Here is a 56,050-nt window from a genome sequence, read left to right on the forward strand (position 1 = left end):
CAAAACCCCTTCGGGCCAAAAGTGTTACCCATGTCTCCGATATAAACCGTAACCTATGTGTCCGGAATGGACCCTCGGTAAGCTGGCGCACCCGACAGGATTCGAACCTGTGACCTCTGCCTTCGGAGGGCAGCGCTCTATCCAGCTGAGCTACGGGTGCCTTCAGGGAACCTGAAAACGAACCAGCCGATAGGCCGGCCAGCCACGGCTTCTTAGCGGAAGCCGGCGCGGGCTTCAACGGGCAATTGGCGTGGCGATATTTTCGAAGCCACGTCGCGCGGCTCGGCAACTTCGCGTCCGCCTTGCAGCCTCAGCCCGGGACTCACCCCGCCACCTCCACCTTCGCCACCCGCCTGCGCACCCTGCGCGGCGCCCGCTTCGCCTTCTTCGCGCCGGTCAGTTCGTGCATCGCATCCAGCTGCATCTGCTGCATTTCGGCCAGCCGCGTCCATTGGCGCGAGATCAGATAGTCGAGCTTTTCGTGCAAATGGCGCACTTCCAGCTCGGCTTTCAGGTTCACCCGGTAGTCGTTGAACGAGCGCAGGCGGTCCTTGGCCTCCGTCCGTCTCTGGCTCATCATGATGATCGGCGCCTGGATGGCGGCGTACAGGAGAGCAGCAGGTTGAGCAGGATGAAGGGGTAGGGGTCGAAGGCTGCTCACGCCCGCGATCAAATTGATGCCGATCCACACCGCAAGCACGCTGCCGAACGAGATCAGGAACCACCAGCTGCCGCCGAAAGCCGCCATGTTGTCGGAGACGCGGTCGGCGAACGAGCGGTGCTCCTCGAACTCCTCTTCCGAGTTTTCCGAAATCGTGTCCTGCCTGGCGATCGATTCGACCACCTGGCGGTCGAGCTCGGAGAATTCGCCATGCTCCTGCTGCAGCAGCTCCTCCATGTAGCGCATGCGGTAGCGGCCGAGCTCCTCCCGGCTGATGCGGGCGCCGCGCGGCAGGTCGGGATGATCGGAGCGGATGCGGTCGGCCAGGCTCGGCCTGAGGTCGTCGATGCGCACCAGGTCACGCTTGCGAAACTTTCTACCTGATATCGCCGACGGTTTTCGCTTCGGCTTCAGGCGGCCATGGGGTTCGGAGTCCGGCACATCGGGCGCTTCCAGCGCCTCGTCGGCAACCAGTTCGGCGTCGTGGGCGGGCGGCGCCTCGAAATACTCGCCGCCGCTGTCGTTTTCATTGTCGGCCTGTTCGGATGGTTTTGGGCTCATGATGCCGGCTCCTGCTGTCGCGCCCACGATACGCCAAGGCGAGGCGGCATAGCCACTGTGGCGGTGAAGATTGGGGGCTTGTGCATGCTTGTGATGAATGCCTGCTGCAATTGCCTGTGGCAGCGCAGCCCCACGGGGCCTCGCTCGCCTGCTGCTCGGCAACCAGACCGCCGAAGTGCTGTTGCCGACGGAGGTCGCGCCTGCTGCAGAGTTAAGATGAGGCAGCGATCCTTCACGACTCCCCTCTGTCCTGCCGGACATCTCCCCCTCAAGGGGGGAGATCAGATGTCGCCATGGCTTCGCCAAACACGAAAAAGAGGCGAGACGCCGAAGCTGCTAATCTCCCCACTTGAGGGGGAGATGGCCGGCAGGCCAGAGGGGGGTGCTGTCCCGCCGGCGTTTCAGAGTTCCTCCACCCAACGACGGGTTCTATTGCGGCGGTAAACCAGGCAACTGCGACCCCTGCGCCGGCAAACCAGGCGGCGGCAGGCCGGGCGACGCGGCCGGCTGATCTCCCGCAAACATCAGCCGCGTCTTCGTATCGGCCATGGCGGGCGACAGACTGCGCTGGATCAGCGCTTCGACATGGTCGTTGCGCTGCCTAGCGCTGTCGGCGCCCATCACCACCACGATCAGATGCCGGCCGTCGGCATTGTAGGACGTGACGATATTGTAACCGGATGCCCTGATATAGCCGGTCTTGATGCCGTCGACGCCGCGCACCCGGCCGAGCATGTCGTTGTGGCCGCGCACCAGCCGACCGCGGAACATGAAGTCGCTTTCGGAGAAATAGTGGAACTGCTGCGGGAAGCGGGCGCGCAGCGCCATCCCCAGCGTCGCCATGTCGCGCGCCGATGTGTGCTGGCCATCGTCGGGCAGGCCGGAGGCATTGCGGAAGACGGTGCTGCTCATGCCGATCTGGCGCGCCTTCGAGGTCATCATGGCGGCGAACTGGTCCTCCGAGCCGCCGAGATATTCGCCCACCGCCACCGCCACGTCATTGGCCGACTTGACCACGATCGCTCGGATCGCCGAATCGACATCGATGCTCTCGCCGCGCTTGAAGCGCAATTTGGTCGGCGGCTGCCGGGCGGCATTGTCGGAGACCGGGATCTGCGTTTCCTTCGAGACGCGGCCGGACTCCAGCGCCTCGAACAGCAGGTACAGCGTCATCATCTTGGTCAGCGACGCCGGATAGCGTTGCGCCCTCGAACTGACTTCGAACAGCGTCTTGCCACTGCCGGCATCGATTACGATGGCGGCATATTTCTCCTGCGGCGCCGGCACCGCCAGCAGGCTGTCGGGCGGTGCGGTGGTGCTGCAGCCGGCCACGAAGACGAGCAGCAGGAGGGCTGCGAGAAATTTTTGGACGAGGGAGCGGAAATGGAAGTTTGGCAAGGCAAGTCCGGCGTTGCTGAGAGGGCCGGAACCTAGCCTAACCCATTGTGTTCGTCCATTTGGTTAACGGCGGAGCTGCCGATGACGCTGCCAATCTCCCCCGCAAGGGGGGAGATCAGATGTCGCTTCGGCTTCGCCAACCATCGGCGCTGAAACGGCAACCTCGACATCCGCCCACCCGCCCCGAAATCGCCTGCTTCCTGTCCTGTTTTGCCTGCGGGGTCGCGGTGCTGCTATAGAGGCGGCAATTGCTTGGGGATTTGACAATGACCGGTGACATCGGCGCGGCGGCGCCATCTCTTATCAGGGCTTCGCTTAGCCGCACCGGCAAATGGGCCGGCAGCGTCGCTTTCATCGGCGGCGCTGCTTCCGACATCCTCAATCCGCTGGCGCCATTCGCCGCCTATATCGCGCTGGTCGCTTCGGTTGCCGCCGCCATCATCGCCATTGCCATCGTTCTGCGGCTGGTGCTGGCCGCCAAGGCGCTGCCGGCGCTGATCTTTGCCACCAGCGCTGCCGCCGTCGCCGGCGGCGTCTATGGCCTGCAGCAGCAGACGAATTCGCAGAACGGTGTGATCGCCGGCCTGGTACCGGCCATCGCCCAGTTGCAGCAGCAGATGGGCATCGTCTCGGCCAGGGTGGCCAGGATCGAGCAAACGGTAACCGAGACGAAGCTGACGGTCGACCAGGTCAAGCAATCGACCGACGCGGTGGCGAAGAAGACCGAGGAAATTGCGTCGACCCAGCAGCAGCAGGCTGAGCAGGGCGCGCAGACGCAAAAGTCGGTAGAGGCGGTCAAGCAGACGACCGAAACGCTCGCTGCCGGCCAGCAGAAACAGGCCGAGCAGGCGGATAAGCTTCAGGCGACCACCGAGCAGATCGCCGCCTCGATCGACACCATCGCCAAGGGCTTTGCCGCATTGGCCGCGCAGGGCGGGACGATCGCCGAGCCGAAGCGGCCGGACGAATTCTATCACAATGCCCGCGTCTACGAGCTTTCCGGCGACATGCTGAATGCGCGGCGCTCCTATCTCGCTTTCGCCGGTTTCGACGTCGACGCCGTCGATCCCTACACACGCTTCGCCACCCTGCTGCGCGTGCAGGACGGCAAGGCCGGCGCCCGCGAAGTGTTCGGCGCCCTGGCCGACAAGGCCAAGGCGCTGTCGATCAAGCTGGTCCATATCCTGCAGTTCGACGATGCCCAACGTCTCGACAAGCTCAACGCCTTCATCGCGGCCAATCCGGATTTCGCACCGGCCTATTACCTGCTCGCGCAGGAGTTTTCCGAGGATCGCCTCGGCGTCCAGTCGCTGTCCGACAAGCGCAGCGAGGCCGAGGCGCTGACCAGGTTCGTCTCCTATGAAAAGGAAGGCAGGCTGCTCAAATATTTCATCGACCAGACGCAGCTCGCCGACTGGCTCGATCGCAGCCGCAGCCGGTTGACCGCGCTTGGCGACGTGCTCGACCCAGCGCGCTTTGCCCCGACGCTGACGCCGATGCGCTCCAATGCCGGCTGGACGATCTCCATCTCGCTGCCCGAGGCCGCGACCGGCATTTCCTGGCGCATGGGTGTGTCAGGTCCGTTCACCGACACCGGGCTGGTGGCGATGAACGACCAGCGCACCGGCAAGCCGATGCCCAATCCGAGCTTCGAATTGCCCGACAGCACCACGGCCACCACCATCGGGGTCAAATATCTCGATCTCAGGGGCCGCGAGACCGGGCCGTTCGACATAAGTTTCGATCCGGACGCGGCGCTGCAACAGGGCAACAAACAGATCCTCGACCAGTTCTGGACGTCGTGGATCGCCTTCGACGCCAGCGGCAATCACGGCCTGGTCTATTTCTCCCAGATGCTGTCATTCCGCTGCGGCATCAAGGAGGTGCGCTACAGCCTGAACGGCACGGCGCTCGACAAGGAGATCAAGCTGCCGCCTTGCGACAAGAAGGACCCCTACGCCATTCCTTATGACTACCAGCCTTACTTCAAGGTCGCCGACAACGTGACATCGATGGCGGTGCAGGTCACCTACACCGACGGCACCAAGTCGCCGGTCCGGGAGTACAAACGGCAGTAGGCGTCCACCCTCCCCCTTGTGGGGAGGGTCGATCCGCNGGGGGGTCCTCGTAGGGCGCTACCCCCACCCCGTCGAACGATCTCCGCTTCGCGTCGAGCGCTCGCCGACCCTCCCCACAAGGGGGAGGGTAAAAATCGCCCTGATGCAAAATGCCGGTCGCTGTGCTTGCGCATCCCTCGCCGAGCGGGTTTGTTCGCTGCCATCAGAATCAGCAGGTGCGCGGATGGATACGGTCACGATCAAGGCAAAGGGCATTTCGGTCACGCTCGATCTCACTGTCGGCCATATCGCCGACATAACGGTCGACAGCGATGGCCGCCAACTGAAGCCGCTGCACCGCGCGCCCTGGATCGATGCCGGCGAGACGCTGCCGCCGGATCTGCCTCAAGGCACGGTGCGGCTGTCGGGCGATTTCCTCTGCGCACCGTTTTCGGCCAGCGACATCGAGGCCGCACCGCTGCATGGCTGGCCGGCCAACAGCGCCTGGGATGTCACGGCCAGCGAAGCGACATCCGACGGCTGGCGGGCCGTCTTCCGGTTGCGCCGCACGGTGATGGGCGCGACGGTCGACAAGATCTTCACGCTCCGCAACAGTCATCCCTTCCTCTATCAGGAGCATGTCTTTTCCGGCGGTTCCGGCGCTGTCTCCGCCGCCCACCATCCGATGGCGGCGATGCGCGATGGCGGCCGGCTGGCCTTTTCGCCGAAGCGCTTTGCCGGGACACTGGGCGCACCGCTGGAGCCCGATCCGGCCCGCGGTCGCTTCAAGCTTTCCTATCCCGCCCGCTCGACCGATCTGACGCGCTTTCCAGCCACTGGCGGCGGCACGCTCGATCTCACCGACTACCGCATGGAGGATGAGCGCGAGGATTTCATCACCCTGGTCGAAGCCGATCATGGCGGTCCGGGCTGGACGGCGCTGGCGCGCCGGGCCGAACAGGATCTGGTGCTGGTGCTGAAGAACCCGGCGGAGCTGCCGGTCACCATGCTGTGGTTCAGCAATGGCGGCCGCGACTACGCGCCGTGGAGCAGCCGCCATCGCGGCGTGCTCGGCATCGAGGACGGCCGCGCCGCCATCGGCCATGCCGCATCGATCGGCGACAATTGGCTGAAGCGCGAAGGGGTCGCGACCGCTTTTACCCTCGGCGGCGAAGTCTCCTTCCGCCATGTCATCGGCACGCTGCCGCTCACGAGCGGCGAGCCGCCGCGCGATATCGGGACAGCCTCAGGTCACATGCGTCTCACCGGAGCCGATGGTTCGACCCGCGATGTCAGGTTCGACAGCGATTTCCTGCGGATCGGCCAGCCCGGCTGATTTTCGAACGCTGGCCCTGCCCCTCACCTGCCTGCCGGCATCCTCGACACACGGCACATGGAGCTTGTCCGCCGCATCGCCGCGCCAACCAATCTGCTTGGCGCTGCGGCGGACGCATTGGGAGGAGAAGTGTTACCCATCTATCGGCTTGACACCGGCAGGGCGACGAGGGGCAGCGCTGACGTGGCGGATGTCGTGAGATTGCCCAAATCGCGGTTTGAAATTTCCTCAAACTGCCGACAAGATGCAAAGCATAGCTGGAAGCGCCCAATGTCCGAAATCGCCCATCTCGCCGCCACCATCTTCAAGCGCGCCGGCAAGGCGAAACGCTTCATCGTCGCCATTGCCGGCCCGCCCGGCGCCGGCAAGTCGACGCTCTCGGCCGGCCTGCATGATCTGTTGCCGGAGGGCGCGGCTGAAGTCGTGCCGATGGACGGCTTCCACTATGATGACATCGTGCTCGACCAGCGCGGCCTGCGGTCAAGAAAGGGCGCGCCGGAGACTTTCGACTTCGCCGGCTTCGAGACGCTGTTGAAGCGCATCCGTTCGGGCGAGCCAGACATCGCCATTCCGGTGTTCGACCGCAGCATGGAATTGTCGCGCGCCGCCGCCTCCATCGTTGCCGCCGAGACCAAGTTCATCCTGGTCGAAGGCAATTACCTCCTGCTGGACGAGGAGCCGTGGTCGCGGCTGGCGCCGCTGTTCGACTTCACCATCTTTGTCGATGTGCCGCGTGCCGAACTCGAGCGCCGCCTTCTGGTGCGCTGGCACGAGCATGGCCGCTCCGACGAAGACGCCCGCGCTTGGATCGCTTCCAACGACATGCCCAACATCGATCGCGTGCTCGGCCGTCGCAGGTCCGCCGACCTGGTTGTTGGCGATCCCGCATAGTTCGCTGGACTTCGGAACGGGAACCTTAAGACTTTCAGGTCGTTATCTCTCGTCGGCAATCGTGCCGCCGTGAGGGAACCGTCAGATGGCAACCAAGGCAAAAACACCCGCCAAGAGCAAGACCGCTCAACCCAAAGCCAGGCAGGCAAAGGCCACGCAGGCGAAGGCAGGCGCCGGCCCGGCGATCGCCGAGCGGTCCAAGGACGCAAAGCCGGCTTTCGGCAAAGCGGCGCCAAAGAAGGTAGAACCGGTGGCGACGGCAAAGGTGACGGCGAAAACCGCCAAACCCAAGAAGCCGGCAAGCAGCGGCTCGGTGGCCGGCGGCGCGATGCGCACCGTCAAGGCGACCGCCAATGTCGCCGCTGGTGCGGTGGCGGCGACAGCCAGGGGCGCTGCGTCGCTCGCTGCGTCCGTCATCGGCAAGGGCGGCTCGAAAAGCAAGGCCAAGGCGAAATAGACCCGGCTGCTTCGGCTGGCCGAGGTCAATTCCTGGCGGGAATGGTCAGGCCGCGCTGCACCGCGGGCCGCGCCAGCCCGCGCTCCAGCCATGCCGCGACGGTGGGGAAGTCGTCGAAGCCGACGAGTTCGCGCGCCTCGTAGAAGCCGATCAGATTGCGCACCCAGCCCAGCATCGAAATGTCGGCGATGGTATAGTCGTCGTCCATGATCCAGGTTCGACCCTTCAGCCGCGTCTCCAGCACCCCGATCAGCCGCCGCGATTCATTGCGGTAGCGATCCAGCGGCCGCTTGTCGGCGATCTCGCGTCCGGCGAATTTGTTGAAAAACCCGACCTGTCCGAAAATCGGCCCGATCGCCGCCATCTGGAAGAACACCCATTGGATGGTCTCGTAGCGCCGCGCCGGATCGGCAGGGATCAGCTTGCCGGTCTTGTCGGTGAGGTAGAGCAGGATGGCGCCGGATTCGAACAGGCCGAATGGCCTGCCGCCCGGCCCGTCGGGGTCGATGATCGCGGGTATCTTGCCGTTCGGGTTCAGCGACAGGAATTCCGGCGTCCAGCTCTGGTCCTTGCCGATATCCACCAGATGCGCCTCGTAGGGGAGGCCGAGTTCTTCCAGCGCGATCGAGACTTTCACCCCATTCGGCGTCGTCGCGGAATAGAGCTGCAGGCGGTCGGGGTGGCTGGCCGGCCAGCGCTTGGTGATCGGAAAGGCGGACAGGTCGGTCATCGAAAGCTCCGGTCGGGAATTTGGCGCGGTATCGCGCCGTCTGGCGAGTTGCGAAGGATTATCCTCGGCTTCTTTGCCGATCAACCGGTCGAAGGTGCACACACCGTCTTCGCAGTCATTCAGGGCCAGTCGCTCAGGCCAGTCGCTTGCCGTCAGACCGCCTTGAACGCCACCACGGCATTGGTGCCGCCGAAGGCAAAACCGTTGCTGATCGCCGCGCGCACCTTGCGCTCGCGCGCCACATTCGGCGTGATGTCGAGATCGCAGTCGGGGTCGGCCTGCCGGAAATTGGCCGTCGGCGGCACGATGCCTTCGCGGATCGCCATCACGCAGGCGATCATTTCCAGGCCGCCCGAGGCGCCGAGGCAATGGGCATGCATCGACTTGGTCGACGACACCGACAGCTTATAGGCATGGTCGCCGAAGACGCGCTTGATTGCCGCCGTCTCGATCTGGTCGTTGGCCTTGGTGCCGGTGCCGTGGGCGTTGAGATAGTCGACGTCCTCGGGATTGAGCCCGGCGTCCGCCAGGCAGGCGCGCATCGCCGCCGTCGGTCCCTCGACAGTCGGCGCGACGATATCGGAAGCGTCGGCGGAAAGGCCGGCTCCGGCAAATTCGGCCAGAATGGTCGCGCCGCGCGCCATGGCGTGTTCATACGTTTCCAGCACCGCCATTCCAGCACCTTCGCCGAGCGACAGGCCTTGGCGATCGGCCGAGAACGGCCGGCAGGTATCGGGCGCCAGCACCCGCAGGGCCTCCCAGCCCTTCAGGATGCCCCAAAGCAGCGGCGCGTCGGTGCCGCCGGCGACCATGACATCGGCGCGGCCGAGCCGGATCTGGTCGACCGCCGAGGCAAAGGCGTGATTGGACGAGGAGCAGGCCGAAGTGACGCCGAACACCGGCCCGCGCAGGCCGAGATTCATGCTGACATGGCCGGATGCCGCACTCGGCATCACTTTCGGCACGGTGAAGATGCCGGCCCGGTTCTTGCCGTCGACCAGGATGGCGCGATAGTTCTCCTCGATCGCCTCCCAGCCGCAGACGCCGACGCCGACAACCGCGCCCATCCGGTAGGTGGTTGCTTCAGTCGATGTCAGGCCGGCATGCTGCATGGCTTCGCGCGCGGCAATCGTCGCCAAAAGGCTGAAGCGGTCCATCGACACGGTCTGCTTGTGGCTGATGCCATGGTCGGGCAGCGTCTTGATTTCGCAGCCGACCTTGACCTTCAAATCATGCAAACCGGGATTGCTGATTTGACCGATGGCCGATCGGCCGGCCCGCATTTCGTTCCAGATTGCAGGCGCATTGGCGCCGAGCCCGCATATGCCGCCGATGCCGGTAATGACGACGCGCTTTTGCATTCAGCTCAGGCTTTTTTCGCAATCAGCGCGCGAACAGCCTCAACCATATCGCCGACATTCTTGAGATTGCTCCAGGCATCGACCGTGTTCATCTCGATCTCGATGCCGTACTGCTCCTCGAGATCGAAGATGATCTCGGTCAGTTCCAGGGAATGGATGCCAAGCGCGGTCAATTCCGTATTGGTGGTGATCTCTTCGCCACCGGGCTCCGCATGTGCCCTGATCTTGGCGATGATTTCCGTTGCCAGCTCGTCAGCCATTCGATTCCTTCCCCAATTTTATAACGTCGCGGTGCCGATTGGTTGGCGCCCCTGTTGCCTGGACTGAAATCGCCGTCGCCTTCAAAAACCCGCCAGGCGCAGCATGACCGTTCCAAAGAGGCTCCCTCTATAGAAACGGAAACGCTGTCAAGCAACAAGCTATATCAACAAGCACCATATCGACAAAGCGCCGGGAGTGCTTAACGTTAGCGCCGTGGATACGTTGCAGCATGTCTTGATCCCAGCTCTTCCGGCCCAGCGCGCGGCCGGGGCGGCCCGGCTTGCGTGCGGCGTCAGGGATGGACGCACCCGGCTTTTGCGCCTCTATCAGGACGGCTCGGCCAAAATCCGCATGCCGGCCGTTGCGGCCGATCCGCTCGAAGCCGTGCTCATCAACACCGCCGGCGGTCTGACCGGCGGCGATCGGCTCGGCTGGGAAATCGATGTCGGGCCAGGTGCCTCCGCCTCGATAACCACCCAGGCCTGCGAAAAGATCTATCGTGCCGCTAGCGACCGCGCCGAAGTTCGGGTGAAGCTCAGCGTCGGCGCGGGCGGGCGTATCGCCTGGCTGCCCCAGGAAACCATCGTCTTCGACCGCTCGGCCTTTGCCCGCACGCTCGAGGTCGAGCTTGCCGCAGGCGCCGAGGCATTGCTGCTTGAAGCCACCATATTCGGCCGCCTCGCCATGGGCGAAGAGGCCGCGCACGGCCATTTCCACGACCGTTGGCGTGTCCGCCAGGATGGTGCGCTCGTTCATGCCGAGGATTTCCGCATCGGGCCGGCTATCGCGGCGGCACTTGGCCGCCCGGCGGTCGCCGGCGGCGCCATTGCCGCTGCGACGCTGCTGATGGTCTCGCCGCAGGCCGAAGCCTTGCTCGATCCGGCCCGCGACATCGTCGGCGCCGACGGCGATGCCAGCGCCTGGAGCGTCAAAAAATCTGGCAAGCTTCTTGCGAGGCTGTTTGCCGAGGACGGCTATCAGCTGCGCAAGCGGCTGGTTCCGCTCGTCGAACTGCTCAACGGGCGGGCGGGTCTGCCCAAATTATGGTCACTCTGAGCCAAATACAGGCCAAATCCAGGAAAGCGCATGAACCTGACGCCGCGTGAAAAGGACAAGCTGCTCATCGCCATGGCGGCGATCGTGGCGCGCAAGCGGCTGGAACGCGGCGTCAAGCTCAATCACCCCGAAGCGATCGCGCTGATCACCGATTTCGTCGTCGAGGGCGCCCGCGACGGCCGCCCGGTCGCCGAACTGATGGAGGCCGGCGCCCATGTCATCACCCGCGCGCAGGTGATGGAAGGCATCGCCGAGATGATCCACGACGTGCAGGTCGAGGCGACCTTTCCCGACGGCACCAAGCTGGTGACCGTTCACGAACCGATCAGGTGAGGAGAAAACGATGCTGGAGCTGCGACCGAATTGCGAATGCTGCGACAAGGACCTGCCGCCGGAAGCGGCGGACGCGCTGATCTGCACCTTTGAATGCACCTTCTGCGCTGACTGCGCTGAACATGTGCTGGGCGGCGTCTGCCCGAACTGCGGCGGCAATTTTTCCGCACGCCCGATCCGCCCAGTGGAGAAACTGGTGAAATATCCGGCCTCGACCCAACGCGTGCTCAAGGCCGAGGGCTGCGGCCCGCGCAAGGCTGCGTGATTGTTTTCGTGACTTCGAAGGGAAGACCGATGATCTCTGCTTCAACCAAACGCACCACGCTTGCAGCGATCCTGCTGCTGGCGGCGGCGATGCCCGCCTATGCCCATGTCGGCATCGGCACGACCTCGTCCTTCGCGGCGGGCTTCGCGCATCCGCTGTCCGGCCTCGACCATATGACCGTCATGGTAGCCGTCGGCCTGTGGGCGGCGCTCAAGGGCGGCAAGGCAATCTGGGCCTGGCCGCTGGCCTTTGTCGGCGTCATGCTGGTCGGCGGCGCGCTCGGCATGCTCCACGTGCCGGTGCCTTTCGTCGAACCGGGCATCCTTGCCTCCGTCGTCGCGCTTGGCTTGCTGGTGGCGTTGGCGGTCGATCTGCCGGTCTCGGCCGGAGTCGCCATCATCGGCCTGTTCGCGCTGTTCCATGGCCATGCCCACGGCACCGAAGTGCCGGAAAATGCAGGTGGGCTTGACTATATGGCCGGCTTTGCCGTTGCCACCGCACTTCTCCATGCCATGGGCATCGCTGCCGGCCTTGGCCTCGGCATGCGCTTTCGCGGGCTTGCCCGTGCCGCTGGCGCCGCTTGTGCTGCAGTCGGCGGCGGCCTGGTCTTCGGCGTTTTGTGAGGCTAACGATGATTCCCGGCGAAATCATCACCGCAAGCGGCGACATCGAGCTCAACAAGGGGCTGCCGACGGTGACGCTGAAGGTCGCCAACAGCGGCGACCGGCCGATCCAGGTCGGCAGCCACTACCATTTCTTCGAGACCAATGAGGGGTTGAAATTCGACCGCGACAAAGCGCGCGGCATGCGTCTGGACATTGCCGCCGGCACCGCGATGCGCTTCGAACCGGGACAAGAGCGGGACGTCACGCTGGTGCCGTTCGGAGGAAAACGCGAGGTCTACGGTTTTCAGCAGAAGATCATGGGCAGGCTGTGAGATCGACGGGGTCGAGCGCCCTGAGGTCAGTTCGACGGCCTGGCCGCCGCGTAGATGACGATTCTTGCCGAGCCGTCGAATTCCACCGCAAGGACGTCTTCCGTAAGCACGCGCCGCGAATCGATGGCGTTGAACAGCAAGGCGTTGGCGTCGATCTCCTTGCGCAGTTCCGCAATGTCGTCCTGATGCTGTTCGACCTTGCTCTCGACGGCCGGCGGCGGGCCGCCTTCGCTGCGCGCCGCGTCGGTGAGGAAGACGATATCTACTGTATCGAGCTTGGACGTCTTGCGCACGGCGCCGATGTTCTCACGCGTCCGCTCGATCGCGGTGATGATCTTGTTGGTCTGTGGTTCCGTCCGCGCCTCCTCCTGCCGGACATCGGAGCCGACGATCCTGTTGACGGTGTCGGCCCGGTTGACGGCGTCAGCGCTTTCAAGACCTTGCGCGGCTTGCGGGCCGAAAGCTGCGAGAAATGCGCAGGCAGCAAGGCTCTGGAGCCATCTGGTGTCGGCAAAGACAGGCATTGCTCGCTCCTGGTGGACTTTTCTGTGCAACGCCGTTCGGCGCCAAAGGGACGAAACGCCTCCTGTCGGGCGAAGGTTCCCTGTGGGCTGGCGGGCCGGGTGCCGGCCCGCCAAGCGCTTCTTTCAGCTTGCCTTCTTGGTGACAAGGGTCAGCGCGCCATCGGTGGTCATGCTGGCGGCGACCACCTGTGCCGAGGTGAGCCCCTTGGCTTCGAGCGCCGACTTGATCTGCGGCGTCGCGTCGATCGAAGAGCGCAGTTTCTGCAGCCCGGCATCGCCACGCTGGGCGATCACCTGATTGACCTGCGTCTGGGTGGCTTTGGGCAATTCGCTGATATCGACGATGTTGACCTTCTGGATCGCCGGCGCCGCCGGCTGAGCGCTGGGCGCTGCCGGCTTCGGTTGCGGCGTGGGCTGCTGCTGGGCGCCGGCTACGGTTGCGGAGGCCAGCGTGGCGGCGGCTGCAAGAACGATGATTTTGCGCATGTATTTTCCTTTCATCGATTTGGCCAAGGGTTTGGCAAACGGGCGGTTTGGGGTGGCACGGCCACCTCAACGGCCAAATGGGATCAGAAGGTGTCGCCGGGCGGGTCATTGCATGACCATTGGATGGCGACGATGTGGAGTTCGGCTGCGGCCGGCCTCTCGTTTGGGGAGCATTGACTGATGGCTAGAATTACCCGCGCCGCCTACGCGCAGATGTATGGCGCGACGGTCGGCGACAGAGTGCGCTTGGCCGACACCGAGCTGTTTATCGAGGTCGAAAAGGACCTCACCGTCCATGGCGAGGAGGTGAAATTCGGCGGCGGCAAGGTCATCCGCGACGGCATGGGCCAGAGCCAGGTGTCGCGCGCCGGCGGCGCGGTCGACACGGTCATCACCAACGCGCTGGTGGTCGATGCCACGGCCGGCATCTTTAAGGCCGACATCGGTCTCAGGGACGGCCGCATCGCGGCGATCGGCAAGGCCGGCAATCCCGACACGCAGGAGGGTGTCACCATCATCATCGGCCCCGGTACAGAGATCATCGCCGGCGAGGGCAAGATCCTAACCGCCGGCGGCTTCGACGCGCACATCCACTTCATCTGCCCGCAGCAGATCGACGAAGCGCTGATGTCGGGCATCACCACCATGCTCGGCGGCGGCACCGGCCCGGCGCATGGCACGCTGGCCACCACCTGCACGCCCGGACCCTGGCACATGGCGCGCATGATCCAGTCCTTCGACGCTTTCCCGATGAACATCGGCCTGTCCGGAAAGGGCAACGCCTCGCTGCCGGCTGCGCTGGAGGAAATGGTGCTGGGCGGGGCCTGCTCGCTGAAGCTGCACGAGGACTGGGGCACGACGCCGGCGGCCATCGACTGCTGCCTGTCGGTTGCCGACGATTACGACGTGCAGGTGATGATCCACACCGACACGCTGAACGAATCCGGCTTTGTGGAGAACACCGTCGCCGCCATCAAGGGCCGCACCATCCACGCCTTCCACACCGAAGGCGCCGGCGGCGGCCATGCGCCCGATATCATCAAGGTCTGCGGCCTGCCCAACGTCATTCCGTCTTCGACCAACCCGACCCGGCCCTACACCGTCAACACGCTTGCCGAGCATCTCGACATGCTGATGGTCTGCCACCATCTGTCGCCGTCGATCCCTGAAGACATCGCCTTTGCCGAAAGCCGTATCCGCAAGGAGACCATCGCGGCGGAAGACATTCTGCACGATATCGGCGCCTTCTCGATCATCTCGTCGGACTCGCAGGCCATGGGCCGTGTCGGCGAGGTGGCGATCCGCACCTGGCAGACCGCCGACAAGATGAAGCGCCAGCGCGGGTCATTGCCGCAGGAGACCGGCAACAACGACAATTTCCGCGTCCGCCGCTACATCGCCAAATACACCATCAACCCGGCCATCGCGCATGGGCTCTCCAGGGACATCGGGTCGATCGCGGTCGGCAAGCGCGCCGATCTGGTGCTGTGGAACCCAGCCTTCTTCGGCGTCAAACCGGACATGGTGCTGATCGGCGGCATGATAGCCGCAGCCCCGATGGGCGACCCCAACGCCTCTATCCCGACCCCCCAGCCCATGCACTACCGCCCGATGTTCGGCGCCTATGGCAAGGCCAGGACCAACTCGTCGGTGACCTTCGTTTCCAAGGCGGCGCTGGAGTCCGGCCTGCATGGCAGGCTCGGCGTCGACAAGCAGTTCGTCGCGGTCGAAAATACCCGTGGCGGCATCGGCAAGCACTCGATGATCCTCAACGACGCCACGCCGCATATCGAGGTCGATCCCGAAACCTATGAGGTTCGCGCCGATGGCGAACTCTTGACTTGCGAGCCGGCAACCGTGCTGCCGATGGCGCAGCGGTATTTCCTGTTTTGAGGCGAGGGGCGATTTGATCGACCCGGCAAATTCCATTGCGAGCCGGTCGGTGCCGCCGCAATATGCGGCTCAAAGAAACCGCGTAGCAGGTCATGGCCACCGAAATAGCCTCCGCCCACGACATCTTCCCGCATATCCGCATCGTCATGGGCATGGTGATCGGACTTGGCGTCGCTCGCCTGCTGTCGGGGGTGGCGCGCATCGTCCAGCATCCCGGCCAGTACAGGCTCTATCCCGTGCACCTCGGCTGGGTCGCCTCCATGCTGTTGCTGCTGGTGCATTTCTGGTGGTGGGAGTTCGGCCTCTACACCATAGAGGTCTGGACTTTCGGCAAGTACCTGTTCCTGATCTTCTACGCCATCACGCTGTTCCTGCTGTGCGCGCTGCTGTTTCCGGATTCGATGCTCGACTACACCAGCTACGAGGATTTCTTCTATTCGCGCCGCGGCTGGTTCTTCGGCCTGCTGGCGGCCACCTATCTGCTCGATGTCGTCGACACGCTGCTGAAAGGTCCCGAGCATTTCGCCCGCTACGGCAATGAATATCTGTTCCGAACGCCGGTTTTCGTGGTGTTGTGCATCGCCGCCATACTGGTGCGTGACCGCCGCTTCCACATCGCATTCGTCGCCGGCACGCTGATCTATCAGGTGTCGTTCATCCTGCGGCTCTTCGACACCATCTCTGAACAGTGGCTATGGTTTAGGGTCGCAGGAAAGAGGGTTCGACCATGTACAAGGCTATCGGATCGCGTGGCTCCCGCGTCAGCCGCGTTCTGTGGATGCTTGAGGAACTCGGGCAGCCCTATGAATTCGTCGAGGTCAAATTGCGCTCGCCGGAAGCCTATGCGCTCAACCCGTCGGGCAAGGTGCCGATCCTGATCGATGGCGAACTGACGGTGACGGATTCGGCGGCGATCTGCGTCTATCTCGCCGACAAGCACGCCGACAAGGGTTTGGGCGCCAATCCCGGCCTCGCTGGCCGCGCCGAGATGGATTCCTGGATGCATTTTGCCCAGTCCGAGTTCGAAGCGCCGCTGTGGAACAAGCTGCGCCACCGCTTCCTGTTGCCGAAGGACGTGCGGGTCGATGTCGGCCCCGCCGCCGCCTACGATTTCGCCTCGGAGGCCAAGGCGCTCGACGGCCGGCTGGGGGATCGGGAGTTTGCGCTGGGCGACCGGTTTTCCGCCGTCGACGTGCTGTTGGGCGACATGGGCGGCTGGGCCCGCGCCGGAAAATTTCCGATCGAATCCGAGCGCGTCAACGCGTATTTCGACCGCGTCCTGGCGCGGCCTGCCCGTGCGAGAGCCCAGGCTAACGGTGGAGCCATGCGATGAAACTCAACCTGAACACCGACTTCACCAAGTTCCCACGCGCCGTCTCGGTGGTGGCTGCCGGCACTGCCGGAACCACGGCCCCATCCGGCCGTGCCGTCCTGCCCCATGACGAGCGTCATTTGCGCCGCCGCGCCATCGAGCTTGCCGACGGCAGCAAGGTGCTGGTCGACCTGCCCGAACCCGTGACCTTGAACGATGGCGACCGGCTGGTGCTGGAGGATGGCGGCCAGGTCGAGATCACCGCGGCACCCGAAGAGGTCTACGACATCCGTGCCCGCCACGCCGTGCATCTGACCGAACTCGCCTGGCATATCGGCAACCGGCATCTGGCGGCTGCGATTGAGCCCAGCCGCATCCTGATTTTGCGCGACCATGTCATCAAGGCTATGCTGGAAGGGCTGGGCGCCACGGTGCGCGAAGTCTCCGAACCGTTCAAGCCGGTGCGCGGCGCCTATTCCGCCCAAGGTGCGCATGGTCATGATCATGGCCATGCGCATGCGCACGCCGAAGCGCATTCCCATGATGGACGTTCCCACGCACACAGCGAGTCGCATTCGCACAGCCATTCCCATGACGGGCATCATCACGATCATGACTGACCAGCCATCCGGCATCGCTTTGCTGCGGCTCATGGCGTGGCTGTCGCCGGCCTTTCCGGTCGGCGGCTTTGCCTACAGCCATGGTCTCGAACGCGCCGGGCAAGACGGGCTGGTTGCCGATACCGCCAGCCTCGCCGGCTGGCTGGAGACGCTGGTCGAGATGGGGTCGGGCTGGAACGACGCCGTGCTCTTCACGGAAGCCTGGCGTCGCGCCCGCGACGAAGGCGACCTCCATGAAATTGCCGATCTCGCCGAAGCGCTGGCCGGCTCGCGTGAGCGCCACACCGAAACCATGCTGCAAGGCGCCGCCTTCCTGAAAGCGGCAGCGGCGTGGGCGAATCCGGTGTTGGGCCGCCTGCCGGCCGAATGCGCCTACTGTGTCGCCGTCGGCGCCGTTGCCGGCGGCAACGGCATCGCGCTTCAGGACGCGATGTCGGCCTTCCTGCAGGCCTTCTTCTCCAACCTCGTCCAGGCGGCGATCCGACTCGGCATCGTCGGCCAGACGGACGCCATGGCCTTGCTCGCCGGCTTCGAGCCGTTGGCGCTGTCGACGGCCGCGCGCGCCGCCGGCTCGACATTGGACGATCTCGGCGGCTGCGCCTTCATCTCCGACATCATGGCGATGAAGCACGAGACGCAGTATTCCAGGCTGTTCCGCTCATGATCGTCCTCTCCTTCGCCCTCTCGGCCGTCCTGCTGCTGATCACCGCGCTGCATGTCTATTGGGGCCTTGGCGGCATCTGGCCGGGCAGGGACGGCGTCTCCTGCGCCCACGCCGTCGTCGGCTTTCGCGGCGTCGACGAGATGCCGACGCCGTTCGCCTGTTTCGCCGTTGCCGCGTGCCTGTGCCTGGCGACCCTGTGGCCGCTGGCGCTGACAGGGGTCTTCGCCACCCCCTTTCCAAGGGAGGGCCTTGCCGCCACAGCGCTGCTTATCGGGCTCGTCTTCCTCGGCCGCGGCATTGCCGGCTTCACGCCGTGGTGGCGCCGGCTGGCGCCCGAACAGCCTTTTGCGCGGCTCGATGTGACCTTCTATTCGCCGCTCTGCCTGTTGATCGGGCTCAGCTTCGCAATCCTCGGCATTACGGAGTTTTCGGCATGACGGATTTTTTGCTATGACTCAGGCCAATGGTCCCCTGCGTATCGGCATCGGCGGTCCCGTCGGCTCCGGCAAGACGACGCTCACCGAAAAGCTCTGCAAGGCGCTGCGCGACGATTTCTCCATCGCCGTCGTCACCAACGACATCTACACCAAGGAAGACGCCATGATGCTGGCCCGCCTGCAGGCGCTGCCTGAGGACCGCATCGTCGGCGTGGAGACCGGCGGCTGCCCGCACACCGCCATCCGTGAGGACGCCTCGATCAATTTGCAGGCGATCGCCGGACTGAACAGGAAATTCCCCGATCTCGACATCGTCTTCATCGAATCCGGCGGCGACAATCTTGCCGCCACCTTCTCGCCCGACCTTGCCGACCTGACCCTCTATGTCATCTCGGTTTGCCAGGGCGAGGAAATCCCCAGGAAGGGCGGGCCGGCGATCACCCGTTCCGATTTCCTGGTCATCAACAAGAGCGATCTGGCGCCCTATGTGAACGTCAACCTCGATGTCATGGAGAGCGACGCCGCCCGAATGCGGGGCAAGCGCCCGTTCGGCTTCACCGACCTGTCGCGCGGCAAGGGACTGCAGGAAGTCATCGACTTCATCGTCGAACATGGCGGGCTGCAGTCGGCTCGCTCGGCGGCGTAATGCATGTCGCCCAAAAGTGCGTGGCGGTTTTGGGACAACGGACAATGCGAAGACAGCCTGACCCACCAGTTTGCGGTTGCTGGCCACGGCTGAGCGCGGCATTCTCTTAAAAACGGAGGTTTTTCGGATGAGCATCGCCCGCCTGCAAAAGGAAACGCTGACCAACCTGCCCTACTATGAGGAGCGCGTCGATCTGGCCGCCGCCTTCCGCTGGACGGCGCGGCTCAACATGCATGAAGCCGTGGCCAATCACTTTTCGCTGTCGGTCAACGAGGACGGCAGCAAATTCCTGATGAACCCCAACCAGGTGCATTTCTCGCGCATCAAGGCGAGCGACCTTTTGCTGATCGACGCCAATGATCCCGAGACATTGTCCGGCCCGAATGCGCCCGACCCGACCGCCTGGGGTCTGCACGGCGCCATTCACCGCAACGTGCCGCATGCGCGCTGCGCCATGCATGTGCATTCCATCCACGCCACCGTGCTGGCATCGCTGGCCGACTCGACCCTGCCGCCGATCGATCAGAACTCGGCCATGTTCTTCAACCGCCACGTCGTCGATGCCCATTATGGCGGGCTGGCCTTCGAGGAAGAAGGCGAGCGCTGCTCGCAACTGCTCACCGACCCGAAGGTCAAAGTGATGGTGATGGGCAATCACGGCGTCATGGTCATCGGCGACACCGTCGCCGACGCCTTCAACCGCATGTTCTATTTCGAGCGCGCCGCCGAAACCTACATCAAGGCGCTGTGGACCGGCCGTCCGCTGCGCACGCTGTCCGATGCCATTGCCGAAAAGGCCGCCAGCGAGATGGACGACTATCCCGGCCAGGCAGAGCGTCACCTTGCCGAGCTGAAGGCGATCCTCGACGAGGAAGAGCCGGTGTACCGGAGCTGAATGAGTTCACCCTTCTCCCCGTTCACGGGGAGAAGGTCCCGGCAGGGGGATGAGGGGCAGCGCCGACGTTCATAGGCTCACTCAGAGTCCCAACTGAGCCCGCAACTCTTCCGCACTGTTGATCACGACAGCGCCCTTCGGTCCTGCCATCGGCGCTTCCGGCCAGAAGATCGTCCGCATCCCCGCGGCCAGGCCTGATGTGGCGCCGGTAACGCTGTCGTCGACGGCCACCGCGTCTGAAGGATCGACGCCGGCCAGCCATGCGGCGCGCAGGAACGGTTCGGGATGCGGCTTGCCTTCGCGCACGTCGTTTCGGCTGATCGTGCGCATGCCGGGATAGATCAGGCCGACGGCGCTCAGATTTGCATCGACGATCACCCGGTCGGAATTGGACACCACCGCCTGCTGCACGCCGAGCGCGCGCAATTCGTTGAACACTTCGATCGCGCCGGGGCGCGGCTTCAGCGTCTCGGCCATCGGCATGTAGTGATCGTATTTGCGCACGATCCAGTCGTCGAAGGGCAGGTCGAGGCCGAACTCGCTGCGCAGCATCTCGTAGACCGGTGCGGCGGCGACGCCCAGCACCCGCTCATGCAGGTCGGCCGGCGGCGTAATACCGACGCTGCGCAGCGCCGCCACCAAGGCCGCCTCATGCAGCGGCTCGCTGTCGACCAGCGTGCCGTCCATATCCCAGAAAACCGCTTTCGGCGTCATGCGAGGCTCCTTTGCCGATCCCCTTAAAGCGTTTGTATCAGGAGATAAACCGCCGAGCCCGTCCGCTGGCGATTTTCGCTTGGTTGGTTGCCGCGCGGCGGCCGGATCGAAGCAGCAAGCAATTGCCCTGCCGATAGACAATTGCGCGCCGACACATTCCCTGCAAGACTATGACGCTTCGCCCAAGGGCGGGCAAAGGGGCAGGGCTGGAGGCACATTTTGAATTCGCGGCAAGACGGCGGCAGCAGCAGGCTGGACGAGGCAGCGCGCGCCGGCTGGCTTTATTATGTTGCCGGCAACACCCAGGACCAGATCGCCGCCACGCTCGGCATTTCCCGGCAGACGGCGCAGCGGCTGGTGTCGCTGGCGGTGTCGGAGGGGCTGATCAAGGTTCGCGTCGATCACCCGATCGCCAATTGCCTTGATCTCGCAGCTAGACTGAAGTCACGCTTCGCGCTCGACCTCGTCGAAGTGGTGCCGAGCGATCCAACCTCATCCTCGACCACGATCGGCATTGCCGAGGCGGCTGCGGCCGAGATCGAGCGGCGGCTGCGGTCACCGACGCCCATCGTCTTGGCCATCGGCACCGGCCGCACGCTGAAGGCGGCGATCGAGCAATTGCCGCCGATGGAATGCTCGCAGCACAAGGTTGTGTCCTTGACCGGCAACATCTCGCCCGACGGTTCGGCCGCCTTCTACAACGTCATCTTCACCATGGCCGACCGGGTCAAGGCGCGCTCGTTCCCGATGCCGCTGCCGGTCATCGCCTCGTCGCCGGAAGAGCGCGAGATGCTGCTTGCCCAGCCGATGATCCAACCGACGCTGGCGCTGGCCGCGGAAGCCGACGTGACCTTTGTCGGCATCGGCGATCTCGGCCCGAAGGCGCCGCTCTACGAGGACGGTTTTATCTCGGAAAGCGAGTTGAAGGCGTTGCAAAAGGCTGGCGGCGTCGCCGAGATCGTCGGCTGGGTGTTCGATCGGGAAGGCCGCATGATCGAGGGCATCACCAACGACCGGGTATCGTCGGCAGCCTTGCCGTCACGCGAAAAGTCGCTGGTCATTGCGCTCGCCATGGGCGAGCGTAAGTTGCCGGGCATCCTGGCCGCGGTGAACCGCCGGCTGGTCAATGGCCTCATCACCGACGAGCGGACCGCCACGGCCCTGCTCGACGGTGCCTGACTACCAATTAAGCAGCCCATCGATAAAATCCAACACGTTATTTGCAGCGCCCTGAAGGGTCGTTGCCGTCGAGGAAGCCCATGTCGCGCTGCAAATGCGGCGACAGCTCCCGGACGTCGACGTAGCCGCGCCGGCGGTGCACAAGCAGGGAAAATTCATGCGCCAGCAGGGAAAACCAGCTCTGCGCCGGGGTGGAATGGAGTTTTTGCTGTACCGTGGTCATGATCTTCAGCCTCCGCTATGCTTGAACTTGATTGATCGTTGACACCAGATATCGGCCTGATTGCCTCTTGCCGCCAATCAAACGTCGATCACGACCCATAAGGAGGGCTTATGCCCGATCTCAAGGCACCACAGCTCGCCCAGTTGCCGCCGCTGCAGGCCATCAGGGTGTTCGAAGCCGTCGCGCGGCATCTCTCCTTCACCAAGGCCGCGCAGGAACTCGGCATGACGCAGGCCGCCGCCAGCTACCAGATCAAGCTTCTGGAAGAGCGCATCGGTTCGCCGCTGTTCCTGCGCCAGCCGCGCCAGATTGTGCTGACGGAACCCGGCCAGCGCCTGGCGCCCGCCGTCAGCGAGGCGTTCAGCCTGCTCTCAAGCGCCTATTCCGCCGCGCGTGGGGGCGCCGATGGTGTGCTGTGCGTCTCGACGCTGCTGACCTTTGCCTCGAACTGGCTGGCGCAGCACCTCGGCTCCTTCCAGGTCGCGCATCCGTCGCTGGCGGTGCGCGTCGATACCTCGAACAGGGTGATCGATTTTGCCCGCGAGGACATGGACATCGCTATCCGCTCCGGCAGCGGCAAGTGGCCTGGAGTGGAGACCCATCTTTTGTTCAAGGCCGATTTCACCCCGGTGCTGAGCCCGGCACTCGCTGCCACCATAGGTGGCGTCCACGAACCCGCCGACCTGTTCAAGCTGCCCATTCTCGATCCCGGCGACATCTGGTGGCGGGAATGGTTCGCCCTTGCCGGCGTCCCGGCGGACGAACTTGCCAGGCGCACCGGCACCAGCATGGGCGCGCAGGCCTATGAGGCGAACGCGGCCATCGCCGGCCATGGTGTGGCGATCCTGACCACCGCATTGTTCAAGACCGAGCTCGCCGCCGGCCGCCTGATCCAGCCCTTCGACCTGGTCGGCGACGACGGCCACGCCTATTGGCTGGTCTACCCGACGGCGCGTCGCAACGTGCCGAAGATAAAAGCCTTCCGGGACTGGATCCTGGCCGAGATCGCCTGCGCCTGAGGGCGAGCGACTCGCGGATTGATTTCCGAGATGCAAAGCGAGCCATGGATCCGCGACGAATGCTCGCTTTCGCGGACAAACAGCTGCGATCGGGCCACCCGGTTAACCAAGCTTGACAAAAACGCTGTCGATATCACTCGCCCGGCATAGGCTTGTGCTTGTGACGACCCAATTGAGCAGGATCAATCGTCGCAGATTGAAACAGGGTCGATCAGCCGGCTGATGAAAGTCTATCGCGTCGAAGAAATCGAAAACAACACCGTGCGCACGACGCAGGTGATCGAAGCATTTACGCCGTTTCAAGCTGCCGTGAAGGCAATCGGCCGGGAAGTTAGGCTGCGCAAGGACGAGCCCAGCTGGATCCAGGTGACGGAAGTGCTGACCAGAGCCAAGCAAATACGCGACGGCAGGGTTTTCGAATATTCCGTCGGAAGCTACCCGTCCCACGGCTGACGGGCTGGGCCCTATCGCTCCCTTGGCGCCATGATTGGGTTGCGATGGGTCGGCATCAACCCGCTCTCACATCCCGTGCAAACAGCTTCCCACATCCATTCAATATCCTCTACGCGCGCAACGCCGCGCTCCGCCTTGCGTGCTGCGCTGCAGCATCGAATCTGGCTTGACATAATTTATGCCAAGTGAGTAATTGCCCATTACCAAGGCAAATGCTCATCTTGGTTCATGGGAGGAATTTGATGAAACTGCGCACGCTCACCCTGGGCTTGTTGTCGGCCAGCGCTTTCGCTTTTGCCGCACACGCCGAATCCATCACCATCGCCACGGTCAACAATGGCGACATGGTCCGCATGCAAAAGCTGACGGACGACTTCACCAAGGCGAACCCCGACATCCAGCTGAACTGGGTCACGCTCGAAGAGAACGTGCTGCGCGAGCGCGTCACCACCGACATCGCAACCAAGGGCGGCCAGTATGACGTGATGACGATCGGCACCTACGAGGTTCCGATCTGGGCCAAGCAGAGCTGGCTGTTGCCGCTCGACAAGCTCGGCGACGACTATGACGCCAAGGACATCATCCCGGCCATCGCCGGCGGCCTCTCGGTCGACGGCAAGCTCTATGCCGCGCCCTTCTACGGCGAAAGCTCCTTCGTCATGTACCGCAAGGACCTGATCGAGAAGGCCGGGCTGACCATGCCCGATGCCCCGACGTGGGACTTCATCAAGCAGGCCGCCGACAAGATGACCGACCGCGCCAATGGCGTGAACGGCGTATGCCTGCGCGGCAAGGCCGGCTGGGGCGAGAACACGGCGTTCCTGACGGCCATGTCCAACTCGTTTGGCGCCCGCTGGTTCGACGAGAACTGGAAGCCGCAGTTCGACCAACCGGAATGGAAGAACACACTGCAGTTCTATGTCGACCTGATGAAGGCCGACGGTCCGGAAGGCGCTTCGTCCAACGGCTTCAACGAGAATCTGGCTCTGTTCCAGCAAGGCAAGTGCGGCATGTGGATCGACGCCACCGTGGCGGCGTCCTTCGTCTCGGATCCGAAGGCCTCGAAGGTGGCCGACAAGGTCGGTTATGCTTTGGCGCCGGACAATGGCCTCGGCAAGCGCGCCAACTGGCTCTGGGCCTGGTCGCTGGCGATCCCCGCAGGCACGCAGAAGGCGGAATCCGCCCAGAAGTTCGTCTCATGGGCAACCAGCAAGCACTATGCCGAACTGGTCGCTTCCAAGGAAGGCTGGGCCAACGTTCCTCCGGGAACGCGTTCCTCGCTCTACGCCAATCCCGAGTACCAGAAGGCGGCCCCGTTCGCCAAGATGACGCTGGACTCGATCAATGCCGCCGATCCGGCGCATCCGACGGTCAAGCCGGTGCCCTATGTCGGTGTGCAGTTCGTCGCCATTCCTGAGTTCCAGGGCCTCGGCACAACCGTTGGCCAGCTGTTCTCGGCGGCGCTCGCCGGCCAGACCAGCGTAGACGACGCGCTCAAGCAGGCGCAGGACGCCGCCACGGCGACCATGACCGAAGGCGGTTATATCAAGTAAGGCTCCTCCCGGTGCCGAACGCCGGTCGCCTCCTGACCGGCGATGGCCGCCCGAGTCCCAGTTCGGGCGGCCGCTTTTTCCCCGCTGTGAAAATTCAGTCCGACTAGTGAAGGGTGACCGTCATGGCTACTCAGCAGACCCGTTCGCTTGCCCGCTTTATGTTGGCGCCATCCGTGGTGCTGCTGTTCGTCTGGATGATCGTGCCGCTGGCACTCACGATCTGGTTCTCCTTCCAGCAGTACAATCCGCTCAATCCGATCCGCGACGGGTTTGTCTGGTTCTCGAATTACTCGCTGTTCTATTCCAACCCGGCATTCCTGCAGTCGATCCTCAACACGCTGGTCCTGGTGGGCAGCGTGCTGCTGATCACCGTCATCGGAGGCATCATGCTGGCGCTGTTGATCGATCAGCCGATGTGGGGACAGGGGATCGTCCGCATCCTCGTCATCTCTCCGTTCTTCGTCATGCCGCCGGTGGCTGCACTTGTCTGGAAGAACATGATCATGCACCCGCAATACGGCGTCTTTGCCGACATTGCGCGCTTCTTCGGCGCCCAGCCAATCGACTGGTTCGGGCAGCACCCGATGCTGGCCATCATCATCATCGTCGCCTGGCAATGGCTGCCCTTCGCAACGCTGATCCTTTTGACCGCCCTGCAGTCGCTCGACGGCGAGCAGAAGGAAGCCGCCGAGATGGACGGCGCCGGCTTCGTCAGCCGCTTCATCTATCTGACGCTGCCGCACATGTCGCGCGCCATCACCGTCGTCATCCTGATCCAGACCATCTTCCTGCTGTCGGTCTATGCCGAAATCCTGGTCACCACCAATGGCGGACCCGGCTATGCCTCCACCAACCTGCCCTTCCTCGTCTACCAGAAGGCATTGCTGGAGTTCAAAATCGGCCAGGCATCGGCCGGCGGTGTCATCGCCGTCATTCTCGCCAACATCGTCGCCTTCTTCGCCATGCGCGCGGTCGGCAAGAACCTGGACAAGTAAGGGAGGATACGATGGCACGTGCAGTCACCACCCAACACAAGGTCATTGCGACAGGCGCCGCCTGGATCGTCGCGCTGCTGATCTTCTTCCCGATCCTCTACACGATCATCACCTCGTTCAAGTCGGAGCAGGAGGCCATCCAGGGCTTCGCGCTGATCCCGTCGGGGACGTTCGAGAGCTATACCGAGGTCCAGGCGCAGAGCGGCTACTTCAAGTTCTTCTTCAACTCGGTGCTGCTCTCGGTCGGCTCGACCATCCTGGCCCTGATCGTCGCGGTTCCGGCCGCCTGGTCGATGGCCTTCTCGCCGGGCAAGTGGACCAAGGACATCCTGATGTGGATGCTCTCGACCAAGATGATGCCGGCGGTTGCCGTGCTGTTCCCGATCTACCTCATCTTCCGCGATGCCGGACTGCTCGACAGCCGCATCGGCCTGATGATCATGCTGATGCTGATCAACCTGCCGATCGTGATCTGGATGCTCTACACCTACTTCCGCGAAATCCCCGGCGAAATCCTGGAGGCGGCACGCATGGACGGCGCCACCCTGTGGGGCGAGATCGTCTATGTGCTGACCCCCATGGCCGTGCCGGGCATCGCATCGACCATGCTGCTCAACATCATCCTGGCGTGGAACGAAGCGTTCTGGACCATCCGCCTGACCACCACCGAGGCGGCGCCGCTGACGGCCTTCATCAGTTCGTTCTCAAGCCCGCAAGGCCTGTTCTGGGCCAAGCTTTCGGCGGCCTCGACGCTGGCCATCGCCCCCATCCTGATCATGGGCTGGTTCAGCCAGAAGCAGCTGGTGCGCGGCCTGACATTCGGCGCGGTAAAATAACGGACGTTGCCTGAAGCAATCCGGCCAAATAACCCCTCGGGGAGGAAACCATGGGAAACATCACGCTCAAGAACGTCTCCAAGCATTTCGGATCGACGGTCATCATTCCAGGCCTCGACCTGGTCATCGAGAATGGCGAGTTCGTCGTCTTCGTCGGGCCGTCGGGTTGCGGCAAGTCCACGTTGCTGCGCCTCATCGCCGGGCTCGAGGACACCAGCGGGGGCACCATCAACATCGATGACCGTGACGTCACCGGCGAGGCGCCGGCCAAGCGCAAGCTGGCCATGGTATTCCAGTCTTATGCGCTCTATCCGCATATGACGGTGGCCAAGAACATCGGCTTCCCGCTGAAGATGGCGGGCGAGGATGTGGCGACGATCGACAAGAAGGTGAAGGACGCAGCCCGGGTCCTCAACCTCACCAACTATCTCGAACGCCGGCCCGGCCAGCTCTCCGGCGGCCAGCGGCAACGCGTCGCCATCGGCCGCGCCATCGTGCGCCAGCCCTCGGCATTCCTATTCGACGAGCCGCTGTCCAACCTCGATGCCGCACTGCGCGGCACCATGCGGCTCGAAATCAGCGAGCTGCACCATCAGCTCAAGACGACGATGGTCTACGTCACCCACGACCAGATCGAAGCCATGACCATGGCCGACAAAATCGTCGTGCTCAACGCCGGCAACATCGAACAGGTCGGCTCGCCGATGGAACTCTACAAGTCGCCGAAGAACCTGTTCGTGGCGGGCTTCATCGGTTCGCCGAAAATGAACCTGATCGAAGGTGCGCCGGCGGCCAAATACAACGCCAAGACCATCGGCATTCGTCCTGAGCATATGGGGATATCGACCACCGCGGGTGACTGGAAAGCCCTTGTCGGCGTCGCCGAGCATCTGGGCTCCGACACCTTCCTGCATGTCCAGGCCGACGGCGTCGGTCCGCTGACGGTACGCGCCGATGGCGAACTGGCCGTACGCCACGGCGACACCATCTATTTGACGCCGGACAAGGTCCGCATGCATCGCTTCGGCCCCGACGGAAAGGCGCTGACGCAGTGAGACTGAAAGGCAAATCGGCGCTGATCACCGGATCCGCGCGCGGCATCGGCAGGGCTTTTGCCGAAGCCTATACGCGCGAGGGTGCCACGGTGGCCATTGCCGACATCAATCTGGCGGCTGCCGAAAACACGGCCGCCGAGATTGGCGCCAACGCCTATCCGGTCAGGCTCGACGTCAGCGACCTTGCTTCGATCCAGGCGTCGGTCAAGGCGGTCGAAACAAAGACCGGCGGCCTCGACATACTGATCAACAATGCTGCCTTGTTCGACCTGGCGCCGATCGTCGAGATCACCGAAGCGAGCTATGACAAATTGTTCTCCGTCAACGTCGCCGGCACTTTGTTCATGCTGCAGGCAGCGGCGCGTTCGATGATCGCAAGGGGCAAGGGCGGCAAGATCATCAACATCGCCAGCCAGGCAGGACGGCGCGGCGAGCCGCTGGTCGCCGTCTATTGCGCCACCAAGGCCGCGGTGATTTCGCTGACCCAGTCCGCCGGGCTCGACCTGATCAAGCACCGCATCAACGTCAATGGCATCGCGCCCGGCGTCGTCGACAGCGATATGTGGGATGAGGTCGATGCGCTGTTTGCCAAATATGAGAACCGGCCGAAGGGCGAGAAGAAGCGGCTGGTCGGCGAGGGCGTGCCCTATGGCCGCATGGGCAAGCCGGAGGACCTGACCGGCATGGCGGTCTTCCTGGCCAGCGACGACGCCGAATACATCGTCGCCCAGACCTACAATGTCGATGGCGGCCAATGGATGAGTTGATGGGCCGGGATCACGCAGGCCGCAGCCCGGCCAAAAGGGTAGAAAAATGACCGTGAAACTCTCCTCCTCGATCCTCTCGGAACTCCCCGCCAAGGTCGCCGGTCCCAGATATGATCGCTCCAGGCTCAAACCCGGTATCGTCCATTTCGGCGTCGGCAATTTCCATCGGTCGCATCAGGCGGTCTACCTCGACGATCTCTTCAATGCAGGCATCGGCCATGACTGGGCGCTGGTCGGCGCCGGGGTCTTCGAGGGCGAAAAAATCGGTCGTTCCAAGCTGCAGGAGCAGGACTGGCTGACCACCGTGGTCGAGCAGGATTCCGACCATATGAGCGCCCGCGTCACCGGCGTCATGATCGATTTCCTGACGCCCGGCGATGCGGATGCGATCATCGACCAGCTCGCCGATCCGGCGATCAAGATCGTCTCGCTGACCATCACCGAAGGCGGGTATTTCATCGATCCGGCCTCGGGAAAGTTCAACCCGACCCATCCCGATATCGTTGCCGACGCGCAGGCAGGTACGACGCCGAAGACGGTGTTCGGCCTCATCCTGGCCGGGCTGATGCGCCGCCGGGCCGACGGCATCGTGCCGTTCACCGTCATGTCCTGCGACAACATCCCTCACAATGGCCATGTCACCTCGGATGGCGTCATCGGCCTCGCCCGGCTGATCGACGAGGATCTGGCAAACTGGGTCAGCGACAATGTCGCCTTTCCCAACGGCATGGTCGACCGCATCACCCCCGCCACCTCCGACCGCGAGCGCGGCATTCTCGCCACCGAGTTCGGCCTCGAGGACAACTGGCCGGTGTTCTGCGAGCCGTTCAAGCAATGGGTGCTGGAAGACCGTTTCACCGGCGGCCGCCCGCCGCTGGAAAAGGTCGGTGTGCAATTCGTGAGGGATGTCGCGCCCTATGAGCTGATGAAGATCCGCATCCTCAATGGCGGTCATGCCACGATCGCTTATCCCGCAGGGTTGATGGACATCCATTTCGTCCATGAGGCGATGCAGGAGCCGCTGGTGCGCGGCTTCCTCGCCAAGCTCGAGCATGACGAGATCATCCCGACCGTGCCGCCGGTGCCGGACACCGTGCTGGAGGATTATTACCAGCTCATCGAGCACCGCTTTTCCAACCCGAAGATCGGCGACACCATCCGCCGGCTTTGCCTCGACGGTTCCAACCGGCAGCCGAAATTCATCATCCCGACCATCGCCGACCGGCTGAAAGCCGGGAAGAGCGTTGCGGGTCTCGCGCTGGAATCGGCGCTGTGGTGCCGCTATTGCTTCGGCACCACCGACAGCGGCGCCGACATCGAAGCCAACGATCCCAGCTGGGACCGGCTGCAGGCAACCGCCAAGGCGGCGAAGGATGCGCCCGGCGCCTGGCTTGCGATGGAGGACATCTATGGCGATGTCGGCCGCTCGGCGGCGTTCGCCGAGGCCTTTGCCCATGCGCTCAACGTCTTGTGGGCGAATGGCACGCGCGCGACGCTGACGCGCTACATCTCCGGCAAGCTCTGACGCCAGCCGCAATGACGCCCGAACTGGTCATCTTCGACTGTGACGGCGTGCTGGTCGACAGCGAGGCGCTGTCGGTTTCGGCTCTGCTCGGCATGATCTCTGCCGCCGGGGGCTCGGTCAGCGAGGATGCGGCCTACGAGCATTTCCTCGGCAAGAGCATGAAGAGCGTGCGCGAGATACTTCTTCGCGATTTCACCATCGACATCACCGACGTGCACCTGACCGATATGCGCGTCGAGCTGATGCGCAAATTCCGCGAGGAGCTGAAGCCGATTCCCGGCATCAGCGACATCCTGCCGAGGCTGGGCGTGCCCTGCTGCGTCGCTTCCTCCGGCACGCTCGACCGCATTCGCTATGCGCTCGACGTTACCGGCCTGCTCGGCCTGCTCGAGCCCCATCTGTTCAGCGCTGCCATGGTCGCGCGCGGCAAGCCGGCGCCGGATCTTTTTCTCCATGCCGCCGCTGCTATGCGCGCGCATCCCGGTAATTGCATCGTAATCGAGGACAGCCCTGCCGGCATCGCGGCGGCGCGTGCGGCCGGTATGCGCGTCTTTGCTTTCACCGGCGGTTCGCACGCCGGCAACCCGGCCTTGAAAGCGCGGCTTGCGTCGAGTGAACCGGACTTTATATTCGCGGACATGCTGCAATTGCCCGATCTGATTGCAGGCTAGAGCATGATGCCGAAAAGTGTGAAGCGGTTTTCGGACGACATCATGCTCTACTTCTTTGATTTAGAGACGGATTCAGATTTCAGGTCGAACAGACCTGAAATCATCCGGCTCTAGGGAGCGAGAGTAAAAGCATCTTGACGAAAAGCTTCGTTTGCGCGGTCGATGTCGGCACCGGGAGCGCCCGCGCGGGCATTCTCGACACGTCAGGCACCTTGCTCGGCCGCGCCGAGCATCCGATCGTCATGAACCAGCCGCAGGCCGATCACGCCGAGCACAATTCGCAGGATATCTGGTCGGCTGTGTGCATCGCGGTGCGTGCCGCGCGCGAAAAGGCCGGTGTGTCAGCCGACGATATTGTCGGCATGTCGTTCGACGCCACCTGCTCGCTGGTGGTGCTGGACAGGAATGCCGGCCAGCTCAGCGTCTCGGTGACGGGCGAACGGCGCTGGGACACCATCGTCTGGCTCGACCATCGCGCCATCGCCGAGGCAGATGAATGCACCGACAGCGGCCACGCCGTACTCGACTATATCGGTGGCGTCATGTCGCCGGAAATGGCGACGCCGAAGCTGATGTGGCTGAAGCGCAATCTGCCGGGGACTTGGCATGAAGCCGGCTACCTATTCGACCTCACCGATTTCCTGACCTGGAAGGCGACCGGGTCGCTGGCGCGCTCGCAATGCACGCTGACCGCCAAATGGACCTATCTGGCGCATGAGGAAACCGGCTGGCGCCGTGACTTCTTCGACAGGGTCGGGCTTGGCGATCTGTTCGAACACGGCAGCCTGCCGGAGAAGGCAAGTGCTGTCGGCGCAGACATCGGCACGCTCACCCCTGAAGCGGCGGCGGAGTTGGGCTTGAGCGAAAACTGTCGGGTCGGCGCCGGCGTCATCGATGCCTATGCCGGCGCGCTTGGCGTGCTCGGCGGCTTTGCTGGCGACGAGCAGAATATCGGCCGCCATCTGGCATTGATCGCCGGCACCTCGTCCTGCGTCATGGCGATGTCGCCCGACCCGCAGCCTTTCGCCGGCGTCTGGGGTCCATACTATGGCGCCGCACTGCCAAAACTCTGGCTGTCGGAAGGCGGCCAGTCGGCGACCGGTGCGCTGCTCGACCATATCATCCGCTGGCACGGCGCCGGCGGCGAGCCGGACGCGGCCATGCATGCAAAAATCGCCAGGCGCGTCGCCGAACTGCGCAGCACCGAAGGTGACAAGCTGGCGGCAAGGCTGCATGTGCTGCCGGATTTCCATGGCAACCGCTCGCCGCTTGCCGATCCGCATGCGGTCGGTGTGGTCAGCGGGCTGACGCTGGATTCCTCCTTCGACAGTCTGTGCAAGCTGTATTGGCGCACCGCCGTCGGCATCGCGCTCGGCGTGCGCCATGTGCTGGAGGCGCTGAACGAGAACGGCTATCTCATAGACACGCTGCATGTCACCGGCGGCCACACCAAGAACCCGTTGCTGATGGAGCTCTATGCCGACGCCACCGGCTGCGCGGTGATCGAGCCGCTGGCCGACGAAGCCGTTCTGCTCGGCACCGGCATGGTCGCCGCCACTGCCGCTGGCCTGTTCCCGGACCTGAATGCCGCCTGCGTCGCCATGCAGCAAGGCGGCAGGGCGCGCACCTCGAACCCGACCGCGTCAGGCCGCTTCGACCGCGACTACAGGATCTTCCTCGAAATGCACCGCCAGCGGCAGGCGCTCGACGCCATCAACTAGAGCAATTCCAGGAAAAGCGTGAAACGGTTTTCCGTCCGGAATTGCGTACCAAATCTAGGCCTCCTCTCGCCGCCGCAAGGATGCGCCGGTCGCCGCGTCGAACAGATGCACGCTCTCCTCCTCGAATGTGTAGCGCACAGGCGCGCGCAACGCCGGGCATTCGCGGGCCGATACCAACGCGCCGACCTCCTTGCCGCCGCAGGCGAACGTCACCAGCGCGTCATTGCCGTGGAACTCGATGAGGTCGGCGGTGCCTTGCAGAAGATTGATGCTCTGAGCACCGGCGGTCTTCAGGTCCGGCGGTCGGATTCCAAGCACGGCGCGATGGACGCCGCGCAGATCGAAGCCCAGGCCTTCTATGAAGAAGGTCGAGCCGCCGCCTGTCAGCGTCCAGCGTTCGTCCTTCCGCCCGACGGCCACGTCGATGAAATTCATGTTCGGCGTACCGATGAAGCCGGCGACGAACAGATTGCCCGGCTGGCGATAGATCTCGGCCGGCGAGCCGATCTGTTCGATGACGCCATCCCTGAGCAGCACTATCCGGTCGGCCAGCGTCATCGCTTCGAGCTGGTCGTGGGTGACATAGACGGTAGTGGTCTTCAGCGACTGGTGCAGGCGGGCGATTTCGACCCGCATATGGTTGCGAAGTTTGGCGTCGAGATTCGACAGCGGCTCGTCGAACAGGAACACTTTCGGCGTCTTGATCATGGCGCGCGCAATCGCCACGCGCTGCTGCTGGCCGCCGGAAAGTTCGGTCGGCTTGCGGGCGAGGTAAGGTTCGAGGCCGAGCGTCGTTGCCACCGCCTCGACCCGCTTCCGGATCTCGGCCGGGGGCACTTTCTGTCGCTTGAGCCCAAAGGCGATATTGTCGAAGATCGTCATATGCGGGTAGAGCGCATAGTTCTGGAAAACCATGGCAATGCCGCGCTCGCCGGGCTCGAGATCGTTGACCACTTTGCCGCCGATCGACACTTCCCCGCCGCTGATATCCTCCAGTCCGGCCAGCATCCTGAGCAAGGTCGACTTGCCGCAGCCGGACGGGCCGAGGAATACGACGAATTCGTGCTCCTCGATCGAGAGATTGAGGTCTCGGATGACGGTAGTGGCGCCGTAAGCCTTGTCGACATGGGAGCAAACGATCGCGGACATGGTCAGCCCTTCTCGCCGGTAAGAAGGATTTGCAGCTTGACGTCTTGCGGCTTGCCTTGCGCCGCCCGCTCGAAGGCCTCGATGCTGTCCGAGAAATCATAAGTGCCGGTGATCAGCGGCTTGAGGTCGACCTTCCCCGAGGCGATCAGCTGCAGCGCGCGGTCGAAGATGTTGGCGTAACGGAACACCGTCTCGATGCGCACTTCCTTGGAGATCGCCGCCGGAACGTTGAGGCTGACCGGTTCGACCGGCAGTCCGACCAGCACCACCGCGCCGCCCGGCCGCACGACATCGAACAGGTCGGAGAATGCCTTCGGGCTGCCGCTCGCCTCGAACACGATATCCGCGCCCCAATTGTCGGTCGCGGCGGAGACTGCGTCGACCAGCGATTGCTCACCTATATTGACCGGCACGATGCCGGGATATTGCGCGGCAATCTTGAGCTTGGGTGCGGAAAAATCGGAGATCAGCACCTTCGAGCAGCCGCCGGCCAGCGCCGCCAGCGCGATCATGATGCCGATCGGGCCGCAGCCGACGACGACGGCGACGTCGCCAGGCACGATGCGGGCGCGGCGCGCCGCCTGCATGCCGATGGCAAAGGGTTCGACCATCGCGCCTTCGGCGAAGGTGACATTGTCCGGCAGTCTGTAGGTGAAGGCGGCCGGGTGCACGGCATAGGGCGCCAGCACGCCATGCACAGGCGGCGTCGCCCAGAAGGAGACGTCAGGGTCGACATTGTAGATGCCGAGCCTGGTCGCGCGCGACGACAGGTTCGGCACGCCCGGCTCCATGCAGACGCGGTCGCCGACCTTCAGCGTGCCGACATTGGCGCCGATCTCGACGATCGTTCCCGCGGCTTCGTGGCCGAGCACCATCGGGGCCCGCACGACATAGCTGCCGATGGCGCCATGGGTGTAATAGTGCACGTCGCTGCCGCAGACGCCGACCGTGTGGATGGCGATCTTGACATCGCCCGGTCCGACGTCGAGCGGCAGCGCGATCTCGCGCAGCGACAGTTCGCCTTTTTTCTCAAGCACCAGTGCCCGCATAGGTAAGTCCTCGCATCAAGTCTTTTTTTGCCGGAAAACGGAATTCAGGAAGCCGCTGAGCACGCCGAGGAACAGCAGCGGCGGTAGCGACAACAGCACGACCGAGGCGTTGAGGATTCCCCACGGCACGTTCATGCCTTGCTGTGAAAGTTCGGAAGCGACGATCGGCAATGTCTTGGCGTTGGAACTGGACAGCATCAGCGCGATCAGGAATTCGTTCCACACCAGCACGAAGCTGAAGGCGACGGCGCCGATCAGCGAGCGCGCCGCTACCGGCAGCGCAATGCGCCAGAACACCGAGTAAGCGCCGTAGCCGTCGACGAAAGCGGCTTCCTCGATTTCCTTCGGCACGGCCTGGAAGGCGGGAATGGCGAGCCACATGATCACCGAGATGGTGAGCAGCGAATAGGTGACGATCAGCGCCGGCAAGGTGTCGTAGAGCCCGATCTGCAGCCAGATCACCATCAGCGGAATGGCGACCGCCACCGGGGGCAGGAAGCGCAGCGACAACACGAAGAACTGGATGTCGCCAGCGAAGCGATTGGGATAGCGCGCCACCGCATAGGCTGCCGGAAGGCCGAGCATGACGCCGATCAGCACGGCGACGCCGCAGGAAATGACCGAGTTATAGAGACCGGTCATGACGCTGTCGCGGCCGATGATGTAGCTGATATTGTCGAAGGTCGGGGTAAACACCAGGCGCGGCACGCGGGTGATGATGTCGACATTGTTCTTCAGCGAATTGACCGCCGTCCAGGCGAGCGGAAACACCGCCATGAAGCCGGCGAAGGCTAGGATGATCTTGCCGATGAGGCGGCCCGGTCTCATGCGATACGGCCTCATGCCTGCACCCGCTTCCACAGCATGGTGAAGGTGATGACAGTCGCGATCATCATCAGCACCGCCATGGCCGAGGCATAGGACACCTTGCCGGATTCGATGAAGCCTTGCGAGAAGGCGTACATGTCGAGCGTCTCGGTCGCCACGCCCGGCCCGCCGCGCGTCATCACATAAATCAGGTCGAAGGAGCGCAGCGATTCGATCATCTTGACGAACATCAGGCTGATCAGCGGCGCCTTCAGCATAGGCAAGGTCACATAGGCATGGATCTGCCAGCGTTTGGCGTGGTCGAGCCGCGCCGCTTCGATCGGCTGCGGCGGCAAGGTCTCCAGAAGCTTCAGCACGATGACCGCGAAGAACAGTCCCCACTGCCAGACATCGACCGAGGCGACGGCAAACAGGGCAATCGACGGCTTCGACAGCGGGTCGAAGATCAGCCCGCCGGTGATCAGCCTGTAGGGATAGGTGGCGATGCCGTAGAGCGGATGATAGGCAAACTTCCACACGAAGGCCGCCGAGACACGCGGCAACAGCACCGGGATGATGAACAGCAGGCAGTAGATGTTGCGCAGCCGCGGCGACGCTACTTCGAACATCAGCACGCCGAGCCCGATCGCCACCATCATCGTCGCCACCACGGTGACGATTTCCCACTTCACCGAAACCCAGACCGCGTTGAGGAAACGCCGGTCGGCGAACAGGTCGATGAAGTTCGACAGCCAGACCCAGGAATAGTCCGACGAGCTCAGCTCGCGGTTCTGCAGCGCAATGACGATGGCGTACAGCGTCGGCACCATCGACAGCACCAGAAGAATGGCGAGCGTCGGAACCAGAAACGTCACGGGCAGGGAAGAGCGTCGGCGCATTGCCTATCCTCGGGCTGTGCCTTTTTGGAGAGACCCGCGGCGCACAGGTCCCGGCATCCGGTCGAATGCCGTGGACCGCGCGCCGCGGGCGGGAGGATTACTTCTTCTTCACCAGCTCGTTGGCGTAGGCCTCGAGTTCGTCGAGGCCGCCCTTGACGTCGGTGCGCGTGCCGGTGACCAGCTCTTCCAGGATGATGCCCCAGCGGTCGCCGAGATCCGGCCAGCGCGGATCCTGCCAGAAGTTCACCGCCGTCACCTTGCCGGTATCGGCAAGCGCCTGGCCGAGATCGGCGCCATAGATGTCGGCGAACTCCTTGCTGGACAGCACGCTGGTGCGGTTGAGCTCGCCGAATTGGTGCGCGTCGAGCCGGCGCTTCTCGTTCTCCTTCGACGTCGCCCAGGCGATGAACAGGCCGGCGCATTGCTTCGCGGCGTCATCGGCATTGGCCTTGGCGGCGATGGCGAGGCCGTGGCCGTAGCCGCCGCCGGTCAGTGGCGAGGGCGGCGGCAGGAAGCCGATCTTGCCGACCACTTGCGAGGTCTTCGGGTCGACCGCCATGCCCGACAGCGGCGTCGATTCGACCAAGATGGCAACCTGGCCCGACAGGAAGGCGCCGGTCGATTCGTCCCAGCTGCCGGTCTGCGTGCCGGGCGCTGAATCCTTGAACAGTTTAAGATAGGTCTCGGTCGCTTTGACCGCGGCCTCGGAGTTGAAAGCCGGCTTGTCACCGTCGAACCATTTTCCGCCATAGGCCTTGAAGAACGGCATCCAGCGCCAGACATTGGCGCCCGAGCCACGCGCGCCGCGCAGCGCGATGCCGTACATGCCCTTGTCGGGATCGGTCAGCTTCGGCACGTCGGCGATCAACTCGTCCAGCGACTTCGGCGGCTGGATGCCGGCGGCTTCCAGAATGTCCTTGCGGTAGACCATCAGGTCGCCGCCGCCGGTCAGCGGCGCGAACCACACCTTGCCGTCATAGGTGGCGACCTTCTGCCGGCCCGGGTCGAAATCGGCGTAGTCGTAGTCAGCCGGGTAATAGTCGGTGAGCGGCACGATCCATTTCGACGAGGCGAACAGCGCGACATTGGCTTCGTCGACATAGTAGACGTTGTAGTTGCCGACCGTGGACGCATCGGCGCGCGACTTTGCCCGGCGGTCGTTCTCGTTGAGATAGTCGATCTGGAAGCTGGCGCCGGCCAGTTTCTGGAACTCGTCCTTGGACGCTTCCAGCAGCGTCAGCCCGTCACGCGGTTGCGCCAGCACCTTGACCGGCGCCGAGCAGACCGGCGCCGCCAGCGCCATGGTCGAGAGGGTCGTGGTAAGCATGAAAGCTGCGCTTATGCTCGCAGCGAGCCGAATTGGTTTCATTGATTTTCTCCTCCAGGAACAGTCGCAGGAAGCGTAAGTCTTCGGTTGCGCGATCCTCGCCATCGCCCGAGCGACAAGCCACCCATCGCCAAAATGAGGAGTTGCTAAAGGCCGCGCTAGAAGCCCCGTTGCAGCAGACCTGTACTTTTATGCATTGTGCGCTGCAAAATCCGGCCCGCCTGCACGGCCTCTGTCACATGAGTACCGATGGAGTGAGGAAGGCCGGTTTTCAGGCGCGCATCGTCATCCGCTGCTTCGACAGCTTGCGGTAGGATGACGGCGTCATCCGGTGCTTGCGCAGGAAGGCGCGGTTGAAGTTGGAGATGTTCATGTAGCCGACCTGGAAGCAGATGTCGGTGATCGGAATATCGGTGTCCGCCAGCAGCTTGCAGGCTTGCCAGAGCCGGAGCTTGGCGATGTGGTCGCTGAAACTGTTACCGGTGTTTTTCTGGAAGAAGCGCGAAAACGTGCTTTCGCTCATCCCCGCCAGCTCCGCCGCCTCCGGCAGCTTCAGGTCCTCGGCGAAGTGCTGGAAGAGATAGGTCAGCGTGCGCTGGATGATGTCCAGCGAGGTTGCGTCGAGCGCGGGTGAGAAATCCGGCGAGGACAAAAGCTCGTATTCGTCTGTCCTGGCCAGCAGATCGACCAGTTCGAGGAAGAGGCAAAACCGGGCGAGCCCGTGCACGGTGCCCATCCGTTCCATCAGCGCAGCGCCGTCGAGCGCGGCGCGGCCATGGAAGACGATGCCGCGCAGCGATCGCTCCAGGAACGGTTCTAGTTCGCGCAGCTCAGGCAGCAGTCCCGCCGAGCCGCGCAGCCGCTGCGGATCGAATTGCAGCACGATGTCGCGTCCTTCGATCAGCTCGCCGGGTTGCACCGATGTCACCCAGTCATGCGGCAGCCCGCCGCCGACGATGCTCAGGTAGCCCGGCCCGAATTCGCCGATGTGATCGCCGACCAGCGCGACCCCGGAAGACTTCCTCAGGAGATGGATCTCGTATTCCGGATGAAAATTCCAGACATTGCGCTCCCAGGGATAGTCGTCGAGCCGCCACAGGAAACTGTCGCTCGCCTCGGTGACGATGTGCTCGAAAGCCGGCACCGTGCGAGGGATCGCGGCCGTGTTCTTTCTGCGCCTGAATGCCATCGTCTGCTCTCCGGGGCGTATGAGGAAGCGACTGGTTTCGGGCAATCCGTAGCAGTCTGTCGCCCGCAAGTGAACGATGTCTGCCTCAGCGATTTCAACGCCGGCTCTCGATGATCTCAATGAAGCGGGCGAACAGCCCGGCCTGGGATTTGATGCCGAGTTTGCGGTGGATGTTGCGGCGGTGAACCTTCACCGTTCCCGGCACGATGCGCATGGCTCTTGCGATCGACTCGGTGGAATGCCCCTGCAGCACCAGATCGACGACATGCTTTTCGCGCGGGGTCAGCGACAGGCTTTCCCAAATGTGGGCACGGTCGAACTCGTTGACGGCGGCGATCGTCTCGCCCTGCTCCGCTTCGTCCTGCTCCTCGGCCGAAAGTGCGGGCCAGCGCAACCGGGCGAAGTTGATGACCGCCGGTGCCATGTCGCGCAGCAGCCTGGCATCGGCGGTGCCGAAGGGACCCGAGGCGTGCAATCGCATCAGCGACAGCACCAGCGCATCCTTGCCGGGCAGCGGCACGAAGAAGCCGACCTCCTCGGCCAGCCTTGTCTGGCTATAGTAGGTGCGAAAATACTCGCTGGCATAGAAGCGGTCGGGGGCCAGTTCGCGCATGCGCCAGAACCCCTCCTTGCGCTCCACCGCCGCGTGATGAAATGGGTCGAGCAGATAAGGTCCTTCCTGATAGAGCGTGACGAAGACATGGCTCTCGGCCGGCGAGAAGGTTTCGAACAGCAGCGGCGGTCGCGAGGCGCCGCGGTAACCGAAGATCACGCAGTGGTCGAAGCCGACATGCTGGCTCAGCCAGCCGACCATTGCCTGGCCGAACAGGTCGCCGCTCGTCTCTCGTGTCGCCGCGACAAGGGCTGCGAGCCGGCTGTATTCGTCGCTGCGGGAAGCGCCCAACTAATACCCCCTTAAACCCGAAAATAGCTCAGATATACCACCTGCGAGGTATATACTAGACGCCATTGGCTCTGGTAGCGTCCTGAAATAGCCCTGTTGCTGGAGCCAGCACCTTGACCGCAGTGCCCGACATCGAATTTCGCGGCGTCACCAAGCGCTATGGCGCCGTGACCGCTGTCAGCGGCATTGATCTCGCTGTGCCCCCCTCAGCCTTTGTCGCCCTTCTCGGACCGTCCGGCTGCGGCAAGACCACATGCCTGCGCATCATCGGCGGCTTCGAGCAGCCGAGCGAAGGCCAGGTGTTTATCCGTGGCCGGGACATGGCCGGAACGCCGCCCTATCGTCGGCCGGTCAACATGGTGTTCCAGCAATACGCTCTGTTTCCGCATCTCGATGTCGAAGCCAATGTGTCCTACGGGTTGCGCCAGGCACGGCCGCGCCTGTCGTCGCAGGAAATCGGCCGGCGCGCCGGCGAGGCGCTCGAAATGGTGCGGCTCGCCGGCTATGGCCGCCGCAAGATCCACGAACTCTCCGGCGGCCAGCAGCAGCGCGTCGCGCTGGCGCGCGCACTGGTCAACAAGCCGGCGGTGCTGTTGCTCGACGAGCCGCTGGCGGCGCTCGACAAGAAACTGCGCACCGATATGCAGATCGAGTTGCAGAACCTGCAGCGCGAGATCGGCATCACCTTCGTGCTGGTCACTCACGACCAGGAGGAAGCGCTGTCGATGAGCGACTTCGTCTGCGTCATGAATGGCGGCCGCATCGTACAGCTCGGGCAACCAAGCGAGATCTATGACGAGCCGGCCGACCTGTTCGTCGCCGACTTCGTCGGAAAGACCAATCTGTTGAGCGGCAAGGTTGCCGGGCATACAGGCGATCTTGTCAATGTGGCGCTGGCGGACGGAACCGTCATTGCCGCGCGCAAACGAACCGCCTTGCAGCAGGGTGAGACCGTTTCTGTCAGCCTGCGTCCTGAATCGCTAAGCCTCGGCGCCACCAAAGGCAGCCCTTTCAAGGGCATCGTGCGCAACCGGATCTTCTTGGGCTCGACGGCGGAATACGCCATCGAGGTGCAGGGCATCGGAACGCTGCTGGCCAAGGCCGACCATGTGATCGGCCATGGCAATCTCTTCAAGCCGGGCGAACCCGTCGCCATCGGCTTTGCCTCCGGGACGCCGCTGGCGTTTCCGGAGACCAAGAACAACGGGACCAACCAGAGGGTAGCAAAAAATGTCGAAATCATATCGTGACGGACTGCCGATAAGCCCCGAGAAATTCGTCGACCAGCTGATGCGTTTGAAGCGCGGCTCGATCGGCCGGCGCGATTTCCTCGGCCTCACCGGCCTTAGCATCGCAACCGCGGTGATGGCGCGCGAGCTCGGCATCATGCCGACGCCGGCCTTCGCCGCCGAAAACCTCGGCGACCGCATGTCGATCGCCACCTGGCCGAACTATCACGACCCGCAGACCTTCGAGAATTTCAAGAAGGACACCGGCGTCGCCGTCGAGGTCAACGTCTTCGGCTCCAATGAGGAGATGCTTGCCAAGCTGCAGGCCGGCGCCTCGGGCTGGAGCCTGTTCGTGCCGACCAACTACACGATCTCGACCTACAAGAAACTCGGCATCATCGATCCGCTCGACATGGCCAAGCTGCCGAATTTCGACAGCTCCCAGGAGGACCCGCGCTTCACCTCGGAAGGCACGATCGACGGCACGACCTACGCGGTGCCGAAGAACTGGGGCACCACGGGCTTTGCCGTCAACACCAAGAAGCTGGCCAAGCCGATGACCAGCTGGAAGGAATTCTGGGACGTCGCCATGGCCGAGGGCGATGGCCGCACCATGGTCCACGACTACCAGCTGACCACAATCGGCAACGCGCTGAAATATCACGGCTATTCCTTCAACTCGCTGAAGCAGGACGAACTCGCCAAGGCCGAGGAGCTGCTGCTCAAGGTCAAGCCGCATCTGTTCGCGGTCTCGTCCGACTACCAGCCGGGCATGCGGGCGGGCGACGCCTGGATGACCATGTGCTGGACGAATGACGGCGCACAGCTGCATCGCGATATCCCGGAGATCGCCTATGTGCTGGGCAAGGAGGGCGGCGAAATCTGGACCGATTTCTACGCCATCCCGAAGGACGCGCCGAACAAGCCGGCCGGCTATGCCTTGCTCAACTATCTGATGACCCCTGAGGTCGCGGTGAAGGAGCATCTGGCCAACGGCGCGCCGTCGACCGACGCACGCGTCAACAAGCTGCTGCCCAAGGAAGTGCTGGACAATCCGATCCTCTATCCGGCGGCCGACCTGTTGACACCGCTGGAATTCGGTGCGGCGGCGACGCTGACCGATCCCGGCCGCGCCGAGCTGATGGCGCGCTTCAAGTCGGCTTGAGGCCGGCCTGACGCAAACGGAAACCGGTGGGCCTATGTCCGCCGGCATCGGGGCGGTTTCCATGCACGGCAACAGATTTCGGTATAACATCCTGACAGCGCTGCTGCTCGCTCCGGCTACAGCGTGGCTGGTGGTGTTTCTGGTGTTGCCGTTCGTCGCCATTGCCGTGTTCAGCGTCGGCGAGCGGGCGCCGGAGGGCGGCTACCAGGCCGCCTTCACGCTGGCGCAATATGCCAACCTCCCGGCGCGGGCGACTGCCTTCTGGAACACCATGATGCTGGCGCCGGTGGGCGCGCTTGCCTGCCTGCTCGTCGCCTACCCCGTCGCCTACTACCTTGCCCTGAAGGCGCCGCAACGCTGGCGGCTGATCCTGCTTGCGCTCGTCGTCATTCCGTTCTGGACCAGCCTTTTGATGCGTACCTATGCCTGGATGTACATTCTGGGCGGACGCGGCATTCCCGCGCTGCTGGCCTTTGTCGGTATCGAGGATGTCAGGCTGATCAACACGCCGGGCGCCGTGCTGCTCGGCATCGTCTATGGCTATCTGCCGCTGATGATCCTGCCGATCTATGTCAGTCTCGAGCGGCTCGACCGAAGGCTGCTGGAAGCCTCCGCCGATCTCGGCGCGACCCCGCTCTCAACCTTTCTGGGGGTGACGCTGAAGCTGTCGCTGCCGGGCGTCATGACCGGCTTCTCACTGGTCATGATCCTGCTGCTCGGAGAATACCTGATCCCGACGCTGCTTGGCGGCGGCAAGGTGTTCTTCATCGGCAATGCGCTGGTCGACCTGTTCCTGCAGTCGCGCAACTGGCCGTTCGGATCGGCCATCGCCATCACGCTGGTGGCGGTTTCGGTGGTGGTGCTGATCGCGGCAAACCGCATTTCGACACGGGTGTCGGGCGCCCGCAGGGTGGATCTGATCTGATGCGCGCCTTCGTCACAGCCGTCTTCGCCTTCCTCTATCTGCCGATCGCGTTGGTCGTGCTGTTTTCCTTCAACGCCGGCCGCCATGCCAGCGAGTTCACCGGCTTTTCGGTGCAGTGGTACGGCACGGCGCTGTCGAACCCGTTCCTGGTCGAGGCGTTGAAGAACAGCCTGTTCATCGCCACCACCAGCGCCCTTCTGGCGGCGGTGTGCGGCACGGCGGCGGCACTCGGCCTGGCGCGGGTCGGGCTCAGAACCCGCGCCGTCTTCGACGCGCTGATGGGTGCCGCGATCGTCGTTCCCGGCGTCGTCATCGGCATCTCGACGCTTGTCGCGCTGGTCCAGCTGTTTGGCGTGCTCAACCCGTTCCTCGCCTCGATCTGGCCAAACGACCAGCCGCCGCGCCTGTCGCTCGGCTATGGATCGATCATCGCCGCCCACGGCCTGTTTTCGATGGCGTTGGTGACGATAATCGTCGGCACGCGTCTCGCCAGCCTCGACCGCAACCTGGTCGAGGCCTCGAGCGATCTCTACGCCACGCCGCTGACGACGTTTCGCTCGATCGTGCTGCCGCAGATCATGCCGGCTGTGGTCGCCGGTTTCCTGCTCGCCTTCACCTTCTCCTTCGACGATTTCATCGTCGCCTTCTTCGTCGCCGGCGCGCAGACGACGCTGCCGATCTATGTCTTCGCCTCGATCCGGCGCGGCGTGACGCCGGAAATCAACGCCATCGCCACCATCGTGCTCGTCGCCTCGGTTCTTCTGGTGGTGCTTGCCCAATGGCAGCTGCGCCAGCGCCAGCCGTCAAACTGAACAAGCCATCCAGCTGAAAGACAAATTCATGATCCTTAGAGACCGCATCGCCGTGGTGACGGGCGCCGGTTCCGGCATCGGCCGCGCCGGCGCCATGATCATGGCCAGGGAAGGCGCTGTGGTGGTCATCGCCGACCGGGATAAGACCAGCGGCGAGACGACAGCGGCGGACATCCGGGCAGTGGGCGGGCAGGCCGAGGCCGTTGTTACCGACGTCTCTGACGACGCCGCGGTCGAGAAGCTCATCACAGGCACTCTCGGCAAGTATGGCCGCATCGACATTCTGCACAATCACGCCGGCATCCAGGTCGGCGGCACGCTGACCGAGGTCGAGGTCGATGGTATGGATGCGTCATGGCGCATCAATGTACGGGCGCAGTTTCTGGCCGCGCGGCTGGTCATGCCGGCAATGGTCGCGCAAGGCGGCGGCGTCATCCTCAACACGGCTTCGAATTCGGGCGTCTTCTACGACCGCGAGATGATCGCCTATGCCACGTCCAAACATGCCGTGGTGGCGATGACCAGGCAGATGTCGCTCGACTATGCCCGGCACAATGTGCGCGTCAACGCGCTCTGCCCCGGCTGGGTCGACACGCCTTTCAACGAGCCGTTCATCGCCCAGATGGGCGGACGCGATGCGATCGAAACCTATGTCCGCACCAGGATTCCGATGGGCCGCTGGGCCAGCGCCGAGGAGATCGCCGAAGCGATCCTGTTCCTCGTCTCCGACCGCTCATCCTTCATGACCGGCCAGGCGCTGGTGATCGACGGTGGCGAAAGCATCGGCTGATCCAAGGGCGGCCGGACAGGAGGGGGTTCCCGCCTCTGGCTCAATCGCCGGCTGCCCGTCCTCCCTTGCCTTCATGCCGCATTTCGTCCAATAGAACGACGCAAACGCTGCGAAACCGAAGGTTTTGCCGTTTGGAAGTGCGGCTTCCGGCCTCGTTGCCGACGCGCCGCAATCGGAAAGAGCAGGACAATGTCTGCGATCGAAGCCGGCGCTCGTGCGCCGGAAAATCTTTGGCGTCAGGAAATCAGGGCGACGCTGGCGCTGGCCTGGCCGATGGTGCTCACCAATCTCGGCCAGACCGCGATGACCGCCACAGACGTCATGATGATGGGGCGTCTAGGCGCGGACACGCTGGCCAGCGGCGCGCTCGGCGCCAACCTCTATTTCATGCCGCTGATCTTCGGCCTCGGCCTGATGCTGGCGACCTCGCCGATGATCGCCACCGAGCTTGGCCGCCGCCGCTATTCGGTGCGCGATTTGCGCCGCACCGTGCGGCAAGGGCTGTGGCTGGCGATCCTGATCTCGATCCCGATCTGGATGGTGCTGTGGCATGGCGAGGCCATTCTGCTGGCCATGGGCCAGGAGCCGGCATTGGCACATCAGGCCGGCATCTATCTGCGCTGGCTGGAATGGGCGGTGCTGCCCTTCTACGGCTATATCGTGCTGCGTTCCTTCATCTCGGCGCTGGAGCGGCCGGGCTGGGCGCTGATCATCGTCTTCGTCGCCGTCGCCTGCAACGCCTTCTTCAACTGGGTGTTCATGTTCGGCAATCTCGGCGTCACCTCGATGGGCATTGCCGGTTCGGGGCTGGCGACCACGCTGTCGAGCACGCTGATGTTTTGCGGCCTGGCAGCCGTGGTGATGCTGGAGAAGAAATTCCGCCGCTACCGCCTGTTCGGCCGCTTCTGGCGCTCCGACTGGCCGCGCTTCAAGGGTCTGCTGCGGCTCGGCATGCCGATCGCCGGCATCCTCGCCTTCGAGGTGACGATCTTCAACGCCGCAGCCCTGCTGATGGGCCTGATCGATGCGGATTCGCTCGCCGCGCACGCCATCGCCATCCAGATCGCCTCGATCTCCTTCATGGTGCCGCTCGGTCTCAACCAGGCCGTCACAGTGCGCGTCGGGCTGGCCCACGGCGCCGGCAATCCGGCCGGCGTTTCGCGCGCCGGCTGGACCGCCTTCGTCATCGGCGTCTCGTCCATGGCGCTGATGGCGCTGGTGATGGTGCTGTGGCCGCATCTGTTGATCAGCGCCTTCATCGACATGACCGATCCGGCGAACGCCAGGGTGATCGCGCTGGCCGTGTCGTTCCTGGCCTTTGCCGCGCTGTTTCAGATCTTCGACGGTGCGCAAGCCGTTGCCGCCGGCATGCTGCGCGGCCTGCACGACACCAAGGTGCCGATGATCTATGCCGCGATCGGCTATTGGGGCATCGGCCTGCCGCTCGGCGTGCTGCTCGCCTTCCATTTCGGCCTGCACGGCGTCGGCATCTGGATCGGCCTTGCGTCGGGTCTGGCCGTGGTGGCGGTGCTGCTGTTAGCGCGCTGGCTGCGGCGGGATCGATTGGCGCCGCCGCTCGTCTTCAGCCATTGAAGACGCACCAAGCGGTCCGCCAACTGCCCGAAGCAGTCACTGCAGAGCAGATGTATGGTGTCGCCTTTGGGACCGGAAGCGGCCGAACGCTTCGGGCGTGGGATCTTCAAAAGCGGACTCTCAGTTCGACGCGAGCATCGTTGCGAGTGAACGATCCCAGACTCTCGCTGCTTTTCAGAACCGGGTAGAACGCTCTGCCGGTTGGGGCGACTTCAAGCCGTGGCAAGAGCATTCCGGATTGGCCGGAAGTCGCGCCGCGGTCTCCAGCGCAACCCGCGAGGCTGTCATAGAGAGGCTCGGCAGCACGTGCTCCTGCAGCAATTTCTGGCGCTCGCGGTCCATATAGTCGTTGAAGCCGGCCGTGACGAACGCCAGGGGCACGAAACAGGCGCCGATCTCGCGCGATAAGGTGGCCTCAGGGGCGATCGAGTGGTTGAGCACGTCCGCTCCCATGTTTCGATACGCCAGAGCTTCGGCGGGAGTTGTCAGTCGCGGCCCGTAGCAGTGGGCAGCCACCAACTGCTGCTCGATGCCATGGACGCGGCATTCGGCTGGCCAATGGCGCCGGGCGGTCTCGGCCAACAATGCCGCACATCTTGGACATACGATCTGCTTGCCCGAGCAGTCGAAGCTCTGGCGGCCAGGCAGAAGTGAAAACGGGGTCTGCGACAGTTCGATGATATCGGCGTTTACGACTATGTCGCCGGGCTGGATCGCCTTGTTGACGGCGCCAACGGTCGAGCAGGCCAGCACTTGCCTTACACCCGCTTTCATCAAGACCCAGAACGCGCGGCGATGACAGGAATGGTCGATATGGTCTCGGGGATTGCCGTGCGAATACATGCACAGGGCACGTTTCGTTTTGCCCTCGACGGTAATAGATGCATCGAATTCGAGCAGTTTCCAATTGTCGCTGGGACCGAAAGGGGTTTCGAAACTCATGTCTCGTTGCAAGGTGCGGACGCCATCGACTTCGACATCTTCCGGAAAGGCGAGACCCCAATTCGCCGAGCCGGTGATGATCGCCAACCCCACCTGGGGTATGTCCGTTGAATGATCCGCCAGATCGTCGGCTGCATGATGATTGTTGGGCATGTTTCCAATCTCGGTCAGGATTTTTGGCGAAGGGTCACGACGAGGACAACGACCACGACGATGACGGTCCACAAGGTCGAAATCGCCGCAATGGTCGGGTCGATCTGATCGCGCAGCGACAGGAACATGAGCTTCGGCAGCGTGCTGTTTTGACCACTCGCGACGAAGATCGAAATGACGGATTCATCGAGCGAGGTCAGGAAGGCCATCAGCGTGGCCGACAACAGACTTATCCGAAGTTGGGGGACAATTATTCCGCCAATGGCTCTTGCCCAGTTTGCGCCCAGGCTGCGCGCCGCCTGAACCTGGTTCCAGTCAAAGCGGGCCAAGGCGGGCACCAACACAATGCAGGCGACCGGAATGGCCAGCACCACATGTCCGACCAGGACACCGAACAGCGTTCCGACCAGACGTTGGGCCGCCAGAACAAAGAAGAGACCAATCGCGAGCAGGATTCCCGGCACGATAGAAGGGGTTAGCAGAATACCCTGAATGGCAATGGCGGCCTTTCCGCCGAGCCGATTTATCGAAATGCAGGCCAGCAGCCCCAGGGGCACTGCGATCATCGCCGTCAATGTGCCAAGGATCAGGCTCGTCCTGAGTGCGGCCATCCATGCCGCCGAACCGAAGAAAGCCTCGTACCAGCGCAACGAGTATGCGCGCGGCGGGAACTCCAAAAGATTGGACGCCGAAAAAGAGAGCGGCACGACGACGAGCGTCGGCAGCATCAGGAACGCCATAACGAGCGCGCAAAAGCTCCACAGGAGGATGCGGGCCAGCCTGCTATCTGGATAGGCTTCAAGCATGGGCTGTGCCGATGCTGCGTCCGGCAATCAGCCGCCGCGCAGCCAGGAACATCACCCCCACCAACGCCATTAGTACGAGGAGCAGGATGCCCAGGACGCTCGCCGAGCCCCAATCCTGGAAGGTCGATAGCGTGCGCTCGATCCGGGTGGAAAGAGGGTTTACCTTGCCGCCGCCAAGCACCGCGGGCGTGATGAAGAACCCTATGGTGTAAATGAAGACGATGATCGAACCCGAGAAGATGCCGCCGGCCGAAAGCGGCAGAATGACCGTGCGGATCGTTTGTCCGAGCGTGGCGCCCATGCTCGCCGACGCGCGAACGAGGTTTGCATCGATATCGCGCATCGCCGCATAAACGGGCAGCAGGAAGAGCGGCAGCATGTAGTGAACCATGCCGATGAGCGTTCCCGTTAAGTTGTAGACCAGCGGCAAGGGCTCAGCTGTCAGGCCTGAACCGGTCAAAGCCGCGTTGATCAGGCCATCGCGTCGCAACAGAACGAGCCAGCCATAGGTGCGCACCAGAATGGAGGTCCACAACGGCAGCATGACGAAGGCCATCAGCAAATTGGCCACCCTTGGTCTGGTGCTGGCCAGGGCGAGCGCCAAGGGGGTACCGAGTAGAATGCAGATCGCCAGCGTGCCCACGGACAGCTCAAGGGTGGTGACGAGTGCCGACCATGTCAGTCCGCTCGAAAGCACTTTCTCGTAGTTGCCGACGGTGTATTCACCCGCTGTGGTGAGGAAGGATTGCCGGATAATCCAGACGATGGGCAGGATCGCCGCCAGCCCAACGATCAAAAGCGCGGGCACTGAAAGCGACAGGAAGAACCGCCGCTCGCGTCGTGCGTCTGCCGCGAGCGCAGGATCGGCGATGACGGTCACGCTCCTGCTCCCGGTATCGCGTGAACTTTCGCTGCCGGTGCATATGCGGTCACTCGCTGACCGGTCGCAAGCTCGCCGCAGCCGCTGGCCATCGCCGCCGGAACGCAGACAAGAATCTCTTGCCCGCCGTCAAGCGCCAGCGTCAAAAGCCAGTTCTCGCCGCGAAACGCCTTGGCGCGCAGCGTTCCCTCGAGCGCCACCCCGTCTCGCCCGACGAGCTTCGCATCAAGATGGAAACTTTCGGCGCGGATCATCAGAGCTTCGCTTGATGCATCGGCGCCGTCTATTCTGCGCACCGCGCCCGGGGCCACAATGTTGGCCTCACCCATGAACTCCGCGACAAAGCGGGTCGATGGACGATCATAAATCCGCTGTGGCGTGTCGATCTGCTGAATACGGCCGGAATTCATCACCGCGACCCGGTCTGACATGATCAGTGCTTCGCGCTGGTCATGCGTCACATAAATCGTGGTGATCCCCAGATCATCGTGCAGACGCCGGATCTCGTACTGCATGGTTTCGCGCAAATTCTTGTCGAGCGCCGACAACGGCTCGTCCATCAGCATCACGCGCGGCTCGAAGACGATCGCCCGCGCTAACGCAACCCGCTGGCGCTGGCCGCCGGACAATGCGGCAATGTTGCGCTCCGCCAAACCTTCGAGCTTCACGCGGTCCAAAGTGTCGAGCGCCCGCTGGCGGGCGTCGGCTTTCGGTACCTTGCGCAGCACCAGCGGATACTCAACATTTGCCAGAACGTTCATGTGGGGAAACAGGGCGTAGTTCTGGAAGACTATGCCGATGTTGCGCCTGTTCGGGGCCAGGCGGGTAATGTCGCGATCGCCCAACAGAAGTCTACCGGAATCCGGCCGGACAAAGCCGGCCAGAGCCATGAGCAGCGTGGTCTTGCCCGATCCCGATGGCCCCAGCAGCGTGAGGAATTCGCCAGCCCGAATGTCGAGCGAGACATCGTCCAGCGCGACGTAAGATCCATAGGTCTTGCGCACGCTGTCGATGGTGATCGGGAGCGACTTCATCATGTGCTCAAGCCTTAGAGCTGAGACTCAGCGGGCCATCATCTCATCGAAGGCTTTTTGGGCAGCCTCGCCATTCCTGACCCACCATTCTGAATTCGAAAACACCGAAGTGCCGGCATTTTCAGGCGCGGTCGCCAGCGTCTTGAGACGGTCCTCGGGGATAAGGCCACCCTCATAGCCAGCAGGATTGACCGGGCCATAGGCTATGAAGTCGGTCAGCTTCGCCACGCGCGCGGGCTGTGTCATCGCTGCGATGAGCTTCATAGCTGCTTCCTTGTTCGGCGCCCCTTTCGGCACCGCAAGACAGTCGGTGCCAATGACGGAACCCTTGAACGTGTAGTCGGCCGCGCCGCCATCTGCTTTTACGGTTTGGGCCCGCCCGTTCCAGGTAACGACCAAATCCGCCTCACCATCTTTCAGCAACTGCGCCGACTGCGCTCCCGAGGTCCACCAAACGGCGACATTTGGCTTGAGTGCTTCGAGCCGCTTGATAGCGCGATCCAGACCCTCTGGCGTGCTGAGAACGGGATAGACGTCCGCCGGTGCTACGCCATCGGAGAGCAGCGCGATCTCGATCGAGTCCTGGGCATTGGCACGCAGCGCACGACGGCCGGGGAATTTGGCAACGTCCCAGAACTCCGCCCATGTCTTCGGCGGGTTTTCGCCATAGGTCTTGGTGTTCCACGACAAGACGGTGCCATAGGAGTCGAATGGATAGCAGTAGTCGGACTTTGCGCCGTCCGGCACGGCCTTTGGGTCGATGATCGTGTAGTCGAGCGGCTCCAGCAGCGACTGTGCGGCGGCCTGCGCGCCCTCCGGTGAGCCCAGGTGAATGACGTCGGTTGTGACCGTGCCCGAGGTAACCTGCATCTTCAGGGCGGCCAAGCCGTCGCTGAGGGTCTCCTCGCGGATATCATAGCCAAGCTCTTTTGCAGCGGGGGCCCACATGGCTTCCTTCATGGCGTTGCCATAATCGCCGCCCGCGGTCGTGATGGTGACTGATTGGGCATAGACCGGCACGGCGGCCGAGAATGCGAATGCCGTCAAGGAAATGCGTAACCAAGACATAGGTTCTCCTCCCTAGAATTTGTTGAGACGCGCTAAAAAGGGCCAATTCTTGCCAATCGTAACGTTACGATTGCATCCAATTGCAGGAGAGTCAAGCTGCTTTAGCGAGAGCTTGGATTGACCGTGAGGTGGAATTCGGTCACCTAGTGAAAGTCAGCAAATCAGCCGGCGCTTTCGCAAATGAGGTCGGGCGACATGACCAACCTGAAACAGATCGCGGCGGAACTTTCCCTTTCGGTGACCACGGTATCCCGCGCGCTGAAGGATGGGCCGGAGGTTCATCCCGCCACCATCGCTCGCGTCAAGGAAGTGGCGCAGCGGGTCGGCTATGTGCCAAATCATCATGGCTTCGCGCTCAAAACTGGCCGCACGCTGACGATGACAGCAATCTACCCGATGGAAACACAAGATCATCTGTCCGATCTGTTGAAGCTTCCGTTAATCGAAGGCATGACGCTGGCGGCGCGGCAAGCGGGTTATAGTCTATCCATCTACTCCACCACGCCCGATGATGACCCCATCGAGAGTGTGCAGCGACAGCTTCAGGCGGGCAGCACAGACGGACTGATTATCACGCGCATGGTCTTGGGTGATCCACGCGTTAAGCTATTGCTGGATAGAGGCATGCCATTCGTCGCGTTTGGAAGAACTGACCTGGATACAGCATATCCTTATGTCGACATCGACAATGAACAGATTGCCTACGAGGCGACCCGGCGGCTCATGGACCAGGGCTGCCGACGCATTGCGCTGCAACTTCTCGTTCCGGGCGACCAGGCGAGTGCCATGCGTCTTTCCGGGTATGGAAGGGCAATGGCCGAGGCTGGTATTCCGATCGACCAGTCGCTGATCGGTCATGGAATGTTCACCATGGAATCGAGCGCAGCCTGGTTCGATCGCATGCTGGCCTGGTCAGATCCGCCGACGGGCTTGGCTTGCGCCAACGAACTGGGCCTTTTGGGGGCACTACACGCTCTTGGCAGAAGAGGTCTCGCGCCAGGGAGTGACATCCACATTGTCACTCGGGACAGCACGCGGCTGTCACGTTTCTTGCCTGCGAAGATCGGCGTTCATTTCGTGGACATAGCGGGTGTCGGACGCAAACTTGTCGAAGTCCTGGAGAGCCGGATCGTCAATCCCCTCGGGCCGGTGGAGACAGTCTTGTTCAAAGGTGAGTTCGACCCTGGCGAATAGTCGGGCGAAGAAGTCAGTTGTCCGCTTTCGAGGAGCACTTAAGTTCACCCCTGAGTCCGAGATGAGGCGCGAAGCTGCCGCCTGCGCGAGTGCATAGGGTGCACTCAGCACCTTCATGGCATTGGTGGTCTGAGCAGCGATCGAGGGGTGTTGTACTGGTGCTGTTACTTAGAATGAATGCGCTCAGCTCCCATCCGACGACATCGCCCCGAGCAGCCTGCGTATATCGCCGAACCTGGCGATCGAGCCGAACACCAGTGCCGCCACCGCGACGAAGAACACCGACACCGAAGCCATGGTCGGCGTGTAGCCGTAGCGCAGCGCGTTGAAGATCTTGATCGGCAGCGTCTCGGTGGTGAAGCCGATCGTCATATAGGCGACGATGTATTCGTTGAGCGACAAGACGAAGGCGAAGGCGTAACCCGAGACGAGGTAGGGCAGGATCAGCGGCAGCACCACGGTCTTCAGCACCGTGCGATCATCGGCGCCCATGGTCGCCGCAGCCTCGACCAATGAGCGGTCGATCGAGGCAAAGCCGAGCGACAGGGTCACCAGCGGCAGCGTCACGAAGAAGATGGCGTGGCTGATGATGGCGGTGAAGAACTGGCCGAACAGCCCGACCGTCGCCCAGAAGGAGAGGAAGCCGAGCGCGGTGATGACCGGCGGTAGGATGAAGGGGGCAAGCCCCAGCACCTGGAAAATGTTCGCCCATGGCGCGATGCGCCGCCACAGGAACCAGGCCAGCGGCAGCGCCACCGCCACGGCAATCGCGGCCGAACAGACGGCCAGCGTCACAGAATGGATCAGCGCCAGCCGCCATTCCGGATCGGTGAAGATCTGGGCGTACCAGGCGAGCGAGAAGCCGACCGGCGGGAAGCTGAGCTCCTGCCGCGAATTCACCGACACGCCGGCGACGACGATCAGCGGCGCCGCCAGGAACAGCGCGACGATGGTGAAATAGACACGGCGCAGCAAGGTCGCGGTCATAGGGCGTTCTCCCTTCGTCCGACGAGCAGTGTCAATCCGACCAGCGCCAGCGAGATCAGCACCAGGAACACCGCCATTGCGGCCGCGAACGGCATGTTGGACTGGTAGATCGCCTGGTCGGTGATCAACACCGACAGCGTCCAGTGTTGAGGCCGTCCCAGAATCTGCGGCAGCAGGTAGGAGCCGAGGGCGAACACGAAGACCATGATCAGCGTCGCCACAATGGTGTTGCGCAATGCCGGCGCGACGACGTTGAAGAAGGCGCGGATCGGCGAGGCGCCGAGCGTGCGCGCTGCCTCGAGCAATGTCGGGTCGAGGCGCACGAGGGCGGGGTACAGCACCAGGATCGTATAGGGCAGCGCCTGGTAGACCATGCCGGTCAGCACGGCGCCAAAAGTCGGCAGCAGCGCCACCGGCTTGTCCATCAGCCCGATCGCCACGAACAGATTGGTGATGCCGGCGGTGCGCGAAAACAGCGTCGACCAGGCAAAGCCGATGATGACCTCCGACAGCGACAGCACCGACAGGAGGCCGACCAGCCACAGCGTCTGCACGCGGCGCGGCCGGCGGGTCAAAAGGTAGGTGAAGGGAAAGGCGATGGCCACGCAGCAGACGGCGACCAGCACCGCCAGCAGCAGCGAAAAGCCGAGCACGCCGCCGAAGAACACCGACAGGAAGCGGGCGTAATTGTCGAACACGAAATCCGGCGTGTAGAAACCGGACGGGTTGCGCTTGAAGAAGCTCACCGCGATCATCGTCGAGAACGGCACGACGAAGAAGACGATCAGCATCAGCGCCGGAAAGAACAGCGGCGTGTAATCGGCTATCGACTTCGGCGCTTCGCGTCTCATGCGCCGAGCACCACGCAGCTCGCCGGCGGCAATGTTACGCCGACCTTGGCGCCGACCGGCACGTCATGCCGCTCGCGCGGCGTCGTTACCGCAATGATGCTGGTACCGCCGACGTCGACGAAGGTCTCGATGGTGCCGCCGAGATCGCGAACGAAACTCACCTCGCCGGTAATGGCCGAGCCGCCGGGGCTGCCCAGATGCACATCCTCCGGGCGGACCGAAACAGACGCTTTGGTCTGACCCGCCGGCATGGCAAGACCTGGAATGGCTGTGCCCAGAATGGTGGTACGCCCGGTGCTGTCGATCTCGGCCGGCAGCAGATTGGTGATGCCGATGAAGTCGGCGACGAAGGCGTCGGCCGGCTTGCGGTAGATCTCGATCGGCGGCGCCGCCTGCAGGATTCTGCCGTGGCCCATGACGACGACCAGGTCGGCCATGGTCATGGCTTCGCGCTGGTCGTGGGTGACGACGATGGTGGTGATGCCCAACCGCTGCTGCAACTGGCGCAGTTCCACCTGCATGGCCTCGCGCAATTTGGCGTCGAGCGCCGACAGCGGCTCGTCGAGCAGGAACAGTTTCGGCGACAGCGCCAAGGCCCGCGCAATTGCCACGCGCTGGCGCTGACCGCCCGATAGTTTGGCCACCGGACGGTCGGCAAAGCCGGTCAGATGGATGAGGCCCAGCAACTCGTCGACGCGTTTCTTCTGCTCCTCCTTCGAGGCGCCGCGAATGCGCAGCGCATAGGCGATGTTGTCGCCGACGGAGAGATGCGGAAACAGCGCCAGCGACTGGAACACCATGCCGAGATTGCGCTTGTGCGTCGGCAGCGGGGTGATGTCCTCGCCGTCGAGCACGATGGCGCCGCTGGTCGGCTCCTCCAGCCCGGCGATCATGCGCAGCAGCGTGGTCTTGCCGCAGCCCGACGGGCCGAGCAGGCACACGAACGTGCCGTGCGGCACGTTGAGCTGGACATTGTCGACGGCGGCGAAGTTGCCGAATTTTTTGGTGACGGCGTTGATGTCTAGTCCGGACATGCTCATCCCTTGGAGGGTTTGCTAAGGGGCCGCCGGACTATGCCGGCGGCCGCTGTGGTTCAGACGGATCGAACGGCTCAGCCGACGATCAGCTCGGTCCACTTCTGGTTGATCCAGTCGGCCTTCGACGTATAGAGGTCGTAGCGCGGGATGATCGGATCGATATCCGACGACACGGCTGCGAACTCTTCCGGCTTGAGGTCGAGCACCTCTTTCTTCAGCGTCGGCGTGGTTCCGACCTTGCGCGACATCAGGCCCTGCATCGACGGCTGGCTCATATAGTCGATGAAGGCATGCGCCTCGTCGACCTTGGTCGAGGCGCGCGACAGCACCCAATTGCCGGAATCCTGGATGCCGCCTTCCTTCGGGAAGGTCGAGCGGACATGGAAGCCGTCGGCGACCGCGAGGCCGGTGACGTCGTGATAATACTGGCCCATCGGGATCTCGCCCGACTTCAGCGCCTGCTCGAACTGCGCCTCGTCGCGATACCACAGCCGGACATTCGGCTTGAGCTCGGCGAGCTTTTCGAACGCCTTGTTCAGTCCGTCCTCGGTGTCGAGCGCATTGGTGCCGCCCATGAAGGTCTTGGCTGTCACTTCGAGCAGGAACGAGTTCGAGGCAAGTGCCAGAAGGCCAAGCTTGTCCTCATTGGCCTTGTCCCACAGAGTCTCCCATGAGGTCGGCGCATCCTTGTAGACGTCGGTGTTGGAGACCAGCGTGATCCACCAGGCGACGGCGCCGATGCCGGCGACCCGGCCATCCGGATATTTG

General features: G+C 63.3%; 59 protein-coding genes, 1 tRNA gene and 1 pseudogene (1 of these 61 cut by a window edge). 35 read left to right on the forward strand and 26 right to left on the reverse strand.

Annotated elements, in window-relative coordinates; all coding sequences use genetic code 11:
* Window positions 1–83 precede the first annotated feature (83 nt).
* The 3 genes from X750_RS162560 to X750_RS162555 form a co-directional block, all read right to left on the reverse strand.
* Window positions 84–160, reverse strand: a tRNA-Arg gene (locus X750_RS162560).
* A gap of 162 nt (window positions 161–322) precedes the next feature.
* Entirely contained in the window at window positions 323–1,222 is a 900-nt protein-coding gene (locus X750_RS01000000162565; protein ID WP_198020956.1) for a DUF1003 domain-containing protein, read from the reverse strand.
* A gap of 429 nt (window positions 1,223–1,651) precedes the next feature.
* Window positions 1,652–2,620, reverse strand: coding sequence for a D-alanyl-D-alanine carboxypeptidase family protein (locus X750_RS162555; RefSeq protein ID WP_023746505.1), 969 nt, complete (start codon window positions 2,618–2,620; stop codon window positions 1,652–1,654).
* A 266-nt stretch (window positions 2,621–2,886) separates the two neighbouring features.
* On the opposite strand from X750_RS162555, the gene X750_RS162550 reads away from it, so the two are divergent.
* From X750_RS162550 to X750_RS162535, 4 genes are all read left to right on the forward strand, one after another.
* Complete coding sequence (locus X750_RS162550) at window positions 2,887–4,698, forward strand: peptidase C14 (RefSeq protein ID WP_023746506.1); 1,812 nt, start codon at window positions 2,887–2,889, stop codon at window positions 4,696–4,698.
* A 223-nt stretch (window positions 4,699–4,921) separates the two neighbouring features.
* A complete protein-coding gene (locus X750_RS162545; RefSeq protein WP_023746507.1) occupies window positions 4,922–6,013 on the forward strand; it encodes a hypothetical protein in 1,092 nt (363 codons plus the stop codon).
* Window positions 6,014–6,283: 270 nt separating this feature from the next.
* Window positions 6,284–6,904 carry a nucleoside triphosphate hydrolase gene (locus X750_RS162540; RefSeq protein ID WP_023671222.1) on the forward strand — a complete coding sequence of 207 codons (621 nt, stop codon included), beginning with the start codon at window positions 6,284–6,286 and terminating at the stop codon, window positions 6,902–6,904.
* Window positions 6,905–6,989: 85 nt separating this feature from the next.
* Window positions 6,990–7,361: a hypothetical protein gene (locus X750_RS162535; protein ID WP_023683605.1), complete on the forward strand. Its 372-nt coding sequence runs from the start codon at window positions 6,990–6,992 to the stop codon at window positions 7,359–7,361.
* 25 nt (window positions 7,362–7,386) lie between these two features.
* Here the strand turns inward: X750_RS162535 and X750_RS162530 are convergent, their stop codons facing one another.
* The 3 genes from X750_RS162530 to X750_RS162520 all read right to left on the reverse strand — a co-directional run bounded on the left by X750_RS162530 (window position 7,387) and on the right by X750_RS162520 (window position 9,712).
* Window positions 7,387–8,091, reverse strand: a complete 705-nt coding sequence (locus X750_RS162530) for a glutathione S-transferase N-terminal domain-containing protein (protein WP_023671224.1) — start codon at window positions 8,089–8,091, stop codon at window positions 7,387–7,389.
* Window positions 8,092–8,243: 152 nt separating this feature from the next.
* Complete coding sequence (locus X750_RS162525) at window positions 8,244–9,452, reverse strand: beta-ketoacyl-[acyl-carrier-protein] synthase family protein (RefSeq protein ID WP_023671225.1); 1,209 nt, start codon at window positions 9,450–9,452, stop codon at window positions 8,244–8,246.
* A gap of 5 nt (window positions 9,453–9,457) precedes the next feature.
* Window positions 9,458–9,712, reverse strand: coding sequence for an acyl carrier protein (locus X750_RS162520; protein ID WP_023671226.1), 255 nt, complete (start codon window positions 9,710–9,712; stop codon window positions 9,458–9,460).
* A 235-nt stretch (window positions 9,713–9,947) separates the two neighbouring features.
* Here X750_RS162520 and X750_RS162515 point away from each other — a divergent pair, with 235 nt between their 5' ends.
* The 5 genes from X750_RS162515 to X750_RS162495 are packed head-to-tail and all read left to right on the forward strand — an operon-like array spanning window position 9,948 to window position 12,304.
* Complete coding sequence (locus tag X750_RS162515) at window positions 9,948–10,769, forward strand: urease accessory protein UreD (protein WP_081726189.1); 822 nt, start codon at window positions 9,948–9,950, stop codon at window positions 10,767–10,769.
* Between the two features lie 30 nt (window positions 10,770–10,799).
* Window positions 10,800–11,102, forward strand: a complete 303-nt coding sequence (locus tag X750_RS162510) for an urease subunit gamma (RefSeq protein ID WP_023671228.1) — start codon at window positions 10,800–10,802, stop codon at window positions 11,100–11,102.
* A gap of 10 nt (window positions 11,103–11,112) precedes the next feature.
* Entirely contained in the window at window positions 11,113–11,367 is a 255-nt protein-coding gene (locus X750_RS162505) for a DUF1272 domain-containing protein (protein WP_023671229.1), read from the forward strand.
* A gap of 29 nt (window positions 11,368–11,396) precedes the next feature.
* Entirely contained in the window at window positions 11,397–11,990 is a 594-nt protein-coding gene (locus X750_RS162500; RefSeq protein ID WP_023671230.1) for a HupE/UreJ family protein, read from the forward strand.
* An 8-nt stretch (window positions 11,991–11,998) separates the two neighbouring features.
* The gene (locus X750_RS162495; protein ID WP_023671231.1) at window positions 11,999–12,304 is read left to right on the forward strand and encodes an urease subunit beta; all 306 of its coding nucleotides are present in this window, start codon (window positions 11,999–12,001) and stop codon (window positions 12,302–12,304) included.
* Window positions 12,305–12,330: 26 nt separating this feature from the next.
* Here X750_RS162495 and X750_RS162490 read toward each other — a convergent pair whose 3' ends face one another.
* On the reverse strand, window positions 12,331–12,828 hold the full coding sequence (locus X750_RS162490; RefSeq protein WP_023671232.1) for a hypothetical protein: 498 nt from the start codon (window positions 12,826–12,828) through the stop codon (window positions 12,331–12,333).
* 123 nt (window positions 12,829–12,951) lie between these two features.
* Window positions 12,952–13,314 carry a hypothetical protein gene (locus X750_RS162485; RefSeq protein WP_023671233.1) on the reverse strand — a complete coding sequence of 121 codons (363 nt, stop codon included), beginning with the start codon at window positions 13,312–13,314 and terminating at the stop codon, window positions 12,952–12,954.
* 177 nt (window positions 13,315–13,491) lie between these two features.
* Here X750_RS162485 and ureC point away from each other — a divergent pair, with 177 nt between their 5' ends.
* The 8 genes and pseudogenes from ureC to X750_RS162450 all read left to right on the forward strand — a co-directional run bounded on the left by ureC (window position 13,492) and on the right by X750_RS162450 (window position 19,781).
* On the forward strand, window positions 13,492–15,207 hold the full coding sequence (gene ureC / locus X750_RS162480) for an urease subunit alpha (protein WP_023742261.1): 1,716 nt from the start codon (window positions 13,492–13,494) through the stop codon (window positions 15,205–15,207).
* A gap of 92 nt (window positions 15,208–15,299) precedes the next feature.
* Window positions 15,300–15,887, forward strand: a pseudogene (locus tag X750_RS0132080) (hypothetical protein); the annotation flags it as partial.
* A gap of 47 nt (window positions 15,888–15,934) precedes the next feature.
* The gene (locus X750_RS162475) at window positions 15,935–16,540 is read left to right on the forward strand and encodes a glutathione S-transferase family protein (protein WP_023742263.1); all 606 of its coding nucleotides are present in this window, start codon (window positions 15,935–15,937) and stop codon (window positions 16,538–16,540) included.
* Complete coding sequence (locus X750_RS162470) at window positions 16,537–17,139, forward strand: urease accessory protein UreE (RefSeq protein WP_023746509.1); 603 nt, start codon at window positions 16,537–16,539, stop codon at window positions 17,137–17,139. The genes X750_RS162475 and X750_RS162470 overlap by 4 nt, the downstream gene beginning before the upstream one ends.
* Window positions 17,132–17,803: an urease accessory protein UreF gene (locus X750_RS162465; RefSeq protein WP_023746510.1), complete on the forward strand. Its 672-nt coding sequence runs from the start codon at window positions 17,132–17,134 to the stop codon at window positions 17,801–17,803. The genes X750_RS162470 and X750_RS162465 overlap by 8 nt, the downstream gene beginning before the upstream one ends.
* A complete protein-coding gene (locus tag X750_RS162460) occupies window positions 17,800–18,240 on the forward strand; it encodes a DUF3995 domain-containing protein (RefSeq protein WP_023746511.1) in 441 nt (146 codons plus the stop codon). The genes X750_RS162465 and X750_RS162460 overlap by 4 nt, the downstream gene beginning before the upstream one ends.
* Window positions 18,241–18,253: 13 nt before the next feature.
* On the forward strand, window positions 18,254–18,886 hold the full coding sequence (gene ureG / locus X750_RS162455) for an urease accessory protein UreG (protein ID WP_023671240.1): 633 nt from the start codon (window positions 18,254–18,256) through the stop codon (window positions 18,884–18,886).
* Window positions 18,887–19,013: 127 nt separating this feature from the next.
* Complete coding sequence (locus X750_RS162450; RefSeq protein WP_023671241.1) at window positions 19,014–19,781, forward strand: class II aldolase and adducin N-terminal domain-containing protein; 768 nt, start codon at window positions 19,014–19,016, stop codon at window positions 19,779–19,781.
* 81 nt (window positions 19,782–19,862) lie between these two features.
* On the opposite strand, the gene X750_RS162445 is transcribed toward X750_RS162450, so the two are convergent.
* Entirely contained in the window at window positions 19,863–20,495 is a 633-nt protein-coding gene (locus X750_RS162445) for an HAD family phosphatase (protein WP_023671242.1), read from the reverse strand.
* A 219-nt stretch (window positions 20,496–20,714) separates the two neighbouring features.
* Here X750_RS162445 and X750_RS162440 point away from each other — a divergent pair, with 219 nt between their 5' ends.
* Window positions 20,715–21,674 carry a sugar-binding transcriptional regulator gene (locus tag X750_RS162440; RefSeq protein ID WP_023689163.1) on the forward strand — a complete coding sequence of 320 codons (960 nt, stop codon included), beginning with the start codon at window positions 20,715–20,717 and terminating at the stop codon, window positions 21,672–21,674.
* 37 nt (window positions 21,675–21,711) lie between these two features.
* On the opposite strand, the gene X750_RS162435 is transcribed toward X750_RS162440, so the two are convergent.
* Window positions 21,712–21,897, reverse strand: a complete 186-nt coding sequence (locus X750_RS162435) for a hypothetical protein (RefSeq protein WP_023746512.1) — start codon at window positions 21,895–21,897, stop codon at window positions 21,712–21,714.
* A 110-nt stretch (window positions 21,898–22,007) separates the two neighbouring features.
* Here X750_RS162435 and X750_RS162430 point away from each other — a divergent pair, with 110 nt between their 5' ends.
* From X750_RS162430 to X750_RS162385, 10 genes are all read left to right on the forward strand, one after another.
* On the forward strand, window positions 22,008–22,916 hold the full coding sequence (locus X750_RS162430; RefSeq protein WP_023671245.1) for a LysR substrate-binding domain-containing protein: 909 nt from the start codon (window positions 22,008–22,010) through the stop codon (window positions 22,914–22,916).
* A gap of 222 nt (window positions 22,917–23,138) precedes the next feature.
* On the forward strand, window positions 23,139–23,369 hold the full coding sequence (locus tag X750_RS162425) for a hypothetical protein (RefSeq protein WP_023746513.1): 231 nt from the start codon (window positions 23,139–23,141) through the stop codon (window positions 23,367–23,369).
* A 242-nt stretch (window positions 23,370–23,611) separates the two neighbouring features.
* Window positions 23,612–24,922: a sugar ABC transporter substrate-binding protein gene (locus tag X750_RS162420; protein WP_023746514.1), complete on the forward strand. Its 1,311-nt coding sequence runs from the start codon at window positions 23,612–23,614 to the stop codon at window positions 24,920–24,922.
* Between the two features lie 122 nt (window positions 24,923–25,044).
* Window positions 25,045–25,917, forward strand: a complete 873-nt coding sequence (locus tag X750_RS162415) for a sugar ABC transporter permease (RefSeq protein ID WP_023671249.1) — start codon at window positions 25,045–25,047, stop codon at window positions 25,915–25,917.
* 11 nt (window positions 25,918–25,928) lie between these two features.
* Entirely contained in the window at window positions 25,929–26,753 is an 825-nt protein-coding gene (locus X750_RS162410; RefSeq protein ID WP_023671250.1) for a carbohydrate ABC transporter permease, read from the forward strand.
* Window positions 26,754–26,803: 50 nt separating this feature from the next.
* Window positions 26,804–27,808, forward strand: coding sequence for an ABC transporter ATP-binding protein (locus X750_RS162405; RefSeq protein ID WP_023683591.1), 1,005 nt, complete (start codon window positions 26,804–26,806; stop codon window positions 27,806–27,808).
* Window positions 27,805–28,575: an L-iditol 2-dehydrogenase gene (locus tag X750_RS162400; RefSeq protein WP_023683590.1), complete on the forward strand. Its 771-nt coding sequence runs from the start codon at window positions 27,805–27,807 to the stop codon at window positions 28,573–28,575. Before X750_RS162405 ends, X750_RS162400 begins: the two co-directional genes overlap by 4 nt.
* A 46-nt stretch (window positions 28,576–28,621) precedes the next feature.
* A complete protein-coding gene (locus tag X750_RS162395; RefSeq protein WP_023683589.1) occupies window positions 28,622–30,100 on the forward strand; it encodes a mannitol dehydrogenase family protein in 1,479 nt (492 codons plus the stop codon).
* An 11-nt stretch (window positions 30,101–30,111) separates the two neighbouring features.
* Window positions 30,112–30,771 (forward strand): HAD family hydrolase, encoded by a 660-nt coding sequence (locus X750_RS162390; protein WP_023683588.1) that lies wholly within the window; start codon window positions 30,112–30,114, stop codon window positions 30,769–30,771.
* Window positions 30,772–30,905: 134 nt separating this feature from the next.
* Window positions 30,906–32,492: an FGGY-family carbohydrate kinase gene (locus tag X750_RS162385; protein ID WP_023700458.1), complete on the forward strand. Its 1,587-nt coding sequence runs from the start codon at window positions 30,906–30,908 to the stop codon at window positions 32,490–32,492.
* A gap of 54 nt (window positions 32,493–32,546) precedes the next feature.
* On the opposite strand, the gene ugpC is transcribed toward X750_RS162385, so the two are convergent.
* The 7 genes from ugpC to X750_RS162350 form a co-directional block, all read right to left on the reverse strand.
* Complete coding sequence (ugpC, locus tag X750_RS162380; protein WP_023700457.1) at window positions 32,547–33,641, reverse strand: sn-glycerol-3-phosphate ABC transporter ATP-binding protein UgpC; 1,095 nt, start codon at window positions 33,639–33,641, stop codon at window positions 32,547–32,549.
* Between the two features lie 2 nt (window positions 33,642–33,643).
* On the reverse strand, window positions 33,644–34,690 hold the full coding sequence (locus X750_RS162375) for an NAD(P)-dependent alcohol dehydrogenase (RefSeq protein ID WP_023700456.1): 1,047 nt from the start codon (window positions 34,688–34,690) through the stop codon (window positions 33,644–33,646).
* 15 nt (window positions 34,691–34,705) lie between these two features.
* Window positions 34,706–35,518, reverse strand: a complete 813-nt coding sequence (locus X750_RS162370) for a carbohydrate ABC transporter permease (protein ID WP_023671259.1) — start codon at window positions 35,516–35,518, stop codon at window positions 34,706–34,708.
* A gap of 11 nt (window positions 35,519–35,529) precedes the next feature.
* Window positions 35,530–36,396 carry a sugar ABC transporter permease gene (locus X750_RS162365; RefSeq protein WP_023700455.1) on the reverse strand — a complete coding sequence of 289 codons (867 nt, stop codon included), beginning with the start codon at window positions 36,394–36,396 and terminating at the stop codon, window positions 35,530–35,532.
* 97 nt (window positions 36,397–36,493) lie between these two features.
* Window positions 36,494–37,765 (reverse strand): sugar ABC transporter substrate-binding protein, encoded by a 1,272-nt coding sequence (locus X750_RS162360; protein ID WP_023725985.1) that lies wholly within the window; start codon window positions 37,763–37,765, stop codon window positions 36,494–36,496.
* 229 nt (window positions 37,766–37,994) lie between these two features.
* Window positions 37,995–38,912, reverse strand: a complete 918-nt coding sequence (locus X750_RS162355; protein ID WP_023671262.1) for an AraC family transcriptional regulator — start codon at window positions 38,910–38,912, stop codon at window positions 37,995–37,997.
* A gap of 94 nt (window positions 38,913–39,006) precedes the next feature.
* On the reverse strand, window positions 39,007–39,816 hold the full coding sequence (locus X750_RS162350; protein WP_023746515.1) for a LuxR C-terminal-related transcriptional regulator: 810 nt from the start codon (window positions 39,814–39,816) through the stop codon (window positions 39,007–39,009).
* Between the two features lie 113 nt (window positions 39,817–39,929).
* Between X750_RS162350 and X750_RS162345 the strand changes: the two genes are divergently transcribed.
* From X750_RS162345 to X750_RS162320, 6 genes are all read left to right on the forward strand, one after another.
* Entirely contained in the window at window positions 39,930–41,066 is a 1,137-nt protein-coding gene (locus X750_RS162345; protein WP_023671264.1) for an ABC transporter ATP-binding protein, read from the forward strand.
* A complete protein-coding gene (locus X750_RS162340) occupies window positions 41,047–42,210 on the forward strand; it encodes a spermidine/putrescine ABC transporter substrate-binding protein (RefSeq protein WP_023746516.1) in 1,164 nt (387 codons plus the stop codon). The genes X750_RS162345 and X750_RS162340 overlap by 20 nt, the downstream gene beginning before the upstream one ends.
* Window positions 42,211–42,271: 61 nt before the next feature.
* Window positions 42,272–43,135 (forward strand): ABC transporter permease, encoded by an 864-nt coding sequence (locus tag X750_RS162335; RefSeq protein ID WP_023693099.1) that lies wholly within the window; start codon window positions 42,272–42,274, stop codon window positions 43,133–43,135.
* Entirely contained in the window at window positions 43,135–43,947 is an 813-nt protein-coding gene (locus X750_RS162330) for an ABC transporter permease (RefSeq protein WP_023725981.1), read from the forward strand. Before X750_RS162335 ends, X750_RS162330 begins: the two co-directional genes overlap by 1 nt.
* A gap of 28 nt (window positions 43,948–43,975) precedes the next feature.
* Complete coding sequence (locus X750_RS162325; protein WP_023703705.1) at window positions 43,976–44,737, forward strand: glucose 1-dehydrogenase; 762 nt, start codon at window positions 43,976–43,978, stop codon at window positions 44,735–44,737.
* Between the two features lie 189 nt (window positions 44,738–44,926).
* Window positions 44,927–46,330 (forward strand): MATE family efflux transporter, encoded by a 1,404-nt coding sequence (locus tag X750_RS162320; RefSeq protein ID WP_023703704.1) that lies wholly within the window; start codon window positions 44,927–44,929, stop codon window positions 46,328–46,330.
* Between the two features lie 174 nt (window positions 46,331–46,504).
* On the opposite strand, the gene X750_RS162315 is transcribed toward X750_RS162320, so the two are convergent.
* From X750_RS162315 to X750_RS162295, 5 genes are read right to left on the reverse strand one after another with little or no spacing between them, the layout of a single operon-like run.
* Window positions 46,505–47,425, reverse strand: a complete 921-nt coding sequence (locus X750_RS162315) for a 5'-methylthioadenosine phosphorylase (RefSeq protein ID WP_023700447.1) — start codon at window positions 47,423–47,425, stop codon at window positions 46,505–46,507.
* A 14-nt stretch (window positions 47,426–47,439) separates the two neighbouring features.
* On the reverse strand, window positions 47,440–48,231 hold the full coding sequence (locus tag X750_RS162310) for an ABC transporter permease (protein WP_023703703.1): 792 nt from the start codon (window positions 48,229–48,231) through the stop codon (window positions 47,440–47,442).
* Complete coding sequence (locus X750_RS162305; protein ID WP_023703702.1) at window positions 48,224–49,111, reverse strand: ABC transporter permease; 888 nt, start codon at window positions 49,109–49,111, stop codon at window positions 48,224–48,226. The genes X750_RS162310 and X750_RS162305 overlap by 8 nt, the downstream gene beginning before the upstream one ends.
* Window positions 49,108–50,145: an ABC transporter ATP-binding protein gene (locus X750_RS162300; protein ID WP_023700444.1), complete on the reverse strand. Its 1,038-nt coding sequence runs from the start codon at window positions 50,143–50,145 to the stop codon at window positions 49,108–49,110. Before X750_RS162300 ends, X750_RS162305 begins: the two co-directional genes overlap by 4 nt.
* A gap of 27 nt (window positions 50,146–50,172) precedes the next feature.
* The gene (locus X750_RS162295) at window positions 50,173–51,213 is read right to left on the reverse strand and encodes an ABC transporter substrate-binding protein (RefSeq protein ID WP_023707771.1); all 1,041 of its coding nucleotides are present in this window, start codon (window positions 51,211–51,213) and stop codon (window positions 50,173–50,175) included.
* A gap of 195 nt (window positions 51,214–51,408) precedes the next feature.
* Here X750_RS162295 and X750_RS162290 point away from each other — a divergent pair, with 195 nt between their 5' ends.
* Window positions 51,409–52,407 carry a LacI family DNA-binding transcriptional regulator gene (locus X750_RS162290; RefSeq protein ID WP_023703700.1) on the forward strand — a complete coding sequence of 333 codons (999 nt, stop codon included), beginning with the start codon at window positions 51,409–51,411 and terminating at the stop codon, window positions 52,405–52,407.
* A 183-nt stretch (window positions 52,408–52,590) separates the two neighbouring features.
* On the opposite strand, the gene X750_RS162285 is transcribed toward X750_RS162290, so the two are convergent.
* From X750_RS162285 to X750_RS162270, 4 genes are all read right to left on the reverse strand, one after another.
* On the reverse strand, window positions 52,591–53,394 hold the full coding sequence (locus tag X750_RS162285; protein WP_023671272.1) for an ABC transporter permease: 804 nt from the start codon (window positions 53,392–53,394) through the stop codon (window positions 52,591–52,593).
* Window positions 53,391–54,245 (reverse strand): ABC transporter permease, encoded by an 855-nt coding sequence (locus X750_RS162280; RefSeq protein ID WP_023703699.1) that lies wholly within the window; start codon window positions 54,243–54,245, stop codon window positions 53,391–53,393. The genes X750_RS162285 and X750_RS162280 overlap by 4 nt, the downstream gene beginning before the upstream one ends.
* Window positions 54,242–55,279, reverse strand: coding sequence for an ABC transporter ATP-binding protein (locus X750_RS162275; RefSeq protein ID WP_023671274.1), 1,038 nt, complete (start codon window positions 55,277–55,279; stop codon window positions 54,242–54,244). The genes X750_RS162280 and X750_RS162275 overlap by 4 nt, the downstream gene beginning before the upstream one ends.
* A gap of 77 nt (window positions 55,280–55,356) precedes the next feature.
* Window positions 55,357–56,050 carry the 3' portion of an extracellular solute-binding protein gene (locus tag X750_RS162270; RefSeq protein WP_031193903.1) on the reverse strand. It continues 386 nt past the right edge of the window, so only the last 694 of its 1,080 coding nucleotides appear in the window; the start codon falls outside the window, past its right edge — the gene reads right to left on this strand; its stop codon occupies window positions 55,357–55,359.

Origin of the sequence: Mesorhizobium sp. LNJC391B00, from assembly GCF_000502535.1 — a bacterium.
GTDB lineage: Bacteria > Pseudomonadota > Alphaproteobacteria > Rhizobiales > Rhizobiaceae > Mesorhizobium.

Coding starts and splice junctions, on each gene's coding strand:
- X750_RS162495 (WP_023671231.1), top strand. CDS start 11,999: ATGATTCCCGGCGAAATCATCACCGCAAGCGGCGACATCGAGCTCAAC.
- X750_RS162310 (WP_023703703.1), bottom strand. CDS start 48,231: ATGCTTGAAGCCTATCCAGATAGCAGGCTGGCCCGCATCCTCCTGTGG.
- X750_RS162470 (WP_023746509.1), top strand. CDS start 16,537: ATGAAACTCAACCTGAACACCGACTTCACCAAGTTCCCACGCGCCGTC.
- X750_RS162330 (WP_023725981.1), top strand. CDS start 43,135: ATGCGCGCCTTCGTCACAGCCGTCTTCGCCTTCCTCTATCTGCCGATC.
- X750_RS162550 (WP_023746506.1), top strand. CDS start 2,887: ATGACCGGTGACATCGGCGCGGCGGCGCCATCTCTTATCAGGGCTTCG.
- X750_RS162490 (WP_023671232.1), bottom strand. CDS start 12,828: ATGCCTGTCTTTGCCGACACCAGATGGCTCCAGAGCCTTGCTGCCTGC.
- X750_RS162340 (WP_023746516.1), top strand. CDS start 41,047: ATGTCGAAATCATATCGTGACGGACTGCCGATAAGCCCCGAGAAATTC.
- X750_RS162450 (WP_023671241.1), top strand. CDS start 19,014: ATGAGCATCGCCCGCCTGCAAAAGGAAACGCTGACCAACCTGCCCTAC.
- X750_RS162460 (WP_023746511.1), top strand. CDS start 17,800: ATGATCGTCCTCTCCTTCGCCCTCTCGGCCGTCCTGCTGCTGATCACC.
- X750_RS162410 (WP_023671250.1), top strand. CDS start 25,929: ATGGCACGTGCAGTCACCACCCAACACAAGGTCATTGCGACAGGCGCC.
- X750_RS162365 (WP_023700455.1), bottom strand. CDS start 36,396: ATGCGCCGACGCTCTTCCCTGCCCGTGACGTTTCTGGTTCCGACGCTC.
- X750_RS162540 (WP_023671222.1), top strand. CDS start 6,284: ATGTCCGAAATCGCCCATCTCGCCGCCACCATCTTCAAGCGCGCCGGC.
- X750_RS162395 (WP_023683589.1), top strand. CDS start 28,622: ATGACCGTGAAACTCTCCTCCTCGATCCTCTCGGAACTCCCCGCCAAG.
- X750_RS162505 (WP_023671229.1), top strand. CDS start 11,113: ATGCTGGAGCTGCGACCGAATTGCGAATGCTGCGACAAGGACCTGCCG.
- X750_RS01000000162565 (WP_198020956.1), bottom strand. CDS start 1,222: ATGAGCCCAAAACCATCCGAACAGGCCGACAATGAAAACGACAGCGGC.
- X750_RS162285 (WP_023671272.1), bottom strand. CDS start 53,394: ATGACCGCGACCTTGCTGCGCCGTGTCTATTTCACCATCGTCGCGCTG.
- X750_RS162425 (WP_023746513.1), top strand. CDS start 23,139: ATGAAAGTCTATCGCGTCGAAGAAATCGAAAACAACACCGTGCGCACG.
- X750_RS162325 (WP_023703705.1), top strand. CDS start 43,976: ATGATCCTTAGAGACCGCATCGCCGTGGTGACGGGCGCCGGTTCCGGC.
- X750_RS162545 (WP_023746507.1), top strand. CDS start 4,922: ATGGATACGGTCACGATCAAGGCAAAGGGCATTTCGGTCACGCTCGAT.
- X750_RS162485 (WP_023671233.1), bottom strand. CDS start 13,314: ATGCGCAAAATCATCGTTCTTGCAGCCGCCGCCACGCTGGCCTCCGCA.
- X750_RS162500 (WP_023671230.1), top strand. CDS start 11,397: ATGATCTCTGCTTCAACCAAACGCACCACGCTTGCAGCGATCCTGCTG.
- X750_RS162520 (WP_023671226.1), bottom strand. CDS start 9,712: ATGGCTGACGAGCTGGCAACGGAAATCATCGCCAAGATCAGGGCACAT.
- X750_RS162420 (WP_023746514.1), top strand. CDS start 23,612: ATGAAACTGCGCACGCTCACCCTGGGCTTGTTGTCGGCCAGCGCTTTC.
- X750_RS162525 (WP_023671225.1), bottom strand. CDS start 9,452: ATGCAAAAGCGCGTCGTCATTACCGGCATCGGCGGCATATGCGGGCTC.
- ureG (WP_023671240.1), top strand. CDS start 18,254: ATGACTCAGGCCAATGGTCCCCTGCGTATCGGCATCGGCGGTCCCGTC.
- X750_RS162370 (WP_023671259.1), bottom strand. CDS start 35,518: ATGAGACCGGGCCGCCTCATCGGCAAGATCATCCTAGCCTTCGCCGGC.
- X750_RS162390 (WP_023683588.1), top strand. CDS start 30,112: ATGACGCCCGAACTGGTCATCTTCGACTGTGACGGCGTGCTGGTCGAC.
- X750_RS162280 (WP_023703699.1), bottom strand. CDS start 54,245: ATGAGACGCGAAGCGCCGAAGTCGATAGCCGATTACACGCCGCTGTTC.
- X750_RS162300 (WP_023700444.1), bottom strand. CDS start 50,145: ATGAAGTCGCTCCCGATCACCATCGACAGCGTGCGCAAGACCTATGGA.
- X750_RS162405 (WP_023683591.1), top strand. CDS start 26,804: ATGGGAAACATCACGCTCAAGAACGTCTCCAAGCATTTCGGATCGACG.
- X750_RS162465 (WP_023746510.1), top strand. CDS start 17,132: ATGACTGACCAGCCATCCGGCATCGCTTTGCTGCGGCTCATGGCGTGG.
- X750_RS162315 (WP_023700447.1), bottom strand. CDS start 47,425: ATGCCCAACAATCATCATGCAGCCGACGATCTGGCGGATCATTCAACG.
- X750_RS162475 (WP_023742263.1), top strand. CDS start 15,935: ATGTACAAGGCTATCGGATCGCGTGGCTCCCGCGTCAGCCGCGTTCTG.
- X750_RS162535 (WP_023683605.1), top strand. CDS start 6,990: ATGGCAACCAAGGCAAAAACACCCGCCAAGAGCAAGACCGCTCAACCC.
- X750_RS162335 (WP_023693099.1), top strand. CDS start 42,272: ATGCACGGCAACAGATTTCGGTATAACATCCTGACAGCGCTGCTGCTC.
- ugpC (WP_023700457.1), bottom strand. CDS start 33,641: ATGTCCGCGATCGTTTGCTCCCATGTCGACAAGGCTTACGGCGCCACT.
- X750_RS162445 (WP_023671242.1), bottom strand. CDS start 20,495: ATGACGCCGAAAGCGGTTTTCTGGGATATGGACGGCACGCTGGTCGAC.
- X750_RS162530 (WP_023671224.1), bottom strand. CDS start 8,091: ATGACCGACCTGTCCGCCTTTCCGATCACCAAGCGCTGGCCGGCCAGC.
- X750_RS162375 (WP_023700456.1), bottom strand. CDS start 34,690: ATGCGGGCACTGGTGCTTGAGAAAAAAGGCGAACTGTCGCTGCGCGAG.
- X750_RS162360 (WP_023725985.1), bottom strand. CDS start 37,765: ATGAAACCAATTCGGCTCGCTGCGAGCATAAGCGCAGCTTTCATGCTT.
- X750_RS162510 (WP_023671228.1), top strand. CDS start 10,800: ATGAACCTGACGCCGCGTGAAAAGGACAAGCTGCTCATCGCCATGGCG.
- X750_RS162435 (WP_023746512.1), bottom strand. CDS start 21,897: ATGACCACGGTACAGCAAAAACTCCATTCCACCCCGGCGCAGAGCTGG.
- X750_RS162415 (WP_023671249.1), top strand. CDS start 25,045: ATGGCTACTCAGCAGACCCGTTCGCTTGCCCGCTTTATGTTGGCGCCA.
- X750_RS162430 (WP_023671245.1), top strand. CDS start 22,008: ATGCCCGATCTCAAGGCACCACAGCTCGCCCAGTTGCCGCCGCTGCAG.
- X750_RS162275 (WP_023671274.1), bottom strand. CDS start 55,279: ATGTCCGGACTAGACATCAACGCCGTCACCAAAAAATTCGGCAACTTC.
- X750_RS162295 (WP_023707771.1), bottom strand. CDS start 51,213: ATGTCTTGGTTACGCATTTCCTTGACGGCATTCGCATTCTCGGCCGCC.
- X750_RS162290 (WP_023703700.1), top strand. CDS start 51,409: ATGACCAACCTGAAACAGATCGCGGCGGAACTTTCCCTTTCGGTGACC.
- X750_RS162355 (WP_023671262.1), bottom strand. CDS start 38,912: ATGGCATTCAGGCGCAGAAAGAACACGGCCGCGATCCCTCGCACGGTG.
- X750_RS162320 (WP_023703704.1), top strand. CDS start 44,927: ATGTCTGCGATCGAAGCCGGCGCTCGTGCGCCGGAAAATCTTTGGCGT.